This window comes from Nocardioides stalactiti, from assembly GCF_014180715.1.
GTDB classification, from domain to species: Bacteria; Actinomycetota; Actinomycetes; order Propionibacteriales; family Nocardioidaceae; genus Nocardioides; species Nocardioides stalactiti.
The window spans coordinates 1-42,289 of sequence record NZ_JACEFC010000029.1; the positions used below are offsets into that span (position 1 = coordinate 1).

At 73.1% G+C, this 42,289-nt stretch carries 38 protein-coding genes; 6 read left to right on the forward strand and 32 right to left on the reverse strand.

The features are described 5' to 3' along the window. From H0487_RS08110 to H0487_RS08125, 4 genes are all read right to left on the reverse strand, one after another. Window positions 1-408: DegV family protein (locus H0487_RS08110; protein WP_183093733.1), on the reverse strand; the 408-nt coding region annotated here is incomplete at its 3' end. 40 nt (window positions 409-448) lie between these two features. Further along, window positions 449-2,968: a leucine--tRNA ligase gene (gene leuS / locus H0487_RS08115; protein ID WP_183093734.1), complete on the reverse strand. Its 2,520-nt coding sequence runs from the start codon at window positions 2,966-2,968 to the stop codon at window positions 449-451. 228 nt (window positions 2,969-3,196) lie between these two features. Next, complete coding sequence (locus H0487_RS08120) at window positions 3,197-4,279, reverse strand: amidohydrolase family protein (protein ID WP_183093735.1); 1,083 nt, start codon at window positions 4,277-4,279, stop codon at window positions 3,197-3,199. A gap of 52 nt (window positions 4,280-4,331) precedes the next feature. Then, window positions 4,332-4,967: a TetR/AcrR family transcriptional regulator gene (locus H0487_RS08125; protein WP_183093736.1), complete on the reverse strand. Its 636-nt coding sequence runs from the start codon at window positions 4,965-4,967 to the stop codon at window positions 4,332-4,334. 73 nt (window positions 4,968-5,040) lie between these two features. Between H0487_RS08125 and H0487_RS08130 the strand changes: the two genes are divergently transcribed. Both H0487_RS08130 and H0487_RS08135 read left to right on the forward strand, forming a co-directional pair. Further along, window positions 5,041-6,435 carry an amidase gene (locus H0487_RS08130; protein WP_183093737.1) on the forward strand — a complete coding sequence of 465 codons (1,395 nt, stop codon included), beginning with the start codon at window positions 5,041-5,043 and terminating at the stop codon, window positions 6,433-6,435. 50 nt (window positions 6,436-6,485) lie between these two features. After that, window positions 6,486-7,202: an enoyl-CoA hydratase/isomerase family protein gene (locus tag H0487_RS08135; protein ID WP_183093738.1), complete on the forward strand. Its 717-nt coding sequence runs from the start codon at window positions 6,486-6,488 to the stop codon at window positions 7,200-7,202. Here H0487_RS08135 and H0487_RS08140 read toward each other — a convergent pair. From H0487_RS08140 to H0487_RS08155, 4 genes are read right to left on the reverse strand one after another with little or no spacing between them, the layout of a single operon-like run. Next, on the reverse strand, window positions 7,138-7,923 hold the full coding sequence (locus H0487_RS08140) for a CPBP family intramembrane glutamic endopeptidase (RefSeq protein WP_183093739.1): 786 nt from the start codon (window positions 7,921-7,923) through the stop codon (window positions 7,138-7,140). The two genes, H0487_RS08135 and H0487_RS08140, sit on opposite strands and share 65 nt — an antisense overlap. Further along, window positions 7,920-8,819, reverse strand: coding sequence for an NAD(P)H-binding protein (locus tag H0487_RS08145; protein WP_183093740.1), 900 nt, complete (start codon window positions 8,817-8,819; stop codon window positions 7,920-7,922). Before H0487_RS08145 ends, H0487_RS08140 begins: the two co-directional genes overlap by 4 nt. Next, on the reverse strand, window positions 8,816-10,105 hold the full coding sequence (locus H0487_RS08150; RefSeq protein WP_183093741.1) for an FAD-dependent oxidoreductase: 1,290 nt from the start codon (window positions 10,103-10,105) through the stop codon (window positions 8,816-8,818). Before H0487_RS08150 ends, H0487_RS08145 begins: the two co-directional genes overlap by 4 nt. Beyond that, window positions 10,102-11,466 (reverse strand): cryptochrome/photolyase family protein, encoded by a 1,365-nt coding sequence (locus tag H0487_RS08155; protein ID WP_183093742.1) that lies wholly within the window; start codon window positions 11,464-11,466, stop codon window positions 10,102-10,104. The genes H0487_RS08150 and H0487_RS08155 overlap by 4 nt, the downstream gene beginning before the upstream one ends. Before the next feature lie 163 nt (window positions 11,467-11,629). Here H0487_RS08155 and H0487_RS08160 point away from each other — a divergent pair, with 163 nt between their 5' ends. Beyond that, complete coding sequence (locus tag H0487_RS08160; RefSeq protein WP_183093743.1) at window positions 11,630-12,514, forward strand: MerR family transcriptional regulator; 885 nt, start codon at window positions 11,630-11,632, stop codon at window positions 12,512-12,514. A gap of 18 nt (window positions 12,515-12,532) precedes the next feature. Here H0487_RS08160 and H0487_RS24250 read toward each other — a convergent pair whose 3' ends face one another. Beyond that, window positions 12,533-13,369, reverse strand: coding sequence for a calcium-binding protein (locus H0487_RS24250; protein ID WP_183093744.1), 837 nt, complete (start codon window positions 13,367-13,369; stop codon window positions 12,533-12,535). A gap of 155 nt (window positions 13,370-13,524) precedes the next feature. On the opposite strand from H0487_RS24250, the gene H0487_RS08170 reads away from it, so the two are divergent. After that, entirely contained in the window at window positions 13,525-13,920 is a 396-nt protein-coding gene (locus H0487_RS08170; RefSeq protein WP_183093745.1) for an STAS domain-containing protein, read from the forward strand. Here the strand turns inward: H0487_RS08170 and H0487_RS08175 are convergent. Then, window positions 13,917-14,645 carry a GAF and ANTAR domain-containing protein gene (locus H0487_RS08175; RefSeq protein ID WP_183093746.1) on the reverse strand — a complete coding sequence of 243 codons (729 nt, stop codon included), beginning with the start codon at window positions 14,643-14,645 and terminating at the stop codon, window positions 13,917-13,919. The two genes, H0487_RS08170 and H0487_RS08175, sit on opposite strands and share 4 nt — an antisense overlap. 6 nt (window positions 14,646-14,651) lie before the next feature. After that, the gene (locus tag H0487_RS08180; protein WP_183093747.1) at window positions 14,652-15,188 is read right to left on the reverse strand and encodes a helix-turn-helix domain-containing protein; all 537 of its coding nucleotides are present in this window, start codon (window positions 15,186-15,188) and stop codon (window positions 14,652-14,654) included. Between the two features lie 138 nt (window positions 15,189-15,326). On the opposite strand from H0487_RS08180, the gene H0487_RS08185 reads away from it, so the two are divergent. Both H0487_RS08185 and H0487_RS08190 read left to right on the forward strand, forming a co-directional pair. Continuing rightward, window positions 15,327-15,971: an alpha/beta hydrolase gene (locus H0487_RS08185; RefSeq protein WP_312855862.1), complete on the forward strand. Its 645-nt coding sequence runs from the start codon at window positions 15,327-15,329 to the stop codon at window positions 15,969-15,971. A gap of 34 nt (window positions 15,972-16,005) precedes the next feature. Then, window positions 16,006-16,650 carry a DUF459 domain-containing protein gene (locus H0487_RS08190; protein ID WP_183093749.1) on the forward strand — a complete coding sequence of 215 codons (645 nt, stop codon included), beginning with the start codon at window positions 16,006-16,008 and terminating at the stop codon, window positions 16,648-16,650. Here the strand turns inward: H0487_RS08190 and H0487_RS08195 are convergent. From H0487_RS08195 to H0487_RS08295, 21 genes are all read right to left on the reverse strand, one after another. Continuing rightward, window positions 16,634-18,085, reverse strand: a complete 1,452-nt coding sequence (locus tag H0487_RS08195; RefSeq protein ID WP_183093750.1) for an oligosaccharide flippase family protein — start codon at window positions 18,083-18,085, stop codon at window positions 16,634-16,636. The two genes, H0487_RS08190 and H0487_RS08195, sit on opposite strands and share 17 nt — an antisense overlap. Continuing rightward, window positions 18,082-19,179, reverse strand: a complete 1,098-nt coding sequence (locus H0487_RS08200) for a GNAT family N-acetyltransferase (RefSeq protein ID WP_183093751.1) — start codon at window positions 19,177-19,179, stop codon at window positions 18,082-18,084. The genes H0487_RS08195 and H0487_RS08200 overlap by 4 nt, the downstream gene beginning before the upstream one ends. Continuing rightward, window positions 19,176-19,958, reverse strand: a complete 783-nt coding sequence (locus tag H0487_RS08205; RefSeq protein WP_183093752.1) for an aminoglycoside phosphotransferase family protein — start codon at window positions 19,956-19,958, stop codon at window positions 19,176-19,178. Before H0487_RS08205 ends, H0487_RS08200 begins: the two co-directional genes overlap by 4 nt. After that, window positions 19,955-20,992: a UDP-glucose 4-epimerase GalE gene (gene galE, locus H0487_RS08210; RefSeq protein WP_312855863.1), complete on the reverse strand. Its 1,038-nt coding sequence runs from the start codon at window positions 20,990-20,992 to the stop codon at window positions 19,955-19,957. Before galE ends, H0487_RS08205 begins: the two co-directional genes overlap by 4 nt. Further along, complete coding sequence (locus H0487_RS08215) at window positions 20,965-21,786, reverse strand: hypothetical protein (protein ID WP_183093753.1); 822 nt, start codon at window positions 21,784-21,786, stop codon at window positions 20,965-20,967. The genes galE and H0487_RS08215 overlap by 28 nt, the downstream gene beginning before the upstream one ends. After that, complete coding sequence (locus H0487_RS08220; protein ID WP_246383148.1) at window positions 21,783-22,871, reverse strand: glycosyltransferase; 1,089 nt, start codon at window positions 22,869-22,871, stop codon at window positions 21,783-21,785. Before H0487_RS08220 ends, H0487_RS08215 begins: the two co-directional genes overlap by 4 nt. Beyond that, a complete protein-coding gene (locus tag H0487_RS08225) occupies window positions 22,868-23,983 on the reverse strand; it encodes a glycosyltransferase family 4 protein (RefSeq protein WP_183093754.1) in 1,116 nt (371 codons plus the stop codon). Before H0487_RS08225 ends, H0487_RS08220 begins: the two co-directional genes overlap by 4 nt. 3 nt (window positions 23,984-23,986) lie before the next feature. After that, window positions 23,987-26,602 (reverse strand): O-antigen ligase family protein, encoded by a 2,616-nt coding sequence (locus H0487_RS08230; RefSeq protein WP_183093755.1) that lies wholly within the window; start codon window positions 26,600-26,602, stop codon window positions 23,987-23,989. Window positions 26,603-26,686: 84 nt separating this feature from the next. Beyond that, window positions 26,687-27,817: a cellulase family glycosylhydrolase gene (locus tag H0487_RS08235; RefSeq protein ID WP_183093756.1), complete on the reverse strand. Its 1,131-nt coding sequence runs from the start codon at window positions 27,815-27,817 to the stop codon at window positions 26,687-26,689. Then, a complete protein-coding gene (locus tag H0487_RS08240; protein ID WP_183093757.1) occupies window positions 27,817-28,632 on the reverse strand; it encodes a polysaccharide deacetylase family protein in 816 nt (271 codons plus the stop codon). The genes H0487_RS08235 and H0487_RS08240 overlap by 1 nt, the downstream gene beginning before the upstream one ends. Next, entirely contained in the window at window positions 28,629-29,186 is a 558-nt protein-coding gene (locus H0487_RS08245) for a hypothetical protein (RefSeq protein ID WP_183093758.1), read from the reverse strand. The genes H0487_RS08240 and H0487_RS08245 overlap by 4 nt, the downstream gene beginning before the upstream one ends. Next, window positions 29,186-30,529, reverse strand: a complete 1,344-nt coding sequence (locus H0487_RS08250; RefSeq protein ID WP_183093759.1) for an O-antigen ligase family protein — start codon at window positions 30,527-30,529, stop codon at window positions 29,186-29,188. The genes H0487_RS08245 and H0487_RS08250 overlap by 1 nt, the downstream gene beginning before the upstream one ends. Beyond that, window positions 30,526-32,652, reverse strand: a complete 2,127-nt coding sequence (locus tag H0487_RS08255) for a glycosyltransferase (RefSeq protein WP_183093760.1) — start codon at window positions 32,650-32,652, stop codon at window positions 30,526-30,528. Before H0487_RS08255 ends, H0487_RS08250 begins: the two co-directional genes overlap by 4 nt. A gap of 1 nt (window position 32,653) precedes the next feature. Then, a complete protein-coding gene (locus H0487_RS08260) occupies window positions 32,654-34,003 on the reverse strand; it encodes a tyrosine-protein kinase domain-containing protein (protein WP_183093761.1) in 1,350 nt (449 codons plus the stop codon). Window positions 34,004-34,015: 12 nt separating this feature from the next. Next, entirely contained in the window at window positions 34,016-35,059 is a 1,044-nt protein-coding gene (locus H0487_RS08265; protein ID WP_183093762.1) for a glycosyltransferase family 4 protein, read from the reverse strand. A gap of 13 nt (window positions 35,060-35,072) precedes the next feature. Continuing rightward, on the reverse strand, window positions 35,073-35,711 hold the full coding sequence (locus H0487_RS08270; RefSeq protein ID WP_183093763.1) for a sugar transferase: 639 nt from the start codon (window positions 35,709-35,711) through the stop codon (window positions 35,073-35,075). Between the two features lie 127 nt (window positions 35,712-35,838). Then, the gene (locus tag H0487_RS08275) at window positions 35,839-37,350 is read right to left on the reverse strand and encodes a GTPase (protein WP_183093764.1); all 1,512 of its coding nucleotides are present in this window, start codon (window positions 37,348-37,350) and stop codon (window positions 35,839-35,841) included. 2 nt (window positions 37,351-37,352) lie between these two features. Next, the gene (locus H0487_RS08280; RefSeq protein ID WP_183093765.1) at window positions 37,353-39,065 is read right to left on the reverse strand and encodes a GTPase domain-containing protein; all 1,713 of its coding nucleotides are present in this window, start codon (window positions 39,063-39,065) and stop codon (window positions 37,353-37,355) included. After that, entirely contained in the window at window positions 39,058-40,050 is a 993-nt protein-coding gene (locus H0487_RS08285) for a F0F1 ATP synthase subunit B (protein ID WP_183093766.1), read from the reverse strand. Before H0487_RS08285 ends, H0487_RS08280 begins: the two co-directional genes overlap by 8 nt. A 62-nt stretch (window positions 40,051-40,112) precedes the next feature. Beyond that, a complete protein-coding gene (locus H0487_RS08290; protein ID WP_183093767.1) occupies window positions 40,113-40,568 on the reverse strand; it encodes a hypothetical protein in 456 nt (151 codons plus the stop codon). Between the two features lie 52 nt (window positions 40,569-40,620). Next, window positions 40,621-42,289: CHAT domain-containing protein (locus H0487_RS08295; protein WP_183093768.1), on the reverse strand; the 1,669-nt coding region annotated here is incomplete at its 5' end.

Here is a 42,289-nt window from a genome sequence, read left to right on the forward strand (position 1 = left end):
GGACGCGATGACCGCGGCGGCCGACTCCACGGCGTAGCCGGTGCCGACCCCGACCTGCCGGGTGTCGATGCAGGTGACCGGCACCGGCGCGTGCCGGGCCGCGACCTGGGCCGACTCGAACGTGCCGCTCATGTCGCTGGACAGGTGGACCGAGAGGATCTCGGTCGCGCCCTCCTCGGCCAGCCGCCGGTAGAGGTCGCCGAAGACGGTCGGCGCCGGGCGCGACGTGCTGACTGCGCGCTTCTCGCGCAGCGCCGCCGCGACGCACGCCGGCGACGCCTCCTCCGCGCCCTCCTCGAAGGACTCGTCGTCGATGACGACCTGGAGCGGCACGACGGCAGCCCGGCACTCGTCCGCGACCTCCGGGGGGAGGCTGGCCGTGGAGTCGGTGACCAGTGCGACCGTCATGCGACCGAGGCTAGGGCACGGCCACCAACCGGCGACACCGTCAGACCACGATGTTGACGAGCTTGGGCGCGCGCACGATCACGCGGCGCACCTCGCGCCCGTCGATCGCCCGCAGCACCTCGGGGGACTCCATCGCGATCGCCTCCAGGTCCGCGTCCGACACGTCCGGTGCGACCTCCAGGCGGGCCCGGACCTTGCCCTGGATCTGGACGACGGCGGTCACCGTGTCCTCGACCAGCAGGTCCGGGTCGACCGTCGGCCACGGCGCCTGGGCGACGCAGGGCTCGTGCCCCAGCCGCTCCCACATCTCCTCGGCCGTGTACGGCGCCACCATCGACAGCAGGATCGCGACGACCTCGGCCGCCTCGCGGACCGCCGGGTCGGCCGGGCCGCAGCCCGAGTCGATCGCCTTGCGGGTCGCGTTGACCAGCTCCATGATCCGGGCGACCACCACGTTGAAGCGGTAGGACTCCAGCAGCTGTGCCGCGTCGTGCACGGTCTTGTGGGTGACCTTGCGCAGAGCGACGTCGCCCGTCGCCACGACGGCGTCCGGCGCGGACGTCACGTCGCCCGCCAGTCGCCAGGCGCGCTGCAGGAAGCGCAGCGAACCGGCCGGCGACACGTCGGCCCAGTCGATGTTGTCCTCGGGCGGGCTCGCGAACACCAGCGTCAGCCGGACCGCGTCGACGCCGAACTCGTCGAGCTGCGCCCCCAGGTTGATGCCGTTGCCCAGCGACTTGCTCATCTTGCGGCCGTTGTTGATGACCTTCCCCTGGGACAGGTACGCCGTGAACGGCTCGTCCCAGGTGATCAGGCCCATGTCGCGCATCGCCTTGGTGAAGAAGCGCGCGTACAGCAGGTGCAGCACGGCGTGCTCGTCGCCGCCCAGGTAGAAGTCCACCGGGCCCCAGGCCTCGGCCAGGGCCGGGTCGAAGGCGCGGTCGCCGTCGTGCGGCGACAGGTAGCGGAAGAAGTACCAGGACGAGTCGACGAAGGTGTCCATCGTGTCGGTGTCGCGCGTCGCGGGCCCGCCGCAGGACGGGCAGTCGACGTTGACCCACTCCGTCGCCGCACCCAGCGGGGAGGTGCCCTTCGGCTTCAGGTCGGCGCCGCGCAGCTCGGGCAGCTCGACGGGCAGCTGGTCCTCCGGCACCGCGACCTCACCGCAGGCCGGGCAGTGCACGACCGGGATCGGCGCGCCCCAGTAGCGCTGTCGCGACAGCAGCCAGTCACGCAGCCGGAAGTTGACGGTGCCGTTGCCCAGGCCCTTGCTCTCCAGCCACGCGATGATCGTGGACTTGGCCTCCGGCACGTCCATGCCGTTGAGCGAGATCTCGTCGTTGGCCGAGTTGATCGCGGGACCGGTGCCGGCGTAGGCCTCGCCACCCGACTCCACGAAGTCCGCCGGCGGCTGGACCGTGTGGATGATCGGCAGGTCGAACGCCTTCGCGAAGTCGTAGTCGCGCTGGTCGCCGCCGGGGACCGCCATGATCGCGCCGGTGCCGTAGTCGGCCAGCACGTAGTCGGCCGCCCAGACGGGGATCCGCTCCCCGTTGACCGGGTTGACGGCGTAGCGCCCCAGGAAGACGCCCGTCTTGGGGCGCTCGGTCGACATCCGGTCGATGTCGGACGCCTTGCGCACGTCGTCGACGTACGCCTCGAACGCGGGCCGCTGCTCGTCGGTGCAGATCTCCGCGGCCAGCTTGGCGTCGGCCGCCACGACGAAGAACGTCGCACCGAACAGGGTGTCGGGGCGCGTCGTGAAGACCGTCACCGGACCGTGTCCCTCGACCTCGAAGGCCACGTGGGCACCCTCGGACCGACCGATCCAGTTGCGCTGCGCGTTGACGACCTTGCCGATCCACGTGTCCTGCAGGTCATCCAGGCAGTCGTACAGCTCCTGCGCGTAGTGCGTGGTCTTGAAGTACCACTGGGTCAGCTCCTTCTTGGTGACCTCCGCGCCGCACCGCTCGCAGGTGCCGTCGGCCAGCACCTGCTCGTTGGCCAGCACGGTCTGGTCCTGCGGGCACCAGTTGACGGGGCTGTTCTTGCGGTAGGCCAGGCCGTGCTCGCGCAGCTTCAGGAACAGCCACTGCGTCCACTTGTAGTACTCGGGGTCCGAGGTGTGCAGCCGGCGCGACCAGTCGAAGCTCACGCCGTAGCGCTTCATCGACTCGGCCTGGGTCTCGATGTTGGCGTAGGTGTAGGTCGCCGGGTGCTCGTCGTTGCGGATCGCGGCGTTCTCGGCGGGCAGGCCGAAGGAGTCCCAACCCATCGGGTTGAGGACCTCGTAGCCGCGGAACTTCCAGTAGCGCGAGATGACGTCGTGGAGTGCGAACACCTCGGCGTGACCCATGTGCAGGTCGCCGCTCGGGTAGGGGAACATCGTCAGCGCGTAGCGCTTCTCGCGGCCCGCCAGGACCGCCGCGTCGTCGGCGCGGAACGGGTCGATCCGGTCCCAGACCGGCAGCCACTTGGCCTCGACGGCCCGGACGTCGTACGACGAGGGCTCGGGCTGCCCGGGCTGCTGCTCCGCCTGTGCCGTCTTGTGCTCGCTCAATGTCTTTCCTCGTGCTCGTGGTGGTGGGTGACCTGCTCGGGTGAGTTGCCCCAGACACAAGAAAGCCCCTCGCACAGGGAGGGGCAGCCGCGTCGACCCGTCTGGGGGATCCTCGACGCGGCTAGGTAAGAAGCAGGTTCTTCCGCACGCTCCCAGCCTACTCCACCCGCTCGGTCAGGCGCCGGTCTGCACCCGCCCACAGCGCCGCGCGTAGGTGCCCCGAGTCCGTCAGAGGCGGTAGGCCCTCTGTGCGTTGTCGTGGAAGACCTTGCGGAGCAGGTCCGGTCCGCCGGGAGCCAGCAGGTCGGTGAGAGCGCCGACGATCGTCCCGTAGTCCGCGACCGGCTTGTCCATCGGATAGTTGGAGCCGAACATCAGCCGGTCCTCCCCGAACACGCGGGTGGTGTGGTCGACGAGCGGCGCGACGCGCTCGGCCAGCCGGGCCCGGTCGATCCGGCCCACGCTGTAGCCGAGCACCGGGAACGCGAGGCCCGAGTGCTTGGCGATGACGTTGTGGTGGTCGGCGAGCTTCGCGATGTCGTCCTGCCACTTCGCGAGCAGGTCCGCCCGCTGGGCGTCGCTCCGGCCGAGCGTCTTGCCGAGCGGACCGAGGAGCCCGAGCGGCGGCGCGTAGTGATCGAGGACGATCGTGGTCTCCGGGTACTCCTTCGCCAGCAGGGCGACGTCGTTGAGCTGCTGGGAGAACACGAAGGCGTCGAACGTCAGGCCCCGCTCGGCGAGGGCTCGGAAGCCGTTGAGGAAGGCGGTCGAGCGCAGCACGCCCTCACCGTCGGTCCACGACTTCACTCCCTTGTCGGGGTGCCACGCGCCCATGGACCGGATGCCGCGGAACCTCGTGCTCGCCCGGGCGTGCGCGTCGAGGACCTGCGGGAAGTCCGGCCGCCGCGGGTCGGCGTTGGCCACGATCGCCACCAGCTCGGGCGCGGTGCCCTGGCCGAACGGCAGCCCGTCGAGCCAGGCGGTCTCCTCCGACTGGTCCTCGCGGTGCCACCCGCACTCGACGTGGACCGCTGCCTTCACCGGGACGCCCACCGCCGCGACCGTCCCGGCGACGTCCGTGCCGTAGTCCTCCGGGAGATAGGGCCGTGCGACGTGCGCCGCCGTGTGGATGAGCTCCCGGGCGCCCTGGTCGAGCAGCAGCGGCTTCATCCGCTCCAGCAGCCGCGGCGCCCGCTTGTAGAGAGGTGCCACCCGCGACGCCTCTCGCGGCGTCGTGAACGGATCCCACTGGTGGATGTGGGTGTCGATGATGTGAGGAACGACCCCGGACAGGCTCTCGGCTGCGACCACCCGCCCATCCTTGCACCGGCCCGTGTGCGGACGCGCGACGATGAGCGGCGACTCAGGTCGCGCGGGTCTCGCGGGCGAGCTCGAGCGCGAGGTCCTCGTGGCCGGTGTCGAGGAGGTGGCCGAGGAGGAGGGCGCGCAGGGCGGGGTACGTCGCGTCCTCGTCGAGACCGTCCGGCTCGGCGAGCCGGTGCAGCGCCAGGCCGTGGGCGAGCGCGGTCATCGCCGGCGCCAGGGTCTCGGGGTCCGGAGTGTCGAGGGCGCTCAACCCCGCGCTCGCGACCCCCCGTGCCGCGGCGAGCGCGTCACCGACCGGGGCTCGGAACTCCGGGTGGCGCGCGGCGTACAGCAGTGCCTCGAAGAGGGCGAGCGTCTCCGGCAGCCGCGGCGCCGCGGCCGCCGCGAACGCCCGGCCGGCCTCGTCGACACTCATCTCGGCGGCCACCAGGCCGTCGGCGAGCGACGCCTGCCGCGCCTGCTCCTCGGCCATGAACGTGCGCAGCGCCTCGCCGGCGAGCTCGTCGATGGAGGAGAAGAAGTAGCTGACCGTGGCGAGCGGCAGCCCCGCTCGCTCGGTGACGGCGCGGTGCGTGACGCCCGCGACGCCCTGCTCGGCGGTGACCTCGACGGTCGCCCGGAGCAGCGCCTCACGCCGCGCCTGGGCGCTGGGGCCGTGACGTCGCGCACTCATGGGCCTCATCCTAGACAGAGTCTGGAAGATCTTCTACAGTCTCTGGAAGATCTTCCAGACATCAGGAGCGACCATGACCCGAGTCCACGCGTTCACCAACGACGCCCTCGGTGAGCACGACGCCGTCGAGCTCGCCCGCCAGGTGGCGGACCGCGAGGTCAGCCCGGCCGAGCTGGCGCTCGCGGCGACCGAGCGCGCCGCCCGGATCGAGGGCGAGCTCAACGCGGTCGTGGCGACCTACGACCAGCCGCGGACGAGCGACCGCGACGGCGGGGTGTTCGCCGGCGTGCCGACGTACGTCAAGGACAACGTCGAGCTCGCGGGCCTCCCCACCCAGAACGGCAGCGACGCCTACACCGGCGCCCCCGCCAAGAAGGACGGGCTGTTCACCCAGCAGCTCCTCTCCACGGGCGTCACCGTGATCGGCAAGTCGCGGCTGCCGGAGTTCGGCTTCAACGCCAGCACCGAGTACATGGCGGCCGACGCGGTCCGCAACCCGTGGCACACCGACCACTCGGTCGGCGCGTCTTCCGGCGGCTCCGCGGCACTCGTCGCCGCGGGCGTCGTACCGATCGCGCACGCCAACGACGGTGGCGGCTCGATCCGGATCCCGGCCGCCTGCGCCGGGCTCGTCGGCCTCAAGCCGTCGCGCGGCCGGTTCGTCGACAGCGAGGCCACCCGGGCGCTGCCCCTCAACATCATCGGCGAGGGCGTCGTGACCCGCAGCGTCCGCGACACGGCCGCGTTCTTCGCGGGAGCCGAGCGGCACCACCGCAATCCCGCGCTCGCTCCCGTCGGCCACGTCACCGGTCCGGCCCAGCGTCGGCTCCGCGTCGGCGTCCTCCTCGACAGCCCCACCGGCGCCGCGATCGACGACGCGACCCGGGCCGCCGTCGAGCGCACCGCCGCGCTCCTCGAGAAGGCCGGCCACGTCGTCGAGCCCGCGAAGGCGCCGGTCGGTGAGCAGTTCGCGGCGGACTTCCTCCAGTACTGGGCGATGCTCGCCGACCTGGTCACCTCCACCGGCCGGCTCAACCTCGACAAGACGTGGGACGGCACCAAGGCCGACGGCCTCACCCGTGGCCTCAAGGCCCACCACCGCCGCGCCCCGCACCGGACGCCCGCCGCTCTGCTCCGGCTCCGCAAGGTACGTCGCACCTACGCCGACTGGCTGACCGAGCACGACGTCGTGCTGTCCCCCGTGCTGGCCCACACCGCACCGCGGATCGGGCACCTCTCCCCCGCCCAGCCCTTCGACCAGCTCCTCGAGCGGCTGCTCAACTACGTCTCGTTCACGCCGCTCCACAACGTGTCGGGCGCACCGGCGATCTCGGTCCCGGCCGGCCTCTCACCCGAGGGGCTCCCCGTCGGCGTCCACCTCTCCGGTGCCCACGGCGACGAACGGACCCTCCTCGAGCTGGCCTACCTGCTCGAGGCCGAGCAGCCCTTCGCGCGCATCCAGGACTGAGACGGTTCTCACGCGCGGCAGGGCCGCCAGCGCCATTACGATCGTGGCTCGTGACTGCCCTGCTGCGTGAGCGCCTCCCCGACGGCATCGAGGTGCTCCGGATCAACCGTCCGGACAAGCGCAACGCGCTCGACACCGCCACCCTGCGTCTCCTCAACACCGCGCTCGCCGAGCTCGCGGCCGACGCCGACCTCCGGGCCGTGGTCGTCTCCACCACCTCGACGACGGCGCTGTGCGCGGGCGCCGACGTGGGCGAGGAGCTCGACGCCGCGGGCGGTGTCGCACGGATGGAGGCGTTCGCCGATCTCTACCGGCTCATCGACGAGACGCCGGTGCCGACCATCGCCGTGTGCGTGGGCAATTGCGTCGGCGCGGGCGCCGAGATCGTCGCGGGCTGCGACCTGCGCGTCGGCGGCGACAACCTCAAGCTGGCCTGGGCGGGCGCCCGGCTCGGCGTCCCGGTCGGTCCGGCCCGGCTGACCCAGCTGGTCGGGCTTTCCCGTGCCAAGGACCTCGTCTTCACCGGCCGTCCGATCGGCCTGGACGAGGCGGCGGCGTACGGGCTCTTCCAGCGGACCGCGTCCGCCGACGAGGCGGAGACCGCTGCGATCGACCTGGCGACGGCGATCACCCGCCAGTCCGCCACCGGCGTGCGCGAGCTCAAGGTGATGTTCCGCGAGCTCGAGGACTCCGCCCGCCGGATCAGCTACGAGAACGAGCACCTCGTCGCGTTCCAGAAGCACGGGACCGGGCTGCCGCAAGGTTGACCGGTCGCCGGAAGAGCGGCGGCAGGAACCGCACCATCAGCGCCGACCAGGTGAGGTGCGTGATCGTCGGCGCCTGGATGCCGCCGGACGCGCGTCGCTGAAGCCCGAAGAGGGACCCCATGACCGCGGCGGCGAGGACCAGCGCCGGGTTGCGGGTCGTGGTGGTCGCCAGGGCGTAGACCGCGGTCGACGACACGACCGGACGGTGCTCGCCGAGCGCCGCGTAGAGCGCCCCGCGGAAGAAGACCTCCTCCCCCAGTCCGTTGGCCAGCGTCGTCAGCAGCACCAGCCGGTCGTCGCCCTCGTCGGCGAAGTCGAGGACCCGGCTGATCGCGTCGTCGAGGACGGGGATCCGGCGAGCGACCAACGCGGCGGCATAGAACAGGCCGAACGCCCCGATCCCGGTCACGACGGGCGTGACGAGCGGTCGGCGGATCGTCGCGTCGCGGGTCTCGATCCAGCCCAGGTGGAGCGGTCCCGACGCCACGCTCCCCACCGTCCACACCCCGGCCACGGCGGCGGTCGACAGGTAGAACTCCCGCGAGCCCGGCCGCGTCGACAGTGAGGCGCCGAGCAGGCCGGCGCCGACGACCGACGTCGCGGCGACCGTACGACGACGCCGGTGCCGCACCGCGCGGGGCTCCCGCCCCTCGACCCGGACCACGTGGGTCAGCGGCTTCGGGAGGATCCGGTCGAGTCGAGCGCGCAGCGCTGCGCTCATGCGGACTCGGCCCGCTCGGCCAGGGCTGCCCGGACGGCCTCGTCGTAGGTCATCGGCTCGAACGGCACGACCCGTCGGATCGCGTCGTCGCGGACGATGACCTCGTTGACCATCGAGTCGATGAGGTTGCGCCCCGCCTGGGGGTCGACGTCGGTCACCAGCGCGAGCCAGAGGGAGGAGAGCCGGGGTGTCAGGAGCGGCACCGGGAAGATCGGCATCGGCCGTCCCTCGATCGCCGCGACCCGCTTGAGCATGTCGGAGTAGGCGAGGACGTCGGAGCCACCGACCTCGAACGTCCGGCTGGTGGCGTCGGGGTTGCCGAGCACCCCCACCAGATAGCGCACGACATCGTCGACCGAGATCGGCTGGGTGCGTGTCTTGACCCAGCGCGGGGTGATCATCGCCGGGAGGTGCTCGACGAGCTGTCGGGTGATCTCCCAGGAGATCCCGCCGTGCCCGACGACGATCCCGGCGCGCAGGACCGTGACGGGAACCCCAGCCGCCCCGAGCAGCTCCTCGACCTCGCGCCGGCTCCGCAGGTGCGGCGACAGGTCGTCCCCGTCGTCACCGAGACCGCCGAGGTAGACGATCTGCTCCACCCCTGCGGCGGCCGCCGCCGAGCCGAACGCCGTCGCCGCCTCGGCGTCGCGCGACTCGAAGTCCGCATTCTCGAGCGAGTGCACGAGGTAGTACGCGGCCGACGTGCCCTCGAGGGCGGACCTCAGCGAGCCCGGGTCGCCCACGTCCCCGCGGACCGCTCGCCCCAACCCCTCGTACCGGTCGGGGCGCCGGGTCATGACGCGTACCTCGTGCCCGGCCTCGACGAGCGCCGGCACCAGCCGGCGACCGACGAACCCGGTGCCGCCGGCGACGAGGACCTCCCGCGGGCCGGTCACGAGGCCCGGTGGCGGGGGACGGTGCGGACGGAGGGGTCGCCGACGCCGGCCTCCCCCACCTCCCGCAGGAGCGACGCTGCCGCACGCCGCCCGGAGACGAGGGCGCCCTGGATCGAGGAGGTGTCACGGTGGTCACCGGCCACCCAGGTGCCGGACCGCGACTGGTGGACGGGCTTGCGGAGCTGGTGGGGCGCGGTCATCGCGGGCAGTGCTTCCGGGACGTCACGGACGGCGACGGTCTCCCAGCCCTGCCGGGAGACCTCGTGCAGCTGGGCGGCGGCCTCGCGGGCGTCGTCCGCCTCGAGCACGGCGCGGCCCCCGACGTGGAGCACCGACGTCGCGATCAGCGCGCGGCCGTCACTGCTGTACTCGGGGGCCGACGCGGTGAGCACCACTGAGCTCACGACCCCGGAGCCGTCCGCGTCCACGGCGAGGGCTGGGTCGTAGCGGCCCGCGGGGGCGGCAAAGTAGTAGGTCGTGACACCCCGTGGGGCCGGCGCCGGACCGAGCTCGGGCACGAGCCGGTGCGCCGCCCACGGGTCGGTGGCGACGACGACCGCCGCGGCGTCGACGACCGTGCCGTCGGCGAGCACGACGCCGTCACTGTGCGTCTCTGCCACCTCGACGCCGAGGCGGACCGCCGAGGGCGGCAGCCGGTTGGCCATCGCCTCGGGGAGGGCCTGCATGCCGGCCGCAGGGACCGCCGACACGCCTCGGGCGAACGTCCGCATCATCAGGTCGGCGAAGACCCGCGACACCGACGCGTCCGGCTCGAGGACGACGCCGGCCATGAACGGCACCAGCACGGACGACACGAGCGGCTCCGGCATCGCGTGCGACCAGGCGGCGCGGGCGTCGACGTCGGGGCGCCGCTTGACGGCCGCCGGCGAGGACGCGATCAGGCCCCCGGCATAGCGGGCCAGCGCGAGCTTGTCCCGGAGCCCGACCACGCCGGAGGTCGCGGCCCGGAACGGCGCGGTCGGCGACGCCAACGGGTGCGGGACGTCGTACAGGCGGCCGCCGCGGCGGACCCGGATGCCGCGCGGCAGCCTGCGCAGGTCGAGCGCCTTCAGGTCGACGGCCCGTCCGAGCGCCGGGTAGGCGGTGTTGAGCACCTGGAACCCACGGTCGATGACGAAGCCGTCGACGAGGTCGCTGCTGACCCGGCCGCCGACGTGGGCGGCCGACTCGAGGACGACGACGTCGAGGCCGGCGCTGGTCAGGCCCTGGGCGCAGGAGAGCCCAGCCAGACCCGCACCGACGATGACGACCGGCGGTTGGCTCATGTGTTCCTCTTCGCTCGTTCGTAGCGGTCCAGCGCCTCGCGCCGCTCGTCGTCATGGTCGACGATGCGCTCGGCGTAGCCGCTCTCGTAGCCCTGCTCGTGCTGCCAGGGCTCGTGCGCGGCCGCACCCTGGAGGTGCGCCAGCTCCGGTACCCAGCGACGGACGTAGTCACCCTCCGGGTCGAAGCGCTTGCCCTGGCTGACCGGGTTGAAGACCCGGAAGTACGGCGCCGCGTCGGTGCCGGTCCCGGCCACCCACTGCCATCCCTGGTTGTTGGAGGCGAGGTCGCCGTCGACGAGCAGGTCGAGGAAGTGCCGAGCGCCGACCGGCCACCAGACGTGCAGGTCCTTGACGAGGAAGCTGGCGGTGATCATCCGCACCCGGTTGTGCATCCAGCCGGTGTCCCGCAGCTGCCGCATCCCCGCGTCGACGATCGGGAAGCCGGTCCGACCCTCGCGCCAGGCGTCGACCAGGTCCTCGACGGACCGTCCCTCGTCGTACCGCATCCCACCGAGGTCGGTGCGCAGGTCGCCCCACGCCGAGTCGGGCCGGTGCCACAGCACGTCGGCGTAGAACTCCCGCCAGATGATCTCCGTGACGAACGTCCGGGCGCCGCCGGACTCGGCGTGCGGGCTCCGCCGGACGTCGGCGAGCAGGGTGCGGGGGTGGATCTCCCCGAAGCGGAGGGCGGTGGACAACCGACTGGTGCCGTCGAGGTCGGGCCGGTCGCGCCGCTCGCCGTAGTCGGCGATCCCGTCGTCGAGGAAGCAGTGCCAGCGGTCGAGCGCGGCCTGCTCGCCGACGGGGCCGAACGAGCCGCCGGCCTTCACGAGCTCCTCGTCGAGGCCCTCGCTGTCGATGGTGCGCCGCCACTTCAGCCCGGACGGGACCTCGACCGGCGCCTCGACGTGGTGCTCACGCCAGGACCGGGAGAAGGGCGTGAAGACCTTGAACGGGGTCCCGGCATTGGTCCGCAACGTGCCCGGGCGTACGGCGTACGGCGTGCCGCTCGACGCCATCGGCACGCCGAGGTCGTCGAGCGCCGCGGCGACGGCGCGGTCGCGCCTCACGGCGTAGGGCGTGAACTCCCCGGTCACGTGGACGCTCCGCGCACCGACCTCCGCAGCGACCTGGGCGACCACCTCGGCCGGGTCGCCCGAGCGTACGACGAGGGCGCCCCCAGTGCCCTCGTCGTACGCGGCCAGCGACGCTTCGAGACGGCTGAGCCGAGCCCCGCCCGCCCGAGACAAGCGGGGATCACGGACGAACAGCGGCAGGACCGGACCGTCCTGCACCGCCGGGGCCAGCGCCGGGTGGTCGGACAACCGGAGGTCGCGTCGGAGCCAGAGGATCGCCGTCATTCGACCCGCCCGACCTCGATCGACCGGGTCCTCGGAGGAACCGTTCCGGATTGCCCGCCCACGGCTCCGACGCTAGAGTGTTTGTACAAGGTTTGTCAAAGGTGTGGATAACGCTGTGAAAATCGCTCGTCCGTCGGCGTCCGACGGCTAACCTGGGCCGCCCATGTACACGATCAAGCACGCCGCTGAGCAACTCGGGGTCAGCGTCTCGACGCTGCGCGCGTGGGAGACCCGCTACGGCATCGGGCCCGCCCGCCGCACCGACGCGGGCTACCGGATCTACGACGAGAGCTCGCTCCGCACCCTGGGGACGATGAACGCCCTGGTCCTCGACGGCTGGTCGGTGCGCGCCGCAGCGGAGGAGACCCTGCGCCGGGCGGCGGCCGCGACCACGCTGGAGGCACGCGCGCTCGACGATGACTGGTCCCCCGACGACCGCGACGCCCTCGTCACCGCCGCCGAGGCGATGGACCCGGTGGCCTTGTCGCGGGTGCTCGACCACCGGTTCGCAGCCGCGTCGTTCGAGACGGTCGTCGACAGCTGGCTGATGCCGGCTCTCGCGGAGCTCGGCAGTGCGTGGGAGTCCGGCCGGATCAGCGTCGCGGCCGAGCACCTCGTCTCGCACGCGGTCGCGCGCCGGCTGGGGGTGGCCTACGACGCCGCTGGAGCCACCGCCGGTCCCCCGGTCGTCCTCGGGCTCGCCCCCGGCTCGCGGCACGACCTGGGGCTCCTGTCCTTCGCGACCGCGGCGCGGCGCGCCGGGCTCGCGACGGCCTACCTCGGCGCGGACGTCCCCGTCGACGACTGGGCGACGATGATCGACCAGCACGACGCGGCCTGCATCGTCCTCGCGCTGCCGATGGAGGAGGACGTCCCCGGGGTCACCGAGACCGTCCGGGTGCTGGAGGACTGCCGACCCAGCCTGCTCGTCGCCGTCGGTGGCGCGGCCCAGGACCGGGCTCCCGACCGCTGCCTGCGGCTCGGCCACCGGATCGGTCCCGCTGCCGCCCTCCTCAGCCACGCCCTCGGGCGACGCGTCGAGGTCTGAGCGACGGTCGGGGCCGGGTCAGCCCCCGTCGACCGACTCGCAGCCGAGCAGGCGGTCGATGCCGTCGGTGAGGACGCCGTCGAGCCCGATGTCGCAGAGGATGAAGTCCTCGCCGGCGCCGCCGTCGAGCCGGTCGTCGCCGGCGCCTCCTCCGAGCCGGTCGTCCCCGTCCTCGCCGTACAGCTCGTCGCGGCCATCGGAGCCGATGACCTGGTCGTCGTCGCCGCCGCCCCAGACGAGGTCGGCATGGTCGCCGGTGCGGATCCAGTCGTCGCCACCACCGCCCCACACCCGGTCGCGGCCGGTGAACCCGTTGAAGAAGTCGGGACCGTCCCCGAAGTGCGCGGTGTCGTGGCCGGCATCGGAGAGCATCGTCATCGCGTAGTCGGCACCGAGGGTGGAGGCGTCGAAGTAGTCGTCGCCGAGCCGCGGCCAGAACTCGAGCAGGAGCGGCTGGTCCTCGCTGACCCACCCGGGGACGCGGCACACCGCCGCGACGCCGACCGCGACGTCGCGGGACCGGCAGCGGCGGGCGAGCTTCTTCCAGCGTTGAGTTCCGCTGTCCTCGAAGCGCAGGCCCTCGTCGGTCAGCGTCACGACGAGGTGGCTGTCCTGCTGGCCCGCGCGGACCAGGTAGCCGTGCTCGGTCCGGGTGATCATCGCCTGGTCCGGCAGCGGGGTGAGGGCGGACTCCCCCATCAGCGCCGTCTCGTACTCGTACGGCGGACCGGCCGTGCCCGGGCCGCCGGGCGGCTCACCCTCGGCGCGGGCCGGGCTCCCGCCCGCGACGAAGGACGACGTGACGGCGGCAGCCGCCAGCACCCCGATGACCAGTGCGTGAGCGCGTCGGACCACGAAGCCCCTCCCCTCCGACGAGGGTCTCATCGGCAGGGCGCTTAGGCACCTGAGCGCCTGCGCGCGGTCGGTTGACACGAGGGCTAGGTTGGGGGTGGTTGGACAAACAGCCAGCGCTGACCGCGCACTCGGGCACTGGGTCAGGAGACCAGCCCATGACCACCCGTCCACGGGGTCATCCCAGCTTCACCGTACGTTCCCGCTCCTCCGCCGCTCTCACCATCGTCCGGCTCACCGGCGAGCTCGACCTCAGCTCCTGCTCGGCCGTCATCAACGCGATCCGTGACGTCCTCGCCGTCCCCCTGCGTCGCGAGCTCGTCGTCCTCGACCTGCGCGAGGTGACGTTCTGCGACCTTGCCGGACTCCGCGCCCTCGACGCGGGCGCGGTCGCCCTCGCCGATGCCGGGATCAGGGTCGACGCGCACGACACCCCGCCGCCGGTGGTCAGGCTCGTGACGATGACAGGCGTGGCGCGATGGCTCCTCCCACCTCCCACCGCCGGTCCTCCGACGCGGGGGGCGACCACCGAGCTCAGCGAGGCGGCCTCCTAGCGACCGCCGTCCACCGGAGGCGAGGCGGCACGGCGTCGCGCCTCGGGGATCGCACGGGTGTCGACGATCTCCCGGGCGACGTCCCGCAACTTGCGGTTCGACTCCTGCGACACCCGTCGCAGCGCACCGAGCGCGCGGATGGCGTCGAGCTCGAACCGTTCCATCAAGATCCCCTGCGCCTGCCCGATCAGGTTGTGGAACTCCAGCGCCGACTCGGCGCTCGCCGCGGACTGGTGGCCCGCAGCGGCCAACGCCACCTGGGTGGCGAACGCGCGACCGACCTGGACGTCGGTCGGGTCGAAGGCACGCGGGGTCCGGGCGCAGAGGCTCAGCGCACCGACCCGGCGGTCGTGGGTCACGAGCGGGAAGCAGAGCATGCTGCGGACCTCCGACGCCGCGACGGTGGCCCGCGCCCAGCCCGGCCACCGCTGCTCGACCGCCACGTCGGGGACCGACACCAGCACGTCCTCACGCACCGCGGACAGGCAGGGGCCCTCGCCCTGCTCGTGCTGCAGGCGGTCGACCGCACGCGGGAGGTCTCCGCTGGCCGCGGCCGTCGAGACCCGGGTCTTCGCCTCGACGACCGAGATACCCGCCTCCTCGCATCCCGGCACCACCTCGACGGCGAGGTGGACGGCCAGGTCGAGGGTCGTCTGGGTGTCGGTCTCGGACGCCAGGGAACGCGCCACCCTGCTGATCTGCTCGGAGAGCTCAGGCCACTGCAAGGGCGCTCACCTCCTCCGCAACGTCTCGCTCGGCAGGCACCCGTACCTCTCCCGGTACGACGCGCTGAACCGGCTGGCACTGGCGAAACCCCATCGGTGAGCGACGTCGGCGATCGACGTCCGGCTCGTGGCCCCGGCGGTGAGGAGCTCGTCGTGGGCGTGGTCGAGCCGCACCCGGCGAAGGTGCTCCATCGGCGTCGCGCCTGCGTACAGCTCGAAGGCGTGCTGGAGCGCGCGGACACCTACTCCTGCCGCAGCGGCGACCTCGGCGACCGTCAGCGGCTCGGCGGCGCGCTGGTCGATGAAGGCGAGCGCGCGCTCGACGGTGGCCGGACGCGGGCTCATGAGACCCTCCTCGGCGGCCGTTCGTGCGCTCCCGCCCGGCATGGTGGCGAGCCCGACCTCGGAGAGGATCCCGAGGTGCCAGGCCCGCACCTGCGGGTCGGAGAGGACGGGCTCGGGCTGGGACGCGAGCTCCTGGGTGAAGGTCAGCAGCGCAGCCCAGTAACGGGCTGCTGGTGTTCCGGTGGTCGTCGTGGTCATCGAGTCCTTGGTACCCGATGCACGGATTGCGATACCGCTGCACGGATCACGCACGACAACGGCGGTCGCGTGCGGCCCATCCGTCCCTGCGGGTGCTACGAATGACGGGCGATGAAACTCGCTCCTCGCCTGCTTCCCGTGCACGTGCCCGACCGACCCCGGGGCGCGGTCCTGGTCCTGCACGGCGGCGGCTCCCGCGGGTCCCAGGTCCCCGTGAGCCCCACCCAGCTCTCGGTGCTGCGGATGATCCCCATCGCTCGGCGGATCGCGCGCGCCGCCCCCGACGAGCTCGCGGTCTACCGCCTGCTCAACTCCGTGCGCGGCTGGGACACCCACCACACCCCGGTGCGGGACGTCGAGTGGGCGATGGGTGAGCTGCGGACGGCCCACGGTGGCCGCCCGACCTGCCTGGTCGGTCACTCGCTCGGCGGGCGTGCCGCCCTGTTCGCCGGGCACCTGCCCGATGTCGTCAGCGTCGCTGCACTCAACCCGTGGGTCTATCCGGACGACGATCCCGACCTGCGCGGTCGCCAGGTGCTGGTCGTGCACGGCACCGCAGACCGCATCGCCGACCGGCAGCGCGCCGTCAGCGTCGCGCGGTACGTCGCTCGCCACACCCGGATCGGCTTCGTGACGGTCCCCGGCGGCAAGCACGCGATGCTGCGCCACCGCGACGTGTACGACGGGTTCGCGGCCCAGTTCGCCGTCGGCACCTTGTTGGGCACCGAGCAGGCAGGACCGGTCGGCGCGGTGCTCGGCGGTGCTCAGTGGGTGGATGCCTGACCCGACGCCGACGCCGGTCGACCACGCTGGGCGGGTGAACTCGGACAAGGTCTACAGCACCCTCATCCCGATGGTCCGGCCGCTGGTGAAGGGCCGGATGGGGGCTGCCCGGCGCCGTCACTTCCAGGCTGTCCCCGTCCCGCCGGGCCGGGTCCTGTTCATCGGCGACAGCATCACCGAGGGCGGCCTGTGGCCCGACCTCCTCCCCGATCTGCTGACCTCCAACCGCGGCATCGGCGGCGAAGCGACCTACGACCTCCTCGAGCGGGTCGACAGCGCGATCAACGACCCGGTCGCCGTCTCGCTGCTCATCGGCACCAACGACCTCCACGGCCCGCGGGAGCTCCGCAGCGTCGCCCAGGTCGCGCAGCGCTTCGAGGAGATCGTCCGCCGGATCCGCGACCGGGCGCCGAGCACGCACCTACTGGTCAACAGCGTGATGCCGCGCACCGAGCTGTTCCGCGACCGGCTCCGCGAGATCAACGAGCACTACCGCGAGATCGCCGCGCGCCATGACGCCACCTACGTCGACCTCTGGCCCACCTTCGCCGACGCCGACGGCGTGATCCGTCCCGAGCTCACCCGGGACAACCTGCACCTGACGCCGGCCGGCTACCTCGCGTGGGCCGAGGTGCTGCGTCCGCACCTGGCCCGGTTCGCGGTCACCCGTCCGTCCTGACCTTCCCGGTCAGCATCGCCCGGACCTCGGCGAACCCGACCGGGTCGAGGACCCTGCTGGTCGCGATCCACACCGCGACGAACACGGCTGCGGAGGCGAAGAACGCCATCCCCACCGCCGGCACGGCGTGGGCGACGAGGCCGGCGCACACCGACGCCACGACGACGCCGCCCAACGGGCGCGGCAGCGCGATGCTGCCGGTGATCCGCGTCAGTGCCTTCATCAGGACGACCGCCTGGAGCAGGAACGCGGCGCAGGCCGCGACGGCGGCCGCCGTCAGCCCCCACACCGGCAGCAGCCAGACGTTGAGCCCGACGTTGGCCGCGAGCGCACCGATGCTCGCCACCAGCACGACGGGGTCGGGCCGCAGCGCCGTCAACACCGAGGCGCACAGGTGCATCACGCCGAAGAGCAGGGGCGCCGCGGCCAGCCCGAGCATGAGGCCGGGCGCGACGTACGCAGAGCCGAACAGCCAACCGACGAGGTCGTCCCCGCGCAGCGCGATGACCACCCCGAAAGGGAGGTAGATCGCACAGACGACCACCAGGGACCGCTGCGCCCACAGCCGCACGTGCGCGGGGTCGTCGGGCCGGCTCGCGATCACCGGGACGTAGGCCCGCGACAGCGTCCAGCTGATGAAGAGGATCGACTCGAAGATCCGGTAGCCGGCGCCGTAGACGCCGACGGCGTGGGTCCCGAGCAGGATGCCGATGAGCGCCGCGTCGATGCGGAAGACCCCCATCGCCGCGATCGACCCGAGCCCGAGCACCGGCGCGGCCTCGAGGATCATCCGCGCCTCCTCGCGGCTCCCCCGGACGTGGAGCCGTACGCCGGCGCGGCGAGCGGCGACGTGCATGCCCACGGCGCCCACGGCGGTCCCGAGCAGGTAACCGAGGGAGGCGTGGACGGCGCTGCCCGACACCGCCAACGCCCCGACACTGAGCACCAGGGCGGCGAACCGCTGCACCACGAGCACGACCGCGCTCAGCTGCTGGCGCTGGCGGGCGCCGCAGGCCGCGCGCGAGGCGTCGCACCACGTGTCCAGCAGGCCGCTGGCGACGAGGAGCGCCACCACCGTGGCCGCCTGCACCGGCATGGTCGCGTAGAGGATCCCGGTGGTGAGGACCAGCACCGCGAGGGACAGCACGACCCGGATCAGGTAGAGCGCGCCGTAGCAGCGGTCGAGCAGTGCGGGCTGCGCGCTGCCGAGCTGGACGACTCGCGCGTCGAGGCCCAGGGAGGGCACCACCGCGACGAGCAGCCCGAGGCTCAGGCCGAACGAGAGGAGGCCGAAGTCGTGGACCCCGAGCACGCGGGCCATCACGAGGAACATCACGAAGGTCGCGACCTTCCCGAGGAGCTCCGAGGCGGCGAGTGCCAGCACCGCGGCGCCGGTTCGGCGCAGCGTCTCCGCCTCCTCGGCGGCGACCGTCATCGGGAGATCAGCCGCTGGACGGCGGCCCTGGGGAGCGAGGCCTTCACCCGCTGGCGGGTCGCCTGCTCGAGGTCGTCGACGGTGGCGATCCAACGGTGCGATGCCGCCCGCAGGTGGTGGCGGTGGGTGTCGACGTTGCCGTACTTGCCGTCGGCGACGCCACGCAGCCAGTCGAAGCACGTCACCGTCTCGTCCTGCTGTGCCCGCAGCACGGCGGTCAGGTCGCAGAGCGTCCCGGCCCAGTACTGCTGGAAGTCCTCGGAGACCCGGCCGTCGGCGAGCCGGTGGACGTCACCGTCGACCATCACCACGCCGTAGCCCGCGAGCACCTCGTCGACGATCAGGAGGTCGACGATCCCCCGACCGTTGGCCACGGCACCGCGCACGGTCGCCTCGTAGAACGCCCGGTTGGCGTCGTCGTCGAGGTGGCTGCGCCGTCCGAGCCCGTGGTCACGGTCCCGCCGCAGGTCCACGACGGCGGTCAGCCAGCGGTCCAGGGTCGTCGCGTCGGTGATCGCGACGAGCTCCCAGGAGCGGTCGTCCTCCTCGAGCCGCTTGCGCGCCACGGTTCCCTTGCGGATCCGGTTCTTCGACGCCTTGTAGTCGGTGCCGATACCGACGATCGACCGCATCTCCGGCCCGTCCTCGAGCCGACCGTCGAGCCGGGTCAGCAGTCCGGCCATCACCGCGTCGTCGGCGGCCAGCTGCTCGAGGTCGACCGACCAGCGACGCAGGCCCAGCACCCAGCCGGCGACGGCGTCGGCGAGCAGGTCGGCGGCGGCCTCGTCGTCGTAGAAGAACCGGCCGTAGTCGTTGAGCTCCCCGCCGAGGAGCTCGACCCGGCGCGTGCCGCGGCGCGTCGTGAGGCTGAGGGCGGCGACGCCGACCGTCCGGCCGCCCCGGTCGACCGTGATGACGACCGGCGCGCCGGGCAGGTGCCGCCCGGCGGCGAGCAGCCACGACGAGGAGGTGCAGAACGCGGTGCTGTGGCGGTCGACGAAAGCCGCCAGCTCCTCGAGAGCGGTGATCGCGGCATCGCCGACGGCGACGCTCGCAGTCCCGGTCCCGCGGGCGTCTCGGGTCTCGGTGGTCATGGTCGGGCAACCCCCCGGGATTCGGTGGCGAGCTCCCCCGCCCAGTCCTGCGCTGCCGCCCAACGCAGGCGACGGCGGTGCTTCAGTGCGCGACCCCGGTCGATCCGGCGCGCGGTGACCTGGGACGCGTAGGTCCGCAGCGCCAACCAGCGCAGCTGGACCGCGAGCGCCGGACGTTCCTCCGGCGTCGCGAGGTCGACCAGCGTCCGCCAGGCAGCGTGCGCGAGCTCGGCGTCCTCCAGGTCGACGACGACCATCACCAGGTCCTGGTGACGCGGGCCGCGCGAGGTCAGCTCCCAGTCGATGACAGTCACCGCGCCGTGCGCGCTGGTGTCGAGGACGTTGCTGCGGTGGAAGTCGTTGTGCACCGTCGCATCCCGCGGAAGCTGCTCGAAGGCGGCTCGGGTCGCGAGGAAGGTGCGCGGGTCCACGCCCGCGGCGACCATCTTGGCGGCCCGCACCGGGAACGACGTACGACGAGCGCGCCAGGCGTTCTCCGTCGTCGCGAAGTCCGGGCACGGCAGGTCCTGGATCTGCAGCGCAGCCTCGAAGGCGGCATCGACGTAGCGGCTGCTCTCCCCGGTGGCCTCGACCACGCGTCGGCTCACCAGCCACCGGTCCGCGGGGTCCTTGGCCACCGTCTCGGCGGTGGTGACGCCATGGGCCGACGCCCACCGGCGGCCCTCGAACTCCTGCCGGATGCGGGTCTGGTCGAGCGGGCTCCGGGCGACCTGGACGACCAGGTCGGGATCGCGGAGGAAGGCGTCGAGGTCGGTCACGAGGCGAGCCCGATCCCGGGGAGGACGTGCTCGCGACGGTCGAACCACTGCAGGGTGTGGGCGATCCCTGCGGTCACGTCGTGCTCTGCGCGCCAGCCGAGGAGTCGCTCGGCCAGGTCGGTCCGGGTGGCCGCGCCGGCCTGGTCCCCGGGGCGGCGCGGGGCCTCGACGACCCGGAGCCGCTGGCCGGTGACCCGCTCGAACGCGGACACCAGCTCACGGACCGTGGTCCCGCGGCCCGTCCCCAGGTTGAGCGCCAGGTGTCGCTCGTCGCCGAGCACGCGGTCGAAGTCCTCGACGGCCCGGACATGGGCACGGGCGAGGTCCCAGACGTGCACGTAGTCCCGCAGCCCGGTGCCGTCCGGCGTCGGGTAGTCGGTGCCGGTGATCGTGAACGGCGTCCGCGACCGGTGGGCGCGGACGATGCACCCCAGGACCGCGCTCGGCTCGGGCAGCTGCGGCCCGGTCCGCAGCAGCGGGTCGGCGCCGATGGGGTTGAAGTAGCGCAGCGAGAGCGCGCGCAGGTCGCCCGCCGCCGCCAGGTCGCCGAGGACGGTCTCGACCATCGCCTTCGTGCGTGCGTAGGGGCTGGCCGGCGCCCACGGCGATGACTCGTCGACCGACAGGTCCGCGCCGGGAGCGTAGATCGACGCCGAGCTGCTGAAGACGACGCGGTCGACGCCGTTGTCGGCCAGCGTCTCGACCAGGTCGAGCGTGCCGACCACGTTGGTCCGGTAGTACGCTGCCGGCCGCGCCACCGACTCCGGCACGACGACCCGCGCGGCGCAGTGGATCGCGACCTCGATCCCGGGGTGGCGCCGCAGGATCCGCCGGACCAGCGACCGGTCCGCCACGTCGCCGACGTAGCAGTCCCGACCGGCGACGAGCTCGCGCCGTCCCGTCGAGAGGTCGTCGAGCACGATCGGTCGGTGACCGGCGTCGGCCAGCGCGAGGACCACGGCGCTGCCGATGTAGCCGGCTCCCCCGGTCACGAGGACGTCCACCCTCAGCTCACCGCCCTCGTGCGTGCGCACTCCCCCGGCACCCGGGGCAGCACACCGACCGGGACGGGGTAGGCGAGCACGCGTCGTACCCGGAGCCGGTCCGGGACGGCGTGGAAGAGCCGCAGCCGGATCGCCGCGGTCGTGCGGTCACCGAAGCAGTAGTAGCGCCCGGAGATGACCTGGGCGACCTCGCCGCTCTGATCGACCAGGATCGCCTGGACGGCCACGAACCCGGAGAGCCGCGGTCCCCGGGCGGTCAGCCGCGCCGTCACGACGGTGTCGTCGTCGAACCGCTTCAGCGCGAGGTCGCTCGCGCTCACCCGGGCGCGCGTGGGACCGCGTCGTACCCGGGTGGAGATGGCCTGGACGTCGACCTCGGCGATCTCCCCGACGTCGTCACCGACCGGGGCGAACAGGCCGTACTCCTTGCCGGGCGGCAGGCCGACGATGGTGCAGCACACGTCCCGCGGCGTCCCGGTCGTGGTCACGACCATGGTGCCGTTGACGTCGACGCCGGTGATCCGGACCCGGGCGCTGTTGATGTGGGTGTCGGTGTTGTTGCGCACGACGACAGCGAGCTGGCCGCTGGCGCGCCCCCACCCCACCACCTCGAGCATCGAGTACTCCTCGTCCGGCTGGTCAGGGTCGGCCGGCACCGTGGGGGTGGGCAGCACGGTGACGGTCGGTCCGGGCGCCTCGGCGTCGTGGTCGTCGCCGATCACGCCGGACAGCAGCTGGAACCCCGCGACGAACCCCAGCAGGACCAGTCCCATCCCGGCGGTCACCGGCCAGCTGCGGCGCTGCCGGGCGTCCCAGGGGCTCATCGGACCGCTCCGGTGCCGGCCGGGCGCACGACCGGGAACCCGGTCAGCCGTGCGTAGACGTGCTCGTAGCCGGCGAGCATCCGATCGGTGCCGAAGCGCTCGGCGGCGAGCGCACGGCCGCAGGCTGCCCACGTGGTCCGGGCTGCGGGCGCGTCGACCATCTCCGCGAGGGCCGCGCGCAGCGCGGGCACCGAACCCGGCTGGACCAGTCGGACAGCGGACTCGAGGTCGACGAGACCGCCGACGCGCGAGGCGACGACGGGGAGCCCGGCGGCCAGGGCCTCGAGCACCGAGACCGGCAGCCCCTCCCAGTCGCTGGGCAGGACCAGGAAGTCGCTCGCCGCGACCAGCCGGGGGACGTCGGTGCGGGCACCGAGGACGCGGACGCCCTCGCCGTACCCGGCGCGCTGGACGGCGGCCTCGATCCGGCCGCGGTGGGGACCGTCGCCAGCGACGAGCAGGGTCGACCGGTCGGCGACCCCGCCCCACGCGTCGAGGAGCAGGTCGTGCCGCTTCTGGTCGACGAGGCGGGCGAGGCACAGCCCGACGACCCGGTCGGGGGCCAGCCCGAGCTCGGCCCGGGCCCGGTCCCGCGGGTACGACGGCAACGGCGGCACCGCGTTGCGCACGACGTCGATCCGGTCCGACGGGTAGCCGTGGTGCTCGAGCTGGGTCTTGAGGTGCGGCGAGACCACCACCACCCGGTCGCTGGCCCAGCGCAGGATGCGCGCGGCCGCGGCGACCTCCGGTCCGGCGACGCCGTGGAGCGTCGACAGGATCGGGACCCGGCGACCGAAGGTGGCGCGGGCGAGCAGGGTCGCCTTCGGGTTGTGGGCGTGCACGAGGTCGGGAGTGCCGAGCGCACGGAGCCGGGCGCGGGCCCGGACCAGGTCGACCGGGTTCCGTCCGACCATCGTCACCGGCAGGTGGGCGACGCCGGCGAGCTCGAGCTCGCGGACCCGATGACCGGGCGTGCTAGCGACCAGCACGTCGTCTCCACGGGCGGCCGCGGCACTCGCCACCGTCGTGGCCACGGTCTCCGCCCCGCCGACACCGAGCTCGGCGATGACCGTCACGATCCTCATGCCGCCACCTCCTCGTAGACGTCGAGGAGAGCGCGGACGCTGCGGTCCACGTCGAACCGGTCCGCGACCCGCTGACGGCCCGCGGCGGCGAGCCGCTGCCGGAGGCCCGGGTCACCGACGAGCCTGGCCAGGGCCGCAGCCAGCTGGTCGACCGAACCGGGGTCGACGAGGATCCCGTCGACGCCGTCGCGGACGATCTCGGGGATGCCGCCGACCCGGGTCGCCACCACGGGGACGCCGGAGGCCATCGCCTGGAGCAGAGCCATCGGGCACGCCTCGGCGGCGGACGGCAGGACGAAGACGTCGGCCCCGCGCACGAAGGGCGCGGGGTCGGTCTGGAAGCCCGCGAGGTCGACCCGGTCGGAGCTCCCGGTCTCGGCGACGACCGCCTCGATCCGGGCGCGCTCGGGACCGTCGCCGACGAGCTGGAGCTCGATCCCGTCCACCCGGGCGGCAGCACGCACCAGGTCCGGCACCCGCTTGACCGGCGCCATCACGCCGAGCCAGGTCACCCGCAGCCGACCGGCCGCCGGGCTCTGCGCGGCCTCCGCCGTCGGGGAGGTCCAATCCTGGCCCACCCCGTTGTGCACCACGTGCACGCGGTCGGCGGGCAGGCGGACACGGTCACGGGCATAGGCGGCCAGCGCCTCGCACGGGACGACGACCGAGGACCGCCGACTGGTGGCGAGGAGACGCTCGACCAGCAGGTAGTCGATCTTGTGCCGCAGCCCGGCGGGGGCGATCGGCAGGTTGCCGGGCACCAACGCGGCGAGCTCGTCGGGCACGCCGTGGAGCGTGTAGACCGACGGCACCTGGCGCAGGCTCGGCAACGCTCGGCCCACCAGCCCGGCGCGCCGGTCCTGGAGGTGGACGACGTCCGGCCGGACGCTGGTGACCGCGGCCACGACCGCACGGGCGCCCGCCCGATCGGTCCTGGTGGTCATCTCGGCGACCTCGGTGCGGACGCCGTGGCCCTCGAGGACGTCGAGGTGGCCCCCCGGCGGTGCGACGACGTGGCTCTCGTGACCGAGGCGAGCGAGCTCGACCGCGGTGACCAGGGCATGGTCGACCGGGCCGCCGCGGGTCTGGGTGATCAGCTGGACGATGCGCATCTTTCAGGTCCTCTCCCGAGATGGGACCGGAGCGGGGTCGAGCGCGATGCCCGCCGCCGCCAACAACCAGACGGGCAGGTAGAACTGCTCGCTGAGGAAGCACGCGGCCACCAGGACCGCGGCGGACGAGACCAGGACGGTGATCGCCACCGGCCGGCTCTCGGGGACCGCGCGGGCGCGCAGCGCCCCCCGGACCCCGGCCCCGATCACCAGCAGGAAGGCGCCGAGGCCCAGCAGGCCCAGCTCCGCGCTGACGTCGAGGTACATCTGGTGGGCGACCGTCTGGTCGACGGCGGGCACCCCCGCCGGGACGAACCGGCTGCTCGTCTCGGCGAACCCACCCGGCCCCTGGCCGAGGAGGGGGCTCTCCGCGGTCATCGATGCCGCCATCGAGGCGGTGGTTGCGCGGAGGTCGACGTTGGTGGCGGCGATGTGCTGCTTCTCCTGGACGCTGCGGTCGACGACGTCGGCGTGGGTCAGCCAGAGCGCGCCGAGCACGGTCGCCACGAGGACGCCGATCGTGAGCGTGGTGCTCAGCCGGACCGCGCGGAGCAGGAGGGTGACCAGCACGGCCACCGCCAGGCCGAGCGCGGCACCACGCGACAGCGTCGCGGCCGTCGCGACGACGAGGACGCTGCCGGCCGCCAGAGCCAGCATGAGCGACACCGCCGAACGACGCAGGAGCAGCAGGAACGGGAGCGCGGCGACCAGGTGGAAGGCGAGGTCGTTGGGGTCCTCGAGCGGCCCGCCCGCCCGGCCGCCGGTCGCGAGGAACCCGACGAGGGCGACCGCGCCGGCAGCGGTGCACGACGCCGCGAACACCAGGAGCAGTCGGCGGGCGAAGTGTGCCGGCGACGGCTGGGCCTGGCGGATCGTGTCGACGAGGACGACGAGGACGAGGACGTAGGAGAGATAGCTGGTCGCGTGGTCGGCGCCGACCGCGAGGTCGGCCCCGTTGACCACCAGCGACCCCATCATCACCGCGAGCAGGGCGACAGCCGCGAGGACGCCGTGGTGCCGTACGTCGGCCGGCCGGCCACGCTGGACCAGGCGGAGCAGCCAGGAGACGAAGAGCAGGCCGCCGACGACCTTGACCGCCGCCGGGTGCAGGCCCCGGACCTGGTCGGCCCAGGGCTCGACGGCCACGTAGGCGAGCGCGACCCACTCGACCCTGGTGACCGCGACCGCGGTCACGACGAGCGTTGCCGTCAAGCCGAGCACCAGCACCGGCTGCTCCACGGCCAGCACGCCGCCGGCGGCGACGACCGCCAGTCCGCCGGCGACGAGCAGGAGTCGCCGAAGCCGGTCCGTCAGGATGTTCCAGGGGATCTCGGGCACCCGACGACGGACCACGGAGACCGCGGCGACCAGGGTGATCAGGCCCGCCACGAACTGCGCGATCGCGACAGCGGTCACGCCGCGGTCGACGACGGCGAGGAGCAGACCGACCAGCAGGACGAAGTGGAACGCGGTCAGCCCGAGCACGTCGACCGTCCGGCCGACGGACTTGAGGAGGACCAGGAGCAGCTCGAGCGCGCTCAGGAGGAGGCCGTAGCCCGCCAGCCAGCGCAGCGCCGGCACCGCGGGAGCCCAGACCTCGCCGAGCAGGGTGAGCTGCGGCGCGAACAGGATGATCGCGACGTACACGGGGACCACGAGGGTGTGCAGGGTGACCGCGGCCTCGATGGCCGCCCGCCCGACGGCCGAGCCTCGCAGCCGGCACAGGTGGGCGAAGACGGCACCACCGAGCACCATCGCGATGAGCAGGTAGGGCATGTAGGCGACGCGGAACGCCATCGAGTAGAGACCGACGTCGTGCACCCCGAGCTGGTTCGCGATGAGGACGTAGTCGACGTTGAGCGTCACCAGCACCAGCAGGTTGGCGCCGGCGAGACCGGCGCCGTAGGAGAGCAGCGTCGACGCGTCCTCCCCCGACCAGCCGGGCCGGACCGGGCGGCGGACCAGCCAGAACATCAGCACGACGACGAAGGCCTGCACGAGCTGGCCGTAGACGAGCGAGAAGGCCCCCTCTCCAGCGGCGAGGGCGGCCACGGTGACGGCGGCGCCGATCCCGTTGCCGACGATGTCGGGGATGACCCTCCGGCGGAAGTCGAGCGCCCGGCGGAGGAGCTCACCGCTGACCCCCGCGACCGCCGCGAGCGGCACGCAGAGGACGATCCCGCGCAGGACGTCGGTGGCGAGGTCCCCGCCCTGGAGCTGACGCGCCAGCCACGGGGCCGCCGCCCAGACGGTAGCGACCAGGCCGACGGACACCGCCAGGGCGAGGCTCAGGGCGGTGCGGGCCGCCCGCTCGGCATCGCCACGGTGGTGGACCAGTGCGGTGCTGGTGCCCAGGTCGGCGACCACGGTCGTCACGTTGAGGAGCACGGCGCCGAGCGACACCACGCCGAACGCGGCGGGGTCGAGGACGGAGGCGAAGACGAGCAGCACCGCGGTCTGCGCGGTCTTGGACGTGACCGCGCCCAGCGCCAGCCAGCCGGCACCGGAGTGGGGTGTCGACGGGGTCGAGGGAGCGGCCCTCGGCGGCGTGCCTGGCGACGGCGTACCCGTCGCGGGCGCGCTCGTCACCGGGACGACCTCGGACACAGCCACCTTCATGCACCACCAGTGCGATCGGGCGACCTGTTTGATCCATCGGTTCGAACACTTGCCGAGGGCTCGTCAGGATCGTGGCCGGTCTGGTCACTCATTGCGCACCGCGGCCTTGAAGGCCCGGTAGGCCGGCTTGCCCGACAGGTCGGGATGGAGCAGGCCGAATCCGTCCTGATAGCTGGCCGAGTGGCCGTCGATGTCGCGGTACCAGATGATCGGACCGACGTACGGGTAGTCGTTGCGGATGAGGTCGACGGCCTCGCCGAGGTAGCGGGCCTGGCGACGCTTGGTCACCGGACGGTCCCACGGGTTGCCCATGTTGTCCGGGCCCGAGGACCAGCCGAGCTCGGTGATCCAGACCTTCTTGTCCGCGTCGCCCCACGCGACCATCACCGACCGCATCGCGGGCGTGTGGGTGAGTCGCCAGACCTCGCCGTAGGCGGGGGTGCCGGGTGCGGCGTCGCTCGGACCGAGGTAGGGGTGGGTCGCGAGCGCGTCGAAGCAGGGCTTGGACCCGGCCTGGTAGGTCTTCTCCAGCCAGACGTCGTCGTTGTACATCAGTCCGCCCATGAGGACCGGGGAGCCGTCGTGCTGCTTGACGGCGGGATAGGCGGCGCACAGCATCCGCGTGTAGCGCGTGGGGTTGGCGCCTTCGAAGAAGGCTTCGAAGTTCGGCTCGTTCCAGACCTCCCAGGCATCGACCTCGGTGGCCCACATCTGGGCCGCGAGGCCGATCGCGTGGGCGTAGGTGGCCGGGTTCCGGGGCGGGGCGAAGGCACTGCCCGACCGCGACGCCCACGCGGGCGTCTGCCACAGGTTGAAGATGACCTTGAGGTTCCGGTCGTGAGCCCCCTTGAGGACGGTGTCGATCAGGTCGACGTACCAGGCCTGGAACGGGCCGCGACCATGCTCCTGCAGCGTGCGCCAGCCGACGTCCACCCGGAGCCACCGGGCGCCGGCGGCGGCGAGGCGGTCCATCACGCGCAGCGCCGGACGCGGGTCCGAGCCGTGGTGCGCGGAGAGCTGCACGCCCAACCGGCGGTCGGGACCCGGGCGACGTTCCGGCGGCGCTGTCGGCTGCTCCTCCGTGGTGGTCGGCGTCATCTCGACGGGCGGCCGGTCGGGCAGCGCGTTGATCTGCTGGGGGCGGGTCGAACCCAGCACCCACACCGCAAGGACCGCGGCGAGCAGGACGACCACCGCGCGTCGCGCCCAGGCCATCATCGGGCACCTGCCGGTACCGGGTCCTCGTGGACCTCGCGGGTCGAGCGACCGAGGACACCGTGCGCGATCCGTCGGGCCAGCGGGACGCGTTCGGTCGCGCGGCGCGCTGCCGGGTAGAAGCTGCGGAGCTTGAAGCGGAACGTCCGCAGCGTGTCGTAGGCGTTGACGTCGACCCGCGAGATCGCGAACCGGTCGGCGCCGTCGTGGACGGCGAACGCCGCGTCGAACCCGGCGTCGCGGACCGCCGCGCGGCTCGCCGCGTCGTGCTCCCCGAAGGGGAAGGCGAAGGACCGGACCGGGGCCCTGACGACGGACTCCAGAGCGGCCTTCGTCTCGCGGGTGTGCCGGTCCAGGTCGGCGGCGCCGAGGGTCGTCAGGTCGGTGTGGTCGAAGCCGTGGGCCCCGATGGCCATGCCCTGGGCGGCCAGTGGAGCGAGGTCCTCCGACGCGAGCAGGGCGTGCCGGTGCCGGGGCTCGAGCCAGTCCGAGGATCCGCCGAGCAGACCCGACGGGACGTACAGCACGCTCGGCACACCGTAGGACGCCAGCACCGGGGCCGCGTGGTCGGCAAGGCCGGCATAGCCGTCGTCGAAGGTCAGCAGCACCGCGCGCCGCGGCAGGGGTGTCGGCGCTACCGGGTCGATCGAGGCGAGGTAGTCCTGCTCGGAGACCGGGACGAAGCCCGACTCCAGCAGCAGGTCGACCTGGTCTCGGAAGTCCGTCGGCGTCACGAACATGCCGTAGGGGTCGCGGCGGGCGCTGATCCGGTCGACGCCGTGGTACATCAGGACCCGCGGAGACCTGCTACTCATGAGAGTCGCTCCCGGATCTGGTAGAGGCCGCCGGCCAGCAGCAGCCCGGCCAGGGCGAGCAGCGCGGCGATGTAGAGGTTCCGTGGCGGCGCGGAGTCCACACCCTCGACACCGGCCCGGACGACGACCACCACCTGGGCGGTGGGATCGCCGCCGCCGAGCTCGACAGCCCGATCGGCGAGGCCGTTGGCCACGTTGATCGCCGTGTCCCGATCGGTCGACGTGGTCGCGATCCGGACCGTCGAGGTGCCGGTGTCGAGCGTCGCGGTGACCGACAGGTCGGCCTCCTCGGAGCCGTCGACCGCGGTGAGGACCTCGGCCGCGGTCTCGTCGGCTCCGAGCGCCACGCTGTACTCGTGGGCCTGCATCTCGACGGCTTCGGGTGCCAGGTCGGCCGTCACCGGTCGCAGCGCGATCGCGCTGGTGGCGGTGTACGTCGTCGGGACCAGCAGGATGAGCTGGATCCCCAAGGTCACGAGCAGTGCCAGCCCCCCGACCAGCAGTCCGAGGTACCGCCAACGCTCACGCTGACGCTGTGCCTCGTCGGTCGTCATCACCATCGTTGAACCACTTTCGAATCACTGGACGGACGCACGCGCGGTCGGTCGACCGGTTCGCGGCGTGGGGCGGGAGGACCCGTGGTCTCCGCGACCATGGCCAGCCCCAGGAGGGTCCAGACCAGCGCGGCGACGATGGGATTGCGCAACGGCATGTCGAACGAGCCGTGGACCACGACTGCTGTGAGAGCGGCGACGACCGCCATGCTGCGGACGCGGAAGACGTGGTCGCCGGTGCCGGGACGCGGGACGGCGAGAAGCTGGCGGCGTGCGGCGACGACGACGCCGGTGACGACGAGGACGCCGAGCGCGACCCCGATGACACCGCGGTCGGCGAGCGTGGTGAGGACGAGGTTGTGCGCGTGGTCGGCAGGATCGGCCGACACGGCGCTCGCCGAGGTGGACGCAGCATTCTGGAACGCGCCCGGACCGACCCCGAGCCACGGGTGCTCGGCCCCCTGACGCAGGGCCTCGGCCCAGATGAGCGGACGGTCGTCGTACTGGTTGCCGGCCGGGTCGCCGAGCGAGCGGATCCGCGAGCCGAGCACGCCCAGGATCGGCACGTCGGCAGGGACCATCAGTGCCGCGAGGCAGGTGCCGAGGAGCACCAGGCCCACGGCGCCGAGCGCCCGGCGGGTGGCCGGCTCGCAGACGGCCAGGCAGATGAGGGCCGCGGTGCCGCCGATCCACGAGCCGCGGGACATGCTCATCACGCAGGCCGCGGCGAGGCAGCCGGTCGCGATGCCGAGGAGGACGCCCCGTCGCCACGACGCGGTCGAGACGAGGCACGCCACCGCGATCGGCAGCAGCGCGGCGCAGAAGACGCCCAGCTCGTTGGGCTGGGAGAACGGACCGGTCAGCCGGCCGTTGACGACGCTGCCGGCCTCGGCGGCCTGGATGCTGCCGGCGGAGGCGAGGGCGGTGCCCGCCACCACGCCGCCGACGACCACCAGGAGGTCGAGCGCGCCGACCTCGAGCCCGGGCCGGTAGGCGAACACGACAGCGGTGGCGAAGCCGAGGGTGATGGCAGAGATCACGACGAGCGGCACCGACCGGTCGGGGGCGACGCCCGCAGCCGCGGAGACCACGCCGCCGACCATGCCCAGCCCCGCGCCGAGCAGGATGAGCGAGGCGGGCAGCCGTCGGCCGGCGACGATCGCCCGGACGGCGAGCGCCGCCGGGACGGCCATCGCCACGTAGGAGAGACGCAACCCGATGACCGGGACCGAGTAGTCGCCGAACGGCAGCAGGAGGATCACGGCGCCGACCGCGAGCGGGAGCGCCTTCCCCCCGACCACGGTCCTCGGAGACATGGCGGTCGCGGCCATCGGGGCGGTCATGACGACGTCCGCGTTCGCCGGAGGGCGGCGCTGACGGCGCCCCAGGCCTTGGACAGGTCGCGGGCAGCGGTGATCGGCGGCACCATGGCCGCCGTGGCCAGCGGGCTCGGCCCGTTGAGGGCACGGGCGATCGGCAGGGACAGGTACGACGCCGCGCCCGCCGCGACGACCGAGCGGGAGACCGGGCCTCCGCGCAGCGCGACCACGGCGCCGACGCCGTACGCCGCCACCCGCGCGAGGTCGCGGCCGAGCAGCCTGCGGTCCATCGAGTTGCCGCTGCCCTCGCCGTAGCGGCGCAGCATCGTGAGGTTGGCCCGCAGGGTGGGCCGCTGTGCCCAGCTGACCTCGGCGTCACGCACCATGGCCGCGTCGAAGCCGGCGTCCACGACGCTGCGGCCGAACAGGACGTCCTCTCCCGTCTGGAGATGCTCGGGGTAGCCGCCCGCAGCCGCCCAGGCGCGTCGCGAGAAGCTCACGGACCGCCCGGTCGGCATCGTGGGGTCGAAGCTGCGCCCGAAGAGTCGGCCATAGGCCTTCGCCAGCGGCGTCGGCCGGGCGAGCTCCTCGATCGAGGGGTAGCCGACGGCGACGAGCGCATGCTCCCACACCGCCTCGGACTCGACCCGGTAGGTACCCGTCCAGAGCTCGACCTCGGGGTGCCGGTCGTGGGCGACACGGAACGCGCCGAGCCAGCCGGGCACGGGCACACAGCCCGCGTCGGTGCAGGCGATCGTGTCGTTGACGGCCTGTCGGATGCCGATGTTGCGGCCGGCCGAGATACCGGCGCCGGGCTCGACGAGCAGCCGCAGCCGCGGGTCCACCTCGGCGCCCCGCAGCACGACCTCGGCGGTGCCGTCGGTCGAGCCACCGTCCACGACGATGATCTCGTCGTCGGGGCCCAGCTGCGGCACCAGGGCGGTGAGCAGGTCGGTGAGAGCGGCCTGGTCGTCGAGCACCGTCGTGACGACGCTGATCGCGGGGCCCGCGGCACCGTGGCCGATGCCCGGGCGGTGCGCCAGGTTCGCGAGGAGGTCGACGAGACGGTCGGCGGCCTCCGCCGCCGTCGGGTAGCCCTCGGCCTGGACGACGCCGGCGGCGCCGGGCGCCGTCCGCGCTGCGGGGTCGTGGAGGATGCCGAGCGCCTCGGCCACCTCCGCCGGGCTGTCGGGGCCGACCGCGAGCCCACCGCGTCCCGCGATCGTCTCGACCGGCGGGGTGGCGATGACCGGGACGCCGCCGGTGATCGCCTCGAGCGCGGACATGCCGAACGCCTCGCGCAGCCACGGCACCTCGGGCGTCGGCTTGGACAGCACGGCCACCGCGTCGAACGCGCGGACGACACGGCCGAAGTCCGGGACCTCGCCCAGCAGCACCAGCCGCTCGGTCACCCCGAGGTCGGCCGCGACCTTCACCAGGCGCTCCAGCTCGTCCGGGTCGGAGGGCTCGTGGATGCCGGCCAGGGCGAGGGTCCATGCCGCGCCGCCGGGCATCGCCAGGGCCCGGATCGCGTCCTCGATCCCCTTGTAGCGCGTGATCCGGGCCGCCATGCCGAGTACCAGGTCACCGGGGGCGACCGTCAGGCCGAGCGCGGCCCGGGCCGCGTCGCGGTCGATCGGCGCCACCATCCGGGGCGGGTTGACGACGAGGGCGTTGCTCGGGTCGCGGCCCTCGAAGAGCCAGGCGCTGGTGGACACCTGGGCGTCGGTCCAGCGGTCGAGGAGCCGCGGCAGGCGGCCGTCGAACGAGCCGTCGTGACGCACCCAGACCACCGGGATCCCGAGGACCCGTGCGGCCGGGACGGCGACCAGTGCCGCCTTCACACCGTGGGCGACCACGACGTCCGGCAGCGTCCGGCGCAGGACCGGCAGCAGCCGTCGGGTCGTGGCGAGCAGACCGCGCTTCGAGCGCTCGTCGGGCAGCGTGACCACGGGCCAACCGCGCGCGGCCCACGCCGCCGTCGCGGGTCCGTCGCCGAGGCCGACCGCGCTGACCTGCATCCGTTCGGTGGCATCGGCGAGCTGGAGCTGCCAGCGCTCCGCCCCACCGAGGACGCCACCCTGCTGGACGATGGTCACCCGCAGCCGCGGAAGACCTCCCTGCTTCCCCCCGGTGACGGCCCTCATGTCAGACCGCCGTCCGCGTACGACGCTGGCGACGCGAGGTCTTCACGCCCAGGAGGACGGTGCCGAGCACCCGGAGCCGGATGCCGCGCACGTGCTCGGCGGCCCGGCGGACGAAACGCGGGTGGACGGTGCCGGCGGGGACGGTCAGCAGGACCGCACCGTGGATCGCCATGATCCGGGCGTCCTCCGAGCTCGAGACCGGCGCCGTGTGCACGATGACGACGTCGTAGTCGTCCTCGGTGTCGTCGACCAGGCCGCGGAAGCGCATCTCCAGCAGGCTGGGCGCGGCCAGGAGGGCATGGCCCAGCGGCAGCACGTCGACCAGGTCGACGGGTCCCTTGCGGACGGCGTCCCCGAGGAGGCACTCCCCCGAGAGGACGTCGTAGAGACCCGGCTCGCCGGACGCCTCGAGCGCCTGGTGGACCTCACCCTCGCGGTCGGCGTTGATCACCAGGACCCGGTGACCGACCTCGGCGAGGGCGGCGGCCAGGTTCACCTCGATCCAACCGGCCCACGGGTCGGTGCCACCGGCCGAGGTGACCACGAGCACCCGGGTCGGGTCCTCGGCACTGGCGAACTCGAGCGCGATGCGCAGGGCTCGGATGGACTGGAACTCCTCGGCCCACAGGTCGAGCGCCGAGACACCGTTCGGGTCGTCGGGCCTCGGGACCACGCCGAGGACCGCGGTCTCGGAGACCTCGGCCATCTCCTCGGGGTCGGTGACCGTGCGGAACATCCGGTCGGCGATCGCCGCCGCGGCGACGGCGAGGGCGATCGCCAGGCAGAGCCCGGCGAGGGCCGTCACCGGGATGTTGGGCGAGCTGAACTTCTCGGGGACCACGGCCTGCTCGGTCACCTGGTACTGGAACGACCCGCTGCTGGGGTCGTAGTTCGGCAGCAGGCTGATGATCAGGTTCGCGATCTCGGCGGCGAGCTCAGGGTCGGTGTCGTCGACCGAGACCTGGACGATGACCGTGCCCGACACGACCTCGCCGTCGACCTCGTCGCGCAGCTCGTCGACCGAACGTTCGGAGATCTGTGCGGCGACGGCCTCCAGCAGGGGGCGCGACTCAGCCACGTCGGCGACGGTGCCCAGCAGGTCGTCGTAGCTGGCCGGCGAGGCCGACTGCACGAGGTCCTGCTGCGGAGTGACGGCGATCCGGGCGGATGCCGTGTACTCGCGCTCGGCGAGGATGAGGACCGCAGCGACAGCGTTCGCGACCAGCGCGATCACCAGGGCGGCCGTCCAGCGACGACGCCACAGCAGCGCGCTCAGGACACGGAACCCTCCCCTGACCGGCTGGGTGGGCACGACGGTCGGGTCGGCGGCGGGAGCTACCAGGGTGGACATTTTGACGGTTCCTTAGCTGTGGACGAGTTCTGCGGGGACGAGTCGGTAGGCGGCGTGCAGTCGTTCCCGCTGCCGCGCCGCGGAATGGGCGGCGGCGAAGCGCAGCGACTGCTGCTGCGCCTCGGCCCACCGGGCGGAGTCGTGGAGGTCGACGATCCGGGCCGCGAGGTCCGCTGCTGTCGACTCGGTGCCGGGCACGCCCAGGCTCACGAGGGTGTCGATGCCGCGCACAGCCATCGGCAGTCCGGCGGCTGCCGACTCGAGGATGCTGACGGGGGCTGCCTCCCAGGCCGCCGTGTGGAGGTAGACCTGCGCGGTGCCGAGCCGTCGGACGACCTCACCCCGCGGAAGCCAGCCGGCCACGGACACACCGTGCTCGCGAAGGGCTGCCTCGGCATCGGGGTCTCCCCCGCCGAGCCACTCCCACTCCAACCTCCGGCCGAGCACCTCGTCGAGGTAGCCCTTCACCGCGATGAGGAAGCGCCAGTCCTTCTGCGGACCGATCCGGCCGACGGTGACGACGCGCAGCGGGGTCTGGAAGCGGGCGACCAGCTCGGGTGGCTCGAGGGAGCGGTTGGGGACGGTGACCACGTCACGGTGCCCGAGCCGCTCCGCGAGCAGGGCCTCGCGCGGCGAGCAGGCGACGAGCATCGACGTGCTGCCGACGAGCGCCTGCTCGACCCGGCGGACGCCCGCCTGGGTGAGCGGCCCGATGTCGCGGCGCTCGAAGGCGAAGCAGTGTGGGCTGTAGACGACATCGGCACCGAGGTCCACGACGCGCACCAGCAGGCCGGCGTACGACGAGTGCGCGTGCACGTGGTCGGGCTCCAGCGTGGCCACCAGGCGACGCAGGGCCCGGACCGCCCGGACCGGGTTGCTCGGCAGGGTCGCCACCGCGGCGAACGCGTGGCGCTCGTCGCCGGTGTCGGCGTGCTGCCGGCGCGGCCACACGGCCAGGTGGTGCTCGAAGTCAGGAGTCGCCTCGACCATGGAGAGCACCGAGCTGAGGACACCGCCGCCGAGTGACTCGACGACGTGGAGGATGCGCGTGGGCATGACGGCCTGCCGTTCAGTAGGCACCGCGTGCCCGCAGCACGGCGGGCACGGTGCGGACGAGGATGCGGAGGTCGAGCCACACCGAGCGGTGCTCGATGTACTCGAGGTCGAGCAGGACGGCGTCCTCCCAGCGGAGGTCGCTGCGACCACTCACCTGGGTGATGCCGGTGATGCCGGGACGGACGGCGTGGCGCAGGTGGTCGCGTGGAGTGAACCGGGCCACCTCGACCGGGGTGCTGGGGCGCGGGCCCACCAGGGCCATCGACCCGTTGACCACGTTCCACAGCTGCGGGAGCTCGTCGAGGGAGGTGCGGCGGAGCCACCGGCCGACCGCCGTCACCCGCGGGTCGTCGTGCACCTTGGTGAGCGGTCCGGAGCCGTCGTTGCGAGCAGCGAACAGCTGCTCGGCCAGCACGTCGGCGTCAGCACGCATGGTACGGAACTTGAGGATCTCGAACGTCCGGCCGCCGATCCCCACCCGCTGCTGGCGGTAGAGGACCGGGCCCTGGCTGGTCGTCCCCACGACGACCGCGATGACCAGGAGCAGCGGCACGAACAAGACCAGCATGGTCACGGCGACGACGAGCTCGATCGCCCGTCGCATCCGCCCGTGCGGTCGGGCGAGGATGATCGGCTCCTCGGCCCGCAACACGGCGGGGAATGGTTGTCCCTTCACGTACTACCAGTGCGGGCTGATCCGGCTCCTGATCCATCGAAACCCCGGAAATTCGGGCAATTCCGCTGAAAGTGACTCAGATTCTCGCGGCGCTGGAAGTCGCTCAGGACTTCGCGGCGTCGAGCCCGCGGCGAAGACGCGCGTACGACGCCAGCTCGGCATTGACCGGTGCGACCACGTGCGCACGCAGGACCCGGCCGGCGACGCGGCGCCGTTCCGTCTCGGCGGCACGGTCGAGCTCAGCGTCAGCCCTGGTCCGGGCGGACCGGGCGACGACTGCCAGGACGACCGCGAGCGCGACGGTGACGCCGACCGCGACCAGCGGCAGGGTCAACGCGCCGCCCCCGACGTAGGCGACGCCGGCGAGAACCACGGAAGCGACGGCCGCGACGGACGCGACCCCCGTCGCCGGTCCCAGCAAGGAGAGCCATCCAGGCGGCCGCTGCTGAAAGCGCAGTCCGGCGAGCTCGGCATCGAGCCGGTCGTCGGTCTCCTTCAGCCGCTCGGTCGCGGCCGCCCGGATGGGGTCTGACCATGCCGGGGTGAGGTCCCGGCACACGTTGTCGACGAGCGCGCGGACAGCGGTGTCGACCGCCGGCCGGTCCACGCGGGAGCCGACCCGGGCCGCGTCGGCGACACGGCGCTCCAGGTCGCTGATCCACACGTCGGGAACGGTGGTCGGCGCCGTCCCGGTGGCCTTCGCGAGCCGGTCGGCCGCGCTCCTGACATCGGCCTCGACCCGCAGGGCGACGTGCTGCTTCTGCTCGACGCGGCGACGGATCGCCGTCCGCAGCTCGCTCATGCCCGCGCCGTGGCGAGCGCTGGTGGCGAGGACCCGCGGGTCCTTCATGCCGTCGGCGACGAGGAGCTTGCGGAGGTCGCGCAGCATGCCGGTCCGTCGTTCCTCGGGGACCTCGTCGATGTGGTTGAGCACGACCATCGTCACGGCACGGTGACCGGAGAGGGGCTGCAGGAAGCGGTGGTGGATCGCGGCGTCGGCGTACTTCTGCGGGTCCACGACCCAGATCAGGAGGTCGGCCATCTCGACGACGCGCTGCGCCTCGGCGTGGTGGGCGACCTCGATCGAGTCGTGGTCGGGGAGGTCGAGGAGCACCAGGCCCTCCGGGAGCGCGTCGCGGCCGCGGCCGGTGGGCAGGTCGGCCCGCAGGTGCCGACGGGCGGCGGGCACGCCGAGCCAGTCGAGCATCTCGGCGCAGTCCTCCTCGCTCCACACGAGGGCGTTGGCGACCGAGGTGGTGGGGCGCTGGGCGCCGGAGGCGGAGAGTCGGGTGCCCGCGAGGGCGTTGAACAGGGTCGACTTGCCGGACCCCGTGGAACCGGCGATCGCGACGATGGTGTGCGACGACGACAGGCGGAGGCGGGCCGACGAGCGGTGGACGCCGGTCTCGAGGCGGTCGAGCAACCCTTCGTCGACGCGGCCCCGCGCCGACGCGATCGCGGACTCGAGGCCGGCCAGCTGGCGGTCGAGCGGGCTGGCCGGTGCTGCGCGCACCGGCGCGACTGCCGCTGCGGTCGGCCCGGAGGCGGGTGCCGTCGGCGCTGCCGCCGACCGTGCGGGCGCCACCATCGAACCGAGTCCCCGTGCACCACTCATCGTCAGGCCCCTTGCCTCTCGTGACGTGCCAACATGCGTTCGGCAGCGATCGCTGCGTCGCGCAGCCGACCCGGCGCGTCGGGGGCGAGCCCCCAGTCCAGGACCGGCTGCAGGTAGCGGTCGCGCTCCTCGGCGAGGAGCGCGGTGAGGGTCGCGGCGATCGCGCCGCCCGCTGCCTCGACCAGCGCGGACAGACCGGGCAGGGCCGACAGAGCGTCGGTCGGCGACGACGCCTCGGCGCCGGCCCCCGCGAGGATCAGGACGATCGCGAGTGCGCGTGCGCTCGCCTCCTCGGCAACGCCGCTGACTCCCGCACCGGTGGACCTCATCTCGGCTGTGGCCTGCTCCACGAGCCGCTGCCGGCAGGCGCGGATCGAGGTCCGGGCCCTGGTCGAGAGACCCTTGCCGGGCCGGGACAGGTCCTGCGCGCTCCAGTCGAGCAGTGCACCGCCGTTGTCGGTGGCTCGGAGGTCGCGGGCCGTGTGCTGGGCCGTGCGGGAGGCGAGGTCGACGAGGACCGTCTCGAGAGCCAGGTCGAGCGCAACGCCGAGCTGGTCGACCTGCTCGGCCCGCTTCGCCCCGGCGCCCGTGAGGCGTTCACGCAGCACCGCCACGACCCGGTCGAGGTCGCCCGGGTCCACGTCCCCGCCGGTGAAGTCGTTCCACCGCAGCCACAGGTCTCCCCGCAGCAGGGAGCCGTCGGTCAGCGAGGTCCGCAGCTCGGCGGCGGCGGCGGCGTAGGTCGTGTCCGCGACGTGCAGCACGTCGCTGACCGCCGCGACCTGCGAGACCACGGCGTCGGCGACCGCGTCGGCGGTCCGTGCGGCCTGCCGGATGGCGCCGCCGACGGTCCGACGGACGGCCGCGGACCGCGCAGCGGTGTCGAGGGCGAGGCCGGCGAGCCAGCTGCGCACCTCGTTGACGTACGACACCGGCAGCAGGCCGTCGGCGTCGAGCTCGCCGTGCTCGACGAAGAAGGTCTGGTCGCTGGTGATCCCGTGCTCCTGCAGCATGCGGGCCAGGTGCGGCGCCACGGTACTGCGGTCCTTCGGCGGGATCCGGTTCATGACGACCGCCACCGACGTCTCCCGCTCGAGCGCCAGCGAGAGCTGGAGCCACGGGACCTGGTCGGAGTAGCGAGCGGCCGAGGTCGTGAAGAGCAGGAGGTCGGCGGCGCCGAGCAGCTTGGTGGCGAGCTCGCGGTTGCGGTCGTCGATCGAGTCGAAGTCCGGTGCGTCGAGCAGGGCCAGCCCGCGCGGGACGGCGGTCGTCGCGATCAGCTGGAGCGACTCGTGGTCGTGCGTCGGCTCGTCGACCCGGTCGAGGGTCGGAAGGATCCGGTCCGGGCCGAACCAGTGACGGTCGTCGGGGTGGTGCACGAGGACCGGGGACCGGGTGGTCGGCCGGAGCAGCCCCGGGGTGGTGACCTTCTGACCGACGAGACTGTTGACGAGGGTCGACTTGCCGGCCCCGGTCGGGCCGCCGATCACCACCAGCGCGGGGGCGTCGAGGCCGGTCAGGCGCGGCAGCACGTAGTCGTCCAGCTGGTCGAGGACCCGGCTGCGCTCGTCCCGGACCGACCCTGTTCCCGGCAGGTCGAGCGGCAGCGCCGCCGCGGTGTAGGCCGAACGGAGGTTGATCAACGCCTGGACGAGCTCACGATCGACCACGGCTCCGCGAGGTGGGGCCACTCCCGTCGACCGCGCGTCACTCACCGCGGTAGCCATGGCGCCGGAACATCGAGCCGAGCTGGCGGTCCATCTGCTCCATCGCGGCCGAGGGGCTCGGCGGCCGATCGCCCACCACCAGGTCGAGACCGGAGTCGTCCGAACCCATCGATCCGACCGGGTCCTCAGGGTCCTCGACGTACTCGACGTCCTCGGCGCTCGGGTCGAGGGACTCGATCGGCTCGCCGAACTCGTCGAGCTCGACGACCCGCTCGCTGGCGGAGTCGTCCTCGAGGTCGGACGGCGAGTCCGGCTCGTCGAGCTCGGGAGCGCCCTGGTCCTCGATCTCAGCGGGTGCGTGCTCCGAGAGCAGCTGCTGCATCGCAGAGCGGGCGTCGAGGAGCCGGTCGACGATGTCGGTGACCGTCGTGGTCAGGTCGATGATCGTCTCGGCGACCTCGGCACCGAGCTCGGTGGCCCGGTGGAGCACGTGGCGCGCCTGGTCCTTGATCGCGTCGGCCTGCTCCTCGGCCTGGGCGGCCGCCTCGGCCAGGTAGGCGCGGGCGGTCTCCTCGGCCTCGGCCATCGAGGTGCGGAGGGCCTCGGCCCGGACTGCCTCGGCGTCGCGCTGGGCGGACTCGCTCAGGTCGGCGGCGAGGGCGTCGACCTTCGCACGCTGGGCGGCCGCCCAGCCAGCGATCTCCTGGCGGGTGCGCTCGGCGGCGTCGCGCGCCTCGAGCACGATCCGCTCGGCCTCCTCGCTGGCCGCTCGGCGGGCCTCGTTGGCCACGGCGAGGAGCGACTGCGCCTCCTGGTGGGCGTCGCGGGTCGCGCGGAGCGTCGCAGCGTGCTCGGTGACGCCGGCGCTCACGCTGGCCGCATCCGGGCCGGCCGAGGGCGGCCCCGTCGGCTGCAGCTCGGTGAGCACCTGGTCGAACGCCCGAGCGACCTCGCCACCGGAGTTCTCGGGGAAGACAGGCGTGTCGCCCTCGGACGAGGCGACTTCGGCTGTGGTCTGGGAGCGACTGAACATGTCAGACAAGTGCGTCCGGGAAGCCGTTTGATCCGAACCCGTCGATATTTCCTTGAACCTCTTCATCGGTCGTCCCCCGGATCGGCGAACGGGCGGAACGCCCAGCCCGCCGCCTCCTCGACCCGCGCGAGGTCCGTCGCACGCCGCTCGACCTGGAACGCGTCGCGCACGGTCGTCAGCAGTCGGTCACCCTCGTCGAGACGGGTGTTGAGGAGGGCGAGACCCAGCTCACGGATCTCGTCGGCCTGAGCCGTGGCGTCCGCCACGATGCGGCGCGCCTCCCTGTCGGCCTCGGACAGCTTCGCGGTCGCCAGCCGGACGGCTGTCGCGCGAAGTCGTTGGGCTTCCCGGGCCACGAAGGCGAGTAGGCGGTAGGCCTCTGCGCTGTCGAGCGTCTTGCCCTCCTCGAGCCGATCGATGAGTCGATCGATCTCGAGGTGGGGGAAGCTCGGCGGCCACGAGAGGTCCTCGCCCTCCGGCTCGCCGAGTGCCGGTCGGTCGTCGGACGGTTCTGCCACGCCCCACTAGTGCACCGAACGGCCTCCGTGATCCGACGGGCCCCGACAAATTTCAGCCGGCGGCACGCTCCGGGGCGAAGTAGCGGAACGCTGCCCAGTAGTACGGGTGCGGATAGCGCTCCGCGACCTCCCGACGAGCGCTCCGAAGCGCGCACGCGGGGTCCCGTCCCTGGCTGAGGGCCTTGTAGAAGTGCGTCATCAGCTCGAACGTCACGGCGTCGTCGACGGTCCACAGCGCGGCGACCACGCCGCGTGCCCCGGCAGCCAGGCAGGCCGAGGCCAGCCCGATCGGCTCGGCGAGGTAGTCCGGGGACAAACCGGAGCCACACGCACTCAGGACGACGACCGACCGGTCGAGGCCCAGCGTCTGGCTGGCGATGTCGCGCGCCTGGAGCCAGCCGTCGCCGAGATGGAGCGCGGAGGACAGCGGGTTCTCCTGGCGGAACACCCCGTGGCAGGCGAAGTGGACGACGTCAGCCCCGTCGGCCAGACGGGCGAGTGCGTCGCGGGTCGCCTGTCGCCCGAGCAGCACCTGCGTGGACGGCAGGAGGCGGAAGATCATCTCGGCCTCGGCCGTGATGAGCGGGGCGTTCGCGTCGGGGACGGCCAGCACGACCGCGGCGACATCAGCCATCCCGCTGTCGACCGGGAGCTCCGGCACACGGCGCAGCGGGACCGCGCCGTGGAGCATCGAGAACCAGGGACCGATCTCGTCGAGCAGGGCGTCGAACGGGACGGCGTGCAGGTGGCGGTGCGCCTCGACCGTGAGGTCCTCCTCGAGGCACTCCAGCAGGTCGGCCAGCGGCGCGAGCAGTGCGTCGTACAGACCGTCGAGCGCCAGCGACGACGAGACCCCGCCGAGCGGTGCACCGGCGCCGGGAGCCATCAGCCGGCACTCCTGCTGCCAGGCGGTGACGAGCCGGCGGGTCTCGCCGGCCACGCCGACGAGGCGACGTGCGTCGACCTGGCCGTCGCGGACCACGAACGCGAGCACGTCCTCACCAGCCACGTAGTACTCGACGAGCGGGCCCCACGGCACCGCGGGCAGCACCTCCGCCTCGGGCGCGCCGGCACTCAGGATCGGCCGCGTCGCCGTGGCGAGCAGGTCCCTGAGCCGTTCGTGACGCTGCCCCGGCTGCACCGGTGACTCCTCGGAAGACCGGTCCGGCATCGAGACCGTCGCGTCGGCCTTGGCCATCCGGACCCGCTGCCATGCCTCGATCGGACCCGCGTGGTCGTTGCGCTCCAGCAGGAGCTCGACGAGCTCCTCCGCCGCCTCGGTGAGCGCAGCGGAGCCGGCACCGGTCTCTCCGAACCGACGCTGCCACGAGCGTCCGACGGCAACCGCCCGGCGCAGCGACTCCACGGCTCGCTGCGAGTCGCCGAGACGACGCTCCAGCCGGGCGCGGGCGATGAGGACGTCGACCCGCAGCGGTGGGATGCCCGCCCGGACAGCCAGCTCGGCGGCGGCGTCGAGCAGCTTCTCGGCGACGTCGACCTCCTCAACGCGGGCCCAGGTGAGCCGCGCCTGGACGCCGAGGTACGGCGCGTCGTCGTCGACCCCGGCGTCCAGGACCCGGCTGCACAGGTCGCGCGCCGTCGCGACGTCGCCCTCCGAGAGCGCGAGGGCGGCCTGGGTCAACCAGGTGCGCGCGCGCATCAGTCGGCTGCCGCAGTCGGCGAACAGCCGATCGGCGACGGCGAGCTCGGTGGGCGCCACG

Excerpts from the sequence above, each read along its gene's own strand:
- H0487_RS08125 (WP_183093736.1), bottom strand. The coding sequence starts at position 4,967 with ATGAGTGCGCGACGTCACGGCCCCAGCGCCCAGGCGCGGCGTGAGGCG.
- H0487_RS08130 (WP_183093737.1), top strand. The coding sequence starts at position 5,041 with ATGACCCGAGTCCACGCGTTCACCAACGACGCCCTCGGTGAGCACGAC.
- H0487_RS08140 (WP_183093739.1), bottom strand. The coding sequence starts at position 7,923 with ATGAGCGCAGCGCTGCGCGCTCGACTCGACCGGATCCTCCCGAAGCCG.
- H0487_RS08150 (WP_183093741.1), bottom strand. The coding sequence starts at position 10,105 with ATGAGCCAACCGCCGGTCGTCATCGTCGGTGCGGGTCTGGCTGGGCTC.
- H0487_RS08155 (WP_183093742.1), bottom strand. The coding sequence starts at position 11,466 with ATGACGGCGATCCTCTGGCTCCGACGCGACCTCCGGTTGTCCGACCAC.
- H0487_RS08160 (WP_183093743.1), top strand. The coding sequence starts at position 11,630 with ATGTACACGATCAAGCACGCCGCTGAGCAACTCGGGGTCAGCGTCTCG.
- H0487_RS08170 (WP_183093745.1), top strand. The coding sequence starts at position 13,525 with ATGACCACCCGTCCACGGGGTCATCCCAGCTTCACCGTACGTTCCCGC.
- H0487_RS08180 (WP_183093747.1), bottom strand. The coding sequence starts at position 15,188 with ATGACCACGACGACCACCGGAACACCAGCAGCCCGTTACTGGGCTGCG.
- H0487_RS08195 (WP_183093750.1), bottom strand. The coding sequence starts at position 18,085 with ATGACGGTCGCCGCCGAGGAGGCGGAGACGCTGCGCCGAACCGGCGCC.
- H0487_RS08200 (WP_183093751.1), bottom strand. The coding sequence starts at position 19,179 with ATGACCACCGAGACCCGAGACGCCCGCGGGACCGGGACTGCGAGCGTC.
- H0487_RS08215 (WP_183093753.1), bottom strand. The coding sequence starts at position 21,786 with ATGAGCCCCTGGGACGCCCGGCAGCGCCGCAGCTGGCCGGTGACCGCC.
- H0487_RS08220 (WP_246383148.1), bottom strand. The coding sequence starts at position 22,871 with ATGAGGATCGTGACGGTCATCGCCGAGCTCGGTGTCGGCGGGGCGGAG.
- H0487_RS08225 (WP_183093754.1), bottom strand. The coding sequence starts at position 23,983 with ATGCGCATCGTCCAGCTGATCACCCAGACCCGCGGCGGCCCGGTCGAC.
- H0487_RS08230 (WP_183093755.1), bottom strand. The coding sequence starts at position 26,602 with ATGAAGGTGGCTGTGTCCGAGGTCGTCCCGGTGACGAGCGCGCCCGCG.
- H0487_RS08235 (WP_183093756.1), bottom strand. The coding sequence starts at position 27,817 with ATGGCCTGGGCGCGACGCGCGGTGGTCGTCCTGCTCGCCGCGGTCCTT.
- H0487_RS08240 (WP_183093757.1), bottom strand. The coding sequence starts at position 28,632 with ATGAGTAGCAGGTCTCCGCGGGTCCTGATGTACCACGGCGTCGACCGG.
- H0487_RS08245 (WP_183093758.1), bottom strand. The coding sequence starts at position 29,186 with ATGACGACCGACGAGGCACAGCGTCAGCGTGAGCGTTGGCGGTACCTC.
- H0487_RS08250 (WP_183093759.1), bottom strand. The coding sequence starts at position 30,529 with ATGACCGCCCCGATGGCCGCGACCGCCATGTCTCCGAGGACCGTGGTC.
- H0487_RS08255 (WP_183093760.1), bottom strand. The coding sequence starts at position 32,652 with ATGAGGGCCGTCACCGGGGGGAAGCAGGGAGGTCTTCCGCGGCTGCGG.
- H0487_RS08260 (WP_183093761.1), bottom strand. The coding sequence starts at position 34,003 with ATGTCCACCCTGGTAGCTCCCGCCGCCGACCCGACCGTCGTGCCCACC.
- H0487_RS08265 (WP_183093762.1), bottom strand. The coding sequence starts at position 35,059 with ATGCCCACGCGCATCCTCCACGTCGTCGAGTCACTCGGCGGCGGTGTC.
- H0487_RS08275 (WP_183093764.1), bottom strand. The coding sequence starts at position 37,350 with ATGAGTGGTGCACGGGGACTCGGTTCGATGGTGGCGCCCGCACGGTCG.
- H0487_RS08285 (WP_183093766.1), bottom strand. The coding sequence starts at position 40,050 with ATGTTCAGTCGCTCCCAGACCACAGCCGAAGTCGCCTCGTCCGAGGGC.